Source organism: Elstera sp. (assembly GCF_044372965.1).
In the GTDB taxonomy this organism is placed as follows: domain Bacteria; phylum Pseudomonadota; class Alphaproteobacteria; order Elsterales; family Elsteraceae; genus Elstera.
Genome location: NZ_JBILQX010000011.1, coordinates 1 through 45,797, shown reverse-complemented (window position 1 = coordinate 45,797; position 45,797 = coordinate 1). Strand labels below are relative to the sequence as shown.

Annotated in this window: 52 protein-coding genes; 22 read left to right on the top strand and 30 right to left on the bottom strand. The window is 62.4% G+C overall.

The window, feature by feature from the left end:
• The 5 genes from ACIQ36_RS03225 to ACIQ36_RS03205 form a co-directional block, all read right to left on the bottom strand.
• On the bottom strand, positions 1-1,416 hold a 1,416-nt coding region (locus tag ACIQ36_RS03225), incomplete at its 3' end, for a HAMP domain-containing protein (protein ID WP_395825766.1).
• Between the two features lie 93 nt (positions 1,417-1,509).
• Entirely contained in the window at positions 1,510-2,397 is an 888-nt protein-coding gene (locus ACIQ36_RS03220) for an SMP-30/gluconolactonase/LRE family protein (RefSeq protein ID WP_395825763.1), read from the bottom strand.
• Between the two features lie 10 nt (positions 2,398-2,407).
• Positions 2,408-4,180 carry an IlvD/Edd family dehydratase gene (locus ACIQ36_RS03215; RefSeq protein ID WP_395825760.1) on the bottom strand — a complete coding sequence of 591 codons (1,773 nt, stop codon included), beginning with the start codon at positions 4,178-4,180 and terminating at the stop codon, positions 2,408-2,410.
• Positions 4,181-4,191: 11 nt separating this feature from the next.
• Complete coding sequence (locus tag ACIQ36_RS03210) at positions 4,192-4,821, bottom strand: 2-dehydro-3-deoxy-6-phosphogalactonate aldolase (protein WP_395825757.1); 630 nt, start codon at positions 4,819-4,821, stop codon at positions 4,192-4,194.
• Between the two features lie 2 nt (positions 4,822-4,823).
• Complete coding sequence (locus tag ACIQ36_RS03205; protein WP_395825754.1) at positions 4,824-5,765, bottom strand: 2-dehydro-3-deoxygalactonokinase; 942 nt, start codon at positions 5,763-5,765, stop codon at positions 4,824-4,826.
• A 173-nt stretch (positions 5,766-5,938) separates the two neighbouring features.
• Between ACIQ36_RS03205 and ACIQ36_RS03200 the strand changes: the two genes are divergently transcribed.
• The 7 genes from ACIQ36_RS03200 to ACIQ36_RS03170 all read left to right on the top strand — a co-directional run bounded on the left by ACIQ36_RS03200 (position 5,939) and on the right by ACIQ36_RS03170 (position 10,795).
• On the top strand, positions 5,939-6,652 hold the full coding sequence (locus tag ACIQ36_RS03200; RefSeq protein WP_395825751.1) for a FadR/GntR family transcriptional regulator: 714 nt from the start codon (positions 5,939-5,941) through the stop codon (positions 6,650-6,652).
• Between the two features lie 89 nt (positions 6,653-6,741).
• Positions 6,742-6,939: a twin transmembrane helix small protein gene (locus tag ACIQ36_RS03195; protein WP_395825748.1), complete on the top strand. Its 198-nt coding sequence runs from the start codon at positions 6,742-6,744 to the stop codon at positions 6,937-6,939.
• 2 nt (positions 6,940-6,941) lie between these two features.
• Complete coding sequence (locus ACIQ36_RS03190) at positions 6,942-7,505, top strand: cob(I)yrinic acid a,c-diamide adenosyltransferase (protein ID WP_395825745.1); 564 nt, start codon at positions 6,942-6,944, stop codon at positions 7,503-7,505.
• Positions 7,506-7,630: 125 nt separating this feature from the next.
• Entirely contained in the window at positions 7,631-8,380 is a 750-nt protein-coding gene (locus tag ACIQ36_RS03185; protein WP_395825742.1) for an electron transfer flavoprotein subunit beta/FixA family protein, read from the top strand.
• A 2-nt stretch (positions 8,381-8,382) separates the two neighbouring features.
• Positions 8,383-9,321, top strand: a complete 939-nt coding sequence (locus ACIQ36_RS03180; RefSeq protein WP_395825740.1) for an electron transfer flavoprotein subunit alpha/FixB family protein — start codon at positions 8,383-8,385, stop codon at positions 9,319-9,321.
• Between the two features lie 70 nt (positions 9,322-9,391).
• Positions 9,392-10,261 (top strand): 3-hydroxybutyryl-CoA dehydrogenase, encoded by an 870-nt coding sequence (locus ACIQ36_RS03175; protein WP_395825737.1) that lies wholly within the window; start codon positions 9,392-9,394, stop codon positions 10,259-10,261.
• Between the two features lie 9 nt (positions 10,262-10,270).
• The gene (locus ACIQ36_RS03170; protein WP_395825733.1) at positions 10,271-10,795 is read left to right on the top strand and encodes a hypothetical protein; all 525 of its coding nucleotides are present in this window, start codon (positions 10,271-10,273) and stop codon (positions 10,793-10,795) included.
• Between the two features lie 9 nt (positions 10,796-10,804).
• On the opposite strand, the gene ACIQ36_RS03165 is transcribed toward ACIQ36_RS03170, so the two are convergent.
• Both ACIQ36_RS03165 and ACIQ36_RS03160 read right to left on the bottom strand, forming a co-directional pair.
• Positions 10,805-11,194: a hypothetical protein gene (locus tag ACIQ36_RS03165; RefSeq protein WP_395825729.1), complete on the bottom strand. Its 390-nt coding sequence runs from the start codon at positions 11,192-11,194 to the stop codon at positions 10,805-10,807.
• A complete protein-coding gene (locus ACIQ36_RS03160; protein ID WP_395825727.1) occupies positions 11,187-12,563 on the bottom strand; it encodes a DNA recombination protein RmuC in 1,377 nt (458 codons plus the stop codon). Before ACIQ36_RS03160 ends, ACIQ36_RS03165 begins: the two co-directional genes overlap by 8 nt.
• Positions 12,564-12,678: 115 nt before the next feature.
• Between ACIQ36_RS03160 and ACIQ36_RS03155 the strand changes: the two genes are divergently transcribed.
• Positions 12,679-14,244: a hypothetical protein gene (locus ACIQ36_RS03155; RefSeq protein ID WP_395825724.1), complete on the top strand. Its 1,566-nt coding sequence runs from the start codon at positions 12,679-12,681 to the stop codon at positions 14,242-14,244.
• A gap of 40 nt (positions 14,245-14,284) precedes the next feature.
• On the opposite strand, the gene ACIQ36_RS03150 is transcribed toward ACIQ36_RS03155, so the two are convergent.
• From ACIQ36_RS03150 to ACIQ36_RS03105, 10 genes are all read right to left on the bottom strand, one after another.
• The gene (locus ACIQ36_RS03150) at positions 14,285-14,824 is read right to left on the bottom strand and encodes a hypothetical protein (protein ID WP_395825722.1); all 540 of its coding nucleotides are present in this window, start codon (positions 14,822-14,824) and stop codon (positions 14,285-14,287) included.
• 28 nt (positions 14,825-14,852) lie between these two features.
• Complete coding sequence (locus ACIQ36_RS03145; protein WP_395825719.1) at positions 14,853-15,572, bottom strand: hypothetical protein; 720 nt, start codon at positions 15,570-15,572, stop codon at positions 14,853-14,855.
• A 163-nt stretch (positions 15,573-15,735) separates the two neighbouring features.
• Positions 15,736-16,737 carry a hypothetical protein gene (locus ACIQ36_RS03140; RefSeq protein WP_395825716.1) on the bottom strand — a complete coding sequence of 334 codons (1,002 nt, stop codon included), beginning with the start codon at positions 16,735-16,737 and terminating at the stop codon, positions 15,736-15,738.
• 125 nt (positions 16,738-16,862) lie between these two features.
• Positions 16,863-18,992: a polyribonucleotide nucleotidyltransferase gene (gene pnp / locus ACIQ36_RS03135; protein WP_395825713.1), complete on the bottom strand. Its 2,130-nt coding sequence runs from the start codon at positions 18,990-18,992 to the stop codon at positions 16,863-16,865.
• A 252-nt stretch (positions 18,993-19,244) separates the two neighbouring features.
• Positions 19,245-19,514 (bottom strand): 30S ribosomal protein S15, encoded by a 270-nt coding sequence (gene rpsO, locus ACIQ36_RS03130; protein ID WP_045774514.1) that lies wholly within the window; start codon positions 19,512-19,514, stop codon positions 19,245-19,247.
• Entirely contained in the window at positions 19,498-20,451 is a 954-nt protein-coding gene (truB, locus tag ACIQ36_RS03125) for a tRNA pseudouridine(55) synthase TruB (protein WP_395825710.1), read from the bottom strand. Before truB ends, rpsO begins: the two co-directional genes overlap by 17 nt.
• Positions 20,448-20,960 (bottom strand): 30S ribosome-binding factor RbfA, encoded by a 513-nt coding sequence (gene rbfA, locus ACIQ36_RS03120; protein WP_395825707.1) that lies wholly within the window; start codon positions 20,958-20,960, stop codon positions 20,448-20,450. Before rbfA ends, truB begins: the two co-directional genes overlap by 4 nt.
• A 56-nt stretch (positions 20,961-21,016) precedes the next feature.
• Positions 21,017-21,250, bottom strand: coding sequence for a type II toxin-antitoxin system Phd/YefM family antitoxin (locus tag ACIQ36_RS03115; RefSeq protein ID WP_395825704.1), 234 nt, complete (start codon positions 21,248-21,250; stop codon positions 21,017-21,019).
• A 58-nt stretch (positions 21,251-21,308) separates the two neighbouring features.
• Positions 21,309-22,145, bottom strand: a complete 837-nt coding sequence (locus ACIQ36_RS03110; protein WP_395825701.1) for a class II glutamine amidotransferase — start codon at positions 22,143-22,145, stop codon at positions 21,309-21,311.
• Positions 22,146-22,325: 180 nt separating this feature from the next.
• A complete protein-coding gene (locus ACIQ36_RS03105) occupies positions 22,326-23,174 on the bottom strand; it encodes a hypothetical protein (protein ID WP_395825698.1) in 849 nt (282 codons plus the stop codon).
• 197 nt (positions 23,175-23,371) lie between these two features.
• Here ACIQ36_RS03105 and ACIQ36_RS03100 point away from each other — a divergent pair, with 197 nt between their 5' ends.
• The 5 genes from ACIQ36_RS03100 to ACIQ36_RS03080 all read left to right on the top strand — a co-directional run bounded on the left by ACIQ36_RS03100 (position 23,372) and on the right by ACIQ36_RS03080 (position 28,089).
• Positions 23,372-23,668, top strand: a complete 297-nt coding sequence (locus ACIQ36_RS03100) for a hypothetical protein (RefSeq protein ID WP_395825696.1) — start codon at positions 23,372-23,374, stop codon at positions 23,666-23,668.
• Positions 23,669-23,918: 250 nt separating this feature from the next.
• Positions 23,919-24,764, top strand: coding sequence for a diaminopimelate epimerase (gene dapF / locus ACIQ36_RS03095; RefSeq protein ID WP_395825693.1), 846 nt, complete (start codon positions 23,919-23,921; stop codon positions 24,762-24,764).
• Positions 24,761-26,005, top strand: a complete 1,245-nt coding sequence (gene mtaB / locus ACIQ36_RS03090) for a tRNA (N(6)-L-threonylcarbamoyladenosine(37)-C(2))-methylthiotransferase MtaB (protein ID WP_395825690.1) — start codon at positions 24,761-24,763, stop codon at positions 26,003-26,005. The genes dapF and mtaB overlap by 4 nt, the downstream gene beginning before the upstream one ends.
• Entirely contained in the window at positions 26,002-26,946 is a 945-nt protein-coding gene (gene ftsY, locus ACIQ36_RS03085) for a signal recognition particle-docking protein FtsY (protein WP_395825687.1), read from the top strand. The genes mtaB and ftsY overlap by 4 nt, the downstream gene beginning before the upstream one ends.
• A gap of 27 nt (positions 26,947-26,973) precedes the next feature.
• The gene (locus ACIQ36_RS03080) at positions 26,974-28,089 is read left to right on the top strand and encodes an adenylate/guanylate cyclase domain-containing protein (RefSeq protein WP_395825684.1); all 1,116 of its coding nucleotides are present in this window, start codon (positions 26,974-26,976) and stop codon (positions 28,087-28,089) included.
• Here the strand turns inward: ACIQ36_RS03080 and ACIQ36_RS03075 are convergent.
• Positions 28,068-28,760: a glutathione S-transferase family protein gene (locus tag ACIQ36_RS03075; RefSeq protein ID WP_395825682.1), complete on the bottom strand. Its 693-nt coding sequence runs from the start codon at positions 28,758-28,760 to the stop codon at positions 28,068-28,070. The two genes, ACIQ36_RS03080 and ACIQ36_RS03075, sit on opposite strands and share 22 nt — an antisense overlap.
• Positions 28,761-28,880: 120 nt before the next feature.
• Here ACIQ36_RS03075 and ACIQ36_RS03070 point away from each other — a divergent pair, with 120 nt between their 5' ends.
• The gene (locus ACIQ36_RS03070; RefSeq protein WP_395825679.1) at positions 28,881-29,996 is read left to right on the top strand and encodes an NAD(P)/FAD-dependent oxidoreductase; all 1,116 of its coding nucleotides are present in this window, start codon (positions 28,881-28,883) and stop codon (positions 29,994-29,996) included.
• Positions 29,997-30,005: 9 nt separating this feature from the next.
• On the opposite strand, the gene ACIQ36_RS03065 is transcribed toward ACIQ36_RS03070, so the two are convergent.
• Positions 30,006-30,713 carry a response regulator transcription factor gene (locus ACIQ36_RS03065; RefSeq protein WP_395825676.1) on the bottom strand — a complete coding sequence of 236 codons (708 nt, stop codon included), beginning with the start codon at positions 30,711-30,713 and terminating at the stop codon, positions 30,006-30,008.
• 75 nt (positions 30,714-30,788) lie between these two features.
• Between ACIQ36_RS03065 and ACIQ36_RS03060 the strand changes: the two genes are divergently transcribed.
• Positions 30,789-31,685 carry a hypothetical protein gene (locus tag ACIQ36_RS03060; protein ID WP_395825673.1) on the top strand — a complete coding sequence of 299 codons (897 nt, stop codon included), beginning with the start codon at positions 30,789-30,791 and terminating at the stop codon, positions 31,683-31,685.
• Here the strand turns inward: ACIQ36_RS03060 and ACIQ36_RS03055 are convergent.
• Both ACIQ36_RS03055 and ACIQ36_RS03050 read right to left on the bottom strand, forming a co-directional pair.
• A complete protein-coding gene (locus ACIQ36_RS03055) occupies positions 31,682-32,392 on the bottom strand; it encodes a substrate-binding periplasmic protein (protein ID WP_395825670.1) in 711 nt (236 codons plus the stop codon). The two genes, ACIQ36_RS03060 and ACIQ36_RS03055, sit on opposite strands and share 4 nt — an antisense overlap.
• Before the next feature lie 89 nt (positions 32,393-32,481).
• Positions 32,482-34,002, bottom strand: coding sequence for a YifB family Mg chelatase-like AAA ATPase (locus tag ACIQ36_RS03050; protein WP_395825667.1), 1,521 nt, complete (start codon positions 34,000-34,002; stop codon positions 32,482-32,484).
• A gap of 166 nt (positions 34,003-34,168) precedes the next feature.
• Between ACIQ36_RS03050 and ACIQ36_RS03045 the strand changes: the two genes are divergently transcribed.
• Together ACIQ36_RS03045 and ACIQ36_RS03040 are read left to right on the top strand one after the other, a co-directional pair.
• Complete coding sequence (locus ACIQ36_RS03045; protein WP_395825665.1) at positions 34,169-34,777, top strand: TetR/AcrR family transcriptional regulator; 609 nt, start codon at positions 34,169-34,171, stop codon at positions 34,775-34,777.
• A 2-nt stretch (positions 34,778-34,779) separates the two neighbouring features.
• Positions 34,780-35,922, top strand: coding sequence for a DUF418 domain-containing protein (locus ACIQ36_RS03040; protein ID WP_395825662.1), 1,143 nt, complete (start codon positions 34,780-34,782; stop codon positions 35,920-35,922).
• 93 nt (positions 35,923-36,015) lie between these two features.
• On the opposite strand, the gene ACIQ36_RS03035 is transcribed toward ACIQ36_RS03040, so the two are convergent.
• From ACIQ36_RS03035 to ACIQ36_RS03010, 6 genes are all read right to left on the bottom strand, one after another.
• Entirely contained in the window at positions 36,016-36,525 is a 510-nt protein-coding gene (locus tag ACIQ36_RS03035) for an AAA family ATPase (RefSeq protein ID WP_395825659.1), read from the bottom strand.
• Positions 36,522-36,971 (bottom strand): MarR family winged helix-turn-helix transcriptional regulator, encoded by a 450-nt coding sequence (locus ACIQ36_RS03030; protein ID WP_395825656.1) that lies wholly within the window; start codon positions 36,969-36,971, stop codon positions 36,522-36,524. Before ACIQ36_RS03030 ends, ACIQ36_RS03035 begins: the two co-directional genes overlap by 4 nt.
• An 86-nt stretch (positions 36,972-37,057) precedes the next feature.
• Complete coding sequence (locus tag ACIQ36_RS03025; RefSeq protein WP_395825653.1) at positions 37,058-37,453, bottom strand: type II toxin-antitoxin system HicB family antitoxin; 396 nt, start codon at positions 37,451-37,453, stop codon at positions 37,058-37,060.
• A 3-nt stretch (positions 37,454-37,456) separates the two neighbouring features.
• Complete coding sequence (locus ACIQ36_RS03020; protein ID WP_045774379.1) at positions 37,457-37,654, bottom strand: type II toxin-antitoxin system HicA family toxin; 198 nt, start codon at positions 37,652-37,654, stop codon at positions 37,457-37,459.
• A gap of 7 nt (positions 37,655-37,661) precedes the next feature.
• On the bottom strand, positions 37,662-38,288 hold the full coding sequence (locus ACIQ36_RS03015) for a hypothetical protein (protein WP_395825650.1): 627 nt from the start codon (positions 38,286-38,288) through the stop codon (positions 37,662-37,664).
• 124 nt (positions 38,289-38,412) lie between these two features.
• Positions 38,413-39,468, bottom strand: coding sequence for a DUF2125 domain-containing protein (locus tag ACIQ36_RS03010; RefSeq protein ID WP_395825647.1), 1,056 nt, complete (start codon positions 39,466-39,468; stop codon positions 38,413-38,415).
• Between the two features lie 191 nt (positions 39,469-39,659).
• Between ACIQ36_RS03010 and ACIQ36_RS03005 the strand changes: the two genes are divergently transcribed.
• Positions 39,660-40,559, top strand: coding sequence for a DMT family transporter (locus ACIQ36_RS03005; protein ID WP_395825645.1), 900 nt, complete (start codon positions 39,660-39,662; stop codon positions 40,557-40,559).
• A gap of 14 nt (positions 40,560-40,573) precedes the next feature.
• Positions 40,574-41,161, top strand: a complete 588-nt coding sequence (locus ACIQ36_RS03000; protein ID WP_395825642.1) for a gamma-glutamylcyclotransferase — start codon at positions 40,574-40,576, stop codon at positions 41,159-41,161.
• Here the strand turns inward: ACIQ36_RS03000 and ACIQ36_RS02995 are convergent.
• Positions 41,158-41,562: a tautomerase family protein gene (locus ACIQ36_RS02995; RefSeq protein WP_395825639.1), complete on the bottom strand. Its 405-nt coding sequence runs from the start codon at positions 41,560-41,562 to the stop codon at positions 41,158-41,160. The genes ACIQ36_RS03000 and ACIQ36_RS02995 overlap by 4 nt on opposite strands.
• 100 nt (positions 41,563-41,662) lie before the next feature.
• Between ACIQ36_RS02995 and ACIQ36_RS02990 the strand changes: the two genes are divergently transcribed.
• On the top strand, positions 41,663-42,556 hold the full coding sequence (locus ACIQ36_RS02990) for a LysR substrate-binding domain-containing protein (protein WP_395825636.1): 894 nt from the start codon (positions 41,663-41,665) through the stop codon (positions 42,554-42,556).
• A complete protein-coding gene (locus ACIQ36_RS02985; RefSeq protein WP_395825633.1) occupies positions 42,549-43,310 on the top strand; it encodes a class I SAM-dependent methyltransferase in 762 nt (253 codons plus the stop codon). The genes ACIQ36_RS02990 and ACIQ36_RS02985 overlap by 8 nt, the downstream gene beginning before the upstream one ends.
• Here ACIQ36_RS02985 and ACIQ36_RS02980 read toward each other — a convergent pair.
• Positions 43,307-44,167, bottom strand: coding sequence for a LysR substrate-binding domain-containing protein (locus tag ACIQ36_RS02980; protein WP_395825630.1), 861 nt, complete (start codon positions 44,165-44,167; stop codon positions 43,307-43,309). The two genes, ACIQ36_RS02985 and ACIQ36_RS02980, sit on opposite strands and share 4 nt — an antisense overlap.
• 92 nt (positions 44,168-44,259) lie before the next feature.
• Here ACIQ36_RS02980 and ACIQ36_RS02975 point away from each other — a divergent pair, with 92 nt between their 5' ends.
• Positions 44,260-45,168 (top strand): DMT family transporter, encoded by a 909-nt coding sequence (locus tag ACIQ36_RS02975; protein ID WP_395825627.1) that lies wholly within the window; start codon positions 44,260-44,262, stop codon positions 45,166-45,168.
• Here ACIQ36_RS02975 and ACIQ36_RS02970 read toward each other — a convergent pair.
• Positions 45,165-45,707 (bottom strand): RES family NAD+ phosphorylase, encoded by a 543-nt coding sequence (locus tag ACIQ36_RS02970; protein WP_395825624.1) that lies wholly within the window; start codon positions 45,705-45,707, stop codon positions 45,165-45,167. The two genes, ACIQ36_RS02975 and ACIQ36_RS02970, sit on opposite strands and share 4 nt — an antisense overlap.
• Positions 45,708-45,797 lie beyond the last annotated feature (90 nt).

The following is a 45,797-nucleotide window of genomic DNA, read 5'->3' as shown; positions in this document are numbered from 1 at the left end:
GACTTCGACCGTCTGCTGGGTTGCCCCTTCGGCCATATTGGCCATCGAGCCCGAGGCGTTGCGCATTTCCTCCGCCGCCCGGCGCACCGTGGTGACGATTTTGGCGACGCTCTGTTCGAACTGATCTGCCATATGGGTAAGGGCTTTGCGGCGCTCGTCCGCCGACCGCTGGCGCTCGGCTTCGGCTTCGGCGCGGGCGGTTTCAACCTCCATTGCCGTTTGCCGGAACACATCGAGCGCGCGGGCCATTGTGCCAATTTCATCATTGCCGCCGACGCGAACGGTTTCGGTCAAGCGGCCCTGTCGGACGGCGTCCATCCCGCCGGAGAGGAGTGTCAGGCGCCGGGCAATCGTGCGATGCCCAATGCCCCAGCCGACGGCAAGCGCGATCAACAGGCTGGCGGCAATCAAGACAACCTGCATCAGGCTCGCTTGATCGACGAGGGCGAGGGTGCGTTGGGTTTCGGCGCGGGCATCGCCCTGCACAGCCTGGGCCATTTCATCGACTTGTGCCGAGAGCATCTGCGCCTGCGCACTCACGCGCTTCAAGGCCTGGATCACACCAATTTGGGCATTGATACGCTTTTCAGCGAGCAAGAAAATGCCCGTTTCTTCATCGGCCGCAAGTTTAACTAAGCGCTGCACTGGCGAGACCAGATCGACATCCTGGGCGTCCTTCGAGAGGGTGACGAGCCGGGTTTCGAGATGGCGGAGAATGGCGAGGGTTTGGGTTTTGTTGCGGACCATCTGATCCACACTGCTGGTGGTCGCCGATTGGCGGGCCATAACCGACGCGCGCTCCACGTCCAGCATGAAGGCCGAACTTTCTTCGTAGAGCGGGAAATGGGTTTCGGCGAGGGCTTGCAGCATGCCTAAACCCTTGTCGAAATCATTGGAGAGTTCGAGGGGTACTTCGGTCAAGGAGAGCGACAGGTTAAACCGGGCTTTCTCGTTGATCGGGGCCAGCCGGTCGTTCAAAACCCGCGATGTCACCGTGATATTGGCAAGGCGCGCGCGCAAATCTTCTTCGGCATTCAAATAGGATTCGCGCGCCTTATGCACCGCGCTGACCTGCTCATTGAACTGCTTGACCATTTCGATCAGGCGCTCGTTCGATTTGAGCTTCCCGGTGAGGTCCCAGAGCCTTTCGATCCGATTATCAAGTGTGATCTTGCTAGCTTCGAGATTGGCCAAATCGGGCGCGTCGGCCAAAGCGGGCGCGCTTGCGGCAATCGCATTCGCCTCCGCTTTCAGATCCCCCGCCACCGCGACCGCGGGCAGATTTTCATTCTGCACGATCGTGAAAGCAACGCCGATCCTGTCATAGGCCCAAAGAGCCGCCCCGCCACCGACCGCCGCAAGCGCAGCTAAGCCCGCCAACGCAACGAACAGCTTCGTTTTAATCGTTAGCCGCATGATTTTCCTCCCCCGATGAAGCTGGTCGTTGTCCGACGCTTTGCGCGCTTCATTACGACGATGCTACACCCAAGGTTAAGAAAGACAAAAGTATTATCCGTCAAAAAGAGTCGATTTCACGCCCTGAATTGACGCATACGTTACATTATTGGGTTGATTAATGGCGTTAATCGACCAAATGAACCCCCCTTTTCCCATCGCATCTTGGGCGGAGGTGACGAAAAGCGTGCGCAAGTCTGCCCCGCCGAAGCAGCAGGAGGTCGGACGGTTGAAGGGTACGGACAAAACCCGTTCGCGGCTGCCATCCGGGCGATACCGGGTAATTCGGGCACCGTCCCAGTGGCAGGACCAGACGTGATCGTCAGCATCGACGCAGAGGCCGTCGGGATACCCTTCTTCCTCCGTCAACTGGGCGAAAATTCCACGCTCGCCCGTTTGGCCCGTATCAGGATCGTAAGGCGCGTAAAAAATCGTCCGATTGGCGCTATCGGTCAGATACATCCGGCGCCCGTCGCCCGACCAGCCGAGACCGTTCGTGACCGTAAACTGCACGGGCAGGGTTTCGATCCGGGGCGGGGAGCCGCTGAGGCAGTAGAACTGCCCTGTTGGGGCATTTTCCGCATCGTCCATGCTGCCGATCCAGAACCGCCCGGAGGGGTCGACCTTACCATCGTTCAGCCGATTGCCCGGCATGTCGGCTTCTAGAACGGCAAAGGGCACCAGCGCGGCGGTTTCGGGGGTAAAACGATAGACCCCTGATTTCAGCCCAACCAGCCAATCGCCCCCTTCGGTTGGCACCGCTGCGCCAACGGGTTCGGGCAGGGCAAAGCGCTGATAGGCCCCGGTTTTAACGCCCCCGGCCAGCCGATGCAGGCTCGGCTGTTTGATATCCACCCACCAAAGGGCCCCTTCGTGCCAGACCGGACCTTCGCCGAGTTTGCACGGTGTATCGGTAAGCTGGGTCAGAAGGGGTTCGCTCATGGCCGGTCTCTCAATGGGAATGGCGCAGGGTACTGCGGGCTGCGACCTGATGATAGGCGGTGGCAAAATCAAGACACCCGCCGGTTTGCAACTGCCCCACGGATTTGCGATACATCTCCTGCCACGGCGTTTGGCTCGCGGGAATCGCCGGTTGCGCGGGCTCATTGGCCTTGCGCGCCGCCCAATCGTCGGCGGGCAACAGCACATCGACCGTGCGCGTGCGCAGATCGACGCGAATCCGGTCGCCGGTTTTCAGCCACGCGAGCCCGCCGCCCGCCGCGGCTTCCGGCGAGACATTCAAAATCGAGGGGCTGCCCGAGGTGCCGGACTGCCGCCCGTCGCCCAAGGTCGGCAGGGCCATAATCCCGCGCTGAATAAGCGCATCGGGCGGCTGCATATTCACGACTTCCGCCGAGCCGGGGTAGCCAATCGGGCCGCAGCCGCGAATAACGAGAATGCAATTCTCGTCGATCGCCAAGGCCGGATCGTTCAGGCGGGCATGATAATCCTCCGGCCCGTCGAACACGATGGCGCGCGCTTCGAAGGCTTCGGGATCGTTCGGGTTCGACAGGTAGCGCGCGCGGAAATCTGGGTCGATGACGCTGGTCTTCATCAAGGCGCTCTCGAACAGATTGCCGCTGAGCACGACGAACCCCGCCGCCTCTTTCAACGGATCGCCGTAAGGGCGGATGACTTCCGGGTCCCCCGCCGGAATGCTGGCGAGAATATCGCCAATCGGCTTGCCGGTGACGGTGATCGCCGCGCCATCCAATTTTCCGGCACGCAACAGTTCGGCCATCACGGCGGGCACCGCGCCCGCCCGGTGGAAGGCCTCGCCCAAGAACCGCCCCGCCGGTTGGCAATCGACGAGAAGCGGGATTTCATGGCCGTAGGTCTGCCAATCCTCCAACGTCAGATCGACGCCAGCGTGCCGGGCAATGGCAATCAAATGCGGCGGGCAGTTGGTCGAGGCCCCAATCGCCGAAGCCGTGCGGATCGCGTTCAGGAAGGCCGGGCGCGTCATCACTTTGCGCGGGGTCAGTTCTTCGGCGACCATATCAACAATCCGCCGCCCCGTTTCATAGGCCATATGGCCGCGCGCGGCGTAAGGCGCGGGGATTGACCCGCAATAGGGCAGCGACATGCCCAAGGCCTCGGCGACGGCGTTCATCGACAAAGCCGTGCCCATCGTATTGCAGTGGCCGACGGAAGGGGCCGAGGCGGCGGCGGCGTCCATAAACTGCTGGTAGTCGATTTCGCCGGTGGCAAGCTGCTTGCGCGACGACCAAATGATCGTGCCCGACCCGGCAAGCTTGCCCTGCCAATGGCCATCTAGCATCGGCCCGCCCGAAAGCACGATGGCCGGAATATCGACCGTCCCGGCAGCCATCAGGCACGCGGGGGTAGTTTTATCGCAGCCGGTGGTGAGCACGACGCCATCAATCGGATAGCCGTGCAGGATTTCGACGAGCCCAAGGAAGGCAAGGTTCCGGTCAATCGCCGCGGTCGGGCGACGACCGGTTTCCTGGATCGGGTGCACCGGGAATTCAATCGGAATCCCGCCCGCGTCGCGAATCCCGTCGCGCACCCGCTGCGCTAATTCGATGTGATGGCGGTTACAGGGGGAAAGATCGCTGCCTGTCTGAGCGATGCCGATGATGGGCTTGCCCGACTGCAACTCTTCCCGCGTGATGCCGTAGTTCATATAACGCTCCAAATAGAGCGCGGTCATGTCCGGGTTTTCGGGATTATCGAACCATTCGCGGCTGCGCAGTTTGGTCATCGGACGTGTCCTTAGCGGGAAAGGGAAAGCGCCCAGGCCGCCACGAAGGCGCGGGCGTTGGTGCCAACGGTGGCCGGGTCCATCCCCGGCTTATATAGGGCCGAACCCAGCCCGAAGCCTTGTGCGCCAGCGGCGAGCCACGGTGCCATGGTGTTGGGGCTGACACCGCCAACGGCAAACAGCGGGGCGGTAGGGGGTAGAATAGCCTTCAAGGCTTTCACCATCTGCGGCGAGGCGGCTTCAGCCGGAAAAAGCTTCAGCCCATCCGCGCCCGCATTGAGGGCGGCAAAGGCTTCGGACGCCGTGAAGAAGCCGGGCAGCGCGTATAGTCCGGCGGCTTTTGCCGCACGGATCACGGCGGGGTCGGTGTGCGGCGACACGATGACGCGCGCGCCGATGTCCTTGAGGCGCGCAACCTCGGCTTCCGTCGTTACGGTTCCGGCCCCGATCAAGGCCTGATCGCCGAAGCGGCGAACGATGCGCGCGATGGAATCGAACGGCTGCGGCGAGTTTAGCGGCACTTCGATGCAGCGGAACCCGGCGTCGATCAGGGCTTCCGCCACACCTTCCGACTCATCGGGTTTCAGGCCGCGCAGAATTGCGACGAGCGGCAGGGCTTCGATGGCAGACCAGAAGCTCATATTCAACGTCCTTGGCGAAGATAAGCGGTGGCGAAGTGGGCGAGCCCGGCCACGGCGGCGGCATCGCCGGAAATCGGTTGGGCGGTGTAGCCTCTTAGGGCCAAGGCCCAGGCGTAACGGTCGGCGAGCGCGGCGCTAGCAATAACGGGAACGGTGCCGCGACCGCCCTCGGGTAAAGCCGCCGCCACTTCCGCGCCGATCAGCAGGCCGGAGAGATAATCGGCCAGGGCGAGGGCCGGGATTTTATCGAACAGCCCCAGCGTGCGCGTTGAAAATAGCGTGCGCAGCACGGCGGGATCAGCGAAAGCCTGCGCGACGCCGCGCTCGAACCCGGCGCGGGCCAGATCGGGCGGGGCGGCTTGCACCTGCCCGGCATCGTTGCGGACCAGACCACGCCCCAGAAGGGAGTGATCGCGTAAGAGGGCGAAAAGCTCACCTGTCATATAAGTGGCGAAGCTGACGATCCGCCCGCCCGCGACCTGCACCCATTTGCTGTGGGTGCCGGGGGCGCAGACGGGGCCATCGGCGAGACCGGCCAGGGCCAGCGCGCCGATAATCTGGGTTTCCTCGCCCCGCATCACATCGGGCACGCCGTCGCGCAGGCAGGAAACGCCGGGCAAAAAGAGGGCTGTGCGGCCATCTTTCAAGGTTTTGGGTAGGGCTTTGGCTAGCAGGGCGTCAATCCCTGCCGGCGCTTCGGCATAGGGAACCTCGACCCAGCCCTGACGGCTGCCGACCATGCCGGAGAGAATGACGGGCGCATCTGGCGCTTCCGTCAGCCAATCGCCGATAATATCGGTCAAAGCCGCCTCAAAGCCGCCAGGCGGGACCGCGAGAATGCCCTTGGCCGCCGCGCGCTGGTCATGGCAGGTGCCGTCCGCACCGAGCCGAAACGCCCGCAGATTGCTGGTGCCCCAATCCAGGGCGAAAATCGAACTGCTCACGCTTTCCTCACCTTTTTTCGGGGCGCACCCCAGGGGCATTTACGGTCTTGCGCCGTTTAGCCGGGAAGAATGCTAACAGAATATTGTATGATGAATAGCAAAAAACGCAGGGCCTCCGCTACCCTTGCCAGCGGCGGGCGGGAATGCGAGGGTTCGGCGCAGGGAGGAAACCAATGGCGGATCGCGGAAAACGCACCTATTCCCGGCGCAGCTTGCACGGCAAGGTCGCCCATATGCTTGGAACGCGCATCATGAGTGGCGAATATGCCCCTGGTGCACTGCTTCCGAATGAGGAAACCTTGTCGATCGAACTCGGGGTGAGCCGCACCGCTTTGCGCGAGGCGATTAAAGTTTTGGCTTCGAAAGGCCTGATCGAGAGCCGCCCGAAAATCGGCACGCGGGTCCGGCCCCAGCGGGTGTGGAACCTGCTCGATCCCGATATTCTCGCCTGGTCGCTGGCGACGCGCCCCGTGTTGGAGTTCATCCCCAAGCTGCTGGAATTGCGCGAAATGGTGGAGCCGGGCGCCGCCGCTTTGGCCGCGCGCAATCATACGCCCGAACAGGCCGCCGACCTCATGGCGGCCTTCAACGCCATGGACGCCGCCCCCGATCTCGACGCCTGGAATACTGCCGACGTGCGCTTCCATCAAACCATGATGGCGGCAACCGGTAATGATTTGATTGCTTCGCTCGGCGCGCTGATCGATTTAGCGCTGAGCACCAGTTTCGATTTTACCACCAAACATATCCCCGCGCCGCGCCGGGGCTTGCCGCTGCACAAAGTGTTGCTGGACCGGGTGCTCGCCCGCGACGCTGACGGCGCGCGCGACGCGGCCCTAGAGCTGCTGGGCGATGCGAAAGCGACCGTGGCGGAGATTAAGCTCTGACACTTCATGCGGGCGGCGAATAGGTCGATACCGTTCTGCGCACGACGCCCCCCTAGCCAAGCCCCCCGTTCCGCCCTACTCTCTTTGCCATGAGCACGATCCTTCTTGTCTTGCTGGGCGCGGCGATGCTGGCGGTCCTGGCTACTCTCTTCATCGGCCTGTTCACTATGGCGCGCGGCGGTGCGGGCTCGGCGGTGAAACAGAATAAGCTGATGCAAATGCGCGTCGGTTTTCAGGCGGCGGCCCTTGTGCTGTTCGTTCTGGCGCTGATTTCCAGTCAGGCCTGACCATGGTTCGGCTAACCCGGATTTACACGCGCGGCGGCGACACGGGCGAAACCTCGCTGAGCGACGGAAGCCGCGTGCCGAAAGATCATTTGCGCGTCGAAACCTATGGCACCGTCGATGAATGCTCTTGCGCCATTGGCCTCGCCCGCTTGCACGCGCCCCCCGAGATTGAGACGATTCTCGCCCGTATCCAGAACGATCTGTTCGACCTTGGGGCGGACCTCGCCTGCCCCGTCGATCAACCCTGGACCCTGCGCGTCACGCAGCCCCAGGTCGATTGGTTGGAGACAACGCTCGACGGGCTCAATGCCGATTTGGCCCCCCTCAATAGCTTCATTCTCCCCGGTGGTTCACCCTGCGCGGGCTTTTTACATTTGGCGCGCACGGTGGCCCGGCGGGCAGAGCGTCATTGCGTGACGCTGATGCGCCACGACGACACCGTGAACCCCGTGGCCTTGCGCTACCTTAATCGCCTGTCCGACCTGATGTTTGTCATTGGGCGCTGGGTGAACGATAAGGGCGCTTCGGACATTCTGTGGGTGCCGGGTAAGAACCGGGAAGGGTGAGATTTGTTGACGTATTGGTCAATTAACTAACCTATACGTCAACGTCACTCTTGACTTGTCGGGCGTTGCCCCGCAGAACAGAGTCCCCAAATTAGAAAACATCGGTGGGCGGAGAATTCGCAGCAATGAAGCTACTCGTCGCGGTGAAGCGCGTAATTGACTATAACGTCAAGGTCCGGGTGAAAGCGGATCAGACGGGCGTCGATCTCGCCAACGTCAAAATGTCGATGAACCCTTTCGACGAAATCGCCGTCGAAGAGGCGGTTCGCCTGAAGGAAGCCGGGATTGCGACCGAAGTGGTCGTGGTCAGCCTCGGCGTGACCCAAGCGCAAGAAACCCTGCGTACAGCGCTCGCCATGGGTGCGGATCGCGGGATTTTGGTGCAAACCGACGCGGAATTGCAGCCGCTCGCCGTCGCCAAACTGCTGAAAGCGGTTGTGGACAAGGAAGCCCCGCAGCTTGTGATCCTCGGCAAGCAGGCGATTGACGACGATAGCAATCAAACCGGCCAGATGCTGGCGGCGTTGCTCGATTGGCCGCAGGCAACCTTCGCCTCGAAAGTCGCGGTTGCGGGCGGCGAAGCCACGGTGACGCGCGAAATCGACGGTGGCTTGGAAACCCTCGCCATTAGCCTGCCCGCGATCATCACCACCGATTTGCGCTTGAACGAGCCGCGCTATGCCTCGCTGCCGAACATCATGAAGGCGAAGAAAAAGCCGCTCGACGTGATCGATCCGGCCAGCCTTGGCGTCGATATCGCTCCGCGTCTCACCACGCTGAAAGTCACCGAACCGGCGAAACGCCAGGGCGGCGTTAAGGTTGCCTCGGTGACCGATCTGGTGGCAAAGCTGCGCACTGAAGCGAAGGTGATCTAATCATGGCCGTTCTCGTTATTGCCGAACAAGATGCAGGCAGCCTGAAGCCCGCAACGCTGAATGCCGTTACAGCGGCGGCGAAATTGGGCGAGGTTCATGTCCTCGTCGCCGGGGCCGGGATCGGCGCTGCCGTCGATGCCGCCAAAGCCATCGCGGGCGTTACCAAGGTGCTGAGCGCCGATAGCGCCGACTATGCTCACGGCCTCGCCGAAGCACTGACGCCGCTCGTCGTCTCAGTCGCCAAGGGCTATGACGCCGTGGTCGCCTCGGCGACCACCTTCGGCAAGAATCTCCTGCCGCGCGTGGCCGCCCTGCTCGACGTGCAGCAGATTTCCGAAGTCGTCGGCATTGAAAGCGCCGATACGTTCGTGCGCCCGATTTATGCGGGTAATGCCTTGGCAACGGTGAAATCTGCCGATGCCATTAAGGTTATGACCGTGCGCGGCACGGCCTTTGATGCCGCTGCCGCCACCGGCGGGTCGGCTGCGGTGGAAGCGGTTTCTGCCGTTGCGGGTTCGGGCAAATCGAAATTCGTCGGCCAAGAGCTGTCGAAGTCGGAACGCCCGGAACTCACCTCGGCGCGGATCGTCATTTCTGGCGGGCGCGGGATGCAAAACGGCGAGAACTTCCAGCTTCTCGAAGCCGTGGCCGATAAGCTTGGCGCGGCGGTCGGTGCCAGCCGCGCGGCGGTGGATGCCGGGTTCGTGCCGAACGATTATCAGGTCGGCCAAACCGGTAAGATCGTCGCCCCGGACCTTTACATCGCCGTTGGCATCTCGGGCGCGATTCAGCATCTCGCCGGGATGAAGGACAGCAAGGTGATCGTGGCGATCAATAAGGACGAAGAAGCCCCGATTTTCCAAATTGCCGACTATGGCCTGGTGGCCGACCTCTTCAAAGCCGTGCCGGAATTGAAAGAGGAACTAGACCGCAGCGCCTAAGCCTGGGTAAGCTGCTAGCCCTTCGCATCGCAGGTGCGAAGGGCTTTTTTGTCGAAAGAGGGATTCCAGCATGAACACCATCGGTATCATCGGCGCGGGCCAAATGGGCAGCGGGATTGCTCAGGTCTTCGCGGCCGCGGGCTACCCGGTGCATATTCTGGACGTGTCGGAAGACCGGCTTGCCGCTGGGGTTCTGGCAATCTCGAAGAATTTTGACCGGCAAGTCAGCCGCGGCAAATTGTCGGAGGCGGATAAGCTGGCGGCCCTGGGGCGCATCACCACGGGCACCCAGTATACCGCCTTCACTCAGTCCGATTTGGTGATTGAAGCCGCTACCGAAAATGAAGCGCTGAAGCGCGAGATTTTCAAAACCCTGGTGCCGTACCTGAAGCCCGAAGCGATTGTCGCCTCCAACACCTCCTCCATCTCCATCACCCGCCTTGCCGCCGCCACCGACCGGCCCGGCAAGTTCATCGGCATGCACTTTATGAACCCGGTGCCGGTGATGCAGTTGGTCGAACTTATTCGCGGCATCGCCACCGACGAAGACACGTTTGCAAGCGTGCGGACATTGGCCGAATCCTTGGGCAAGACGGTCGCCGTGTCGGAAGATTTCCCGGCCTTCATCGTCAACCGCATTCTGCTGCCGATGATTAATGAGGCGATCTATACGCTCTACGAAGGCGTTGGCTCGGTCGTCGCTATCGATACCGCCATGAAGCTCGGCGCGAATCATCCGATGGGGCCGCTGGAGCTTGCGGATTTCATTGGGCTCGATACCTGCCTCGCTATTATGCAGGTGCTGCACGACGGGCTGTCGGACACGAAATACCGCCCCTGCCCGCTGCTGGTGAAATATGTCGAAGCCGGATGGCTCGGGCGCAAAGCCGGGCGCGGTTTCTACGATTATCGCGGCGAAAAGCCGGTTCCAACGCGCTAAGCCCGACCGATGACCGAGGATACCCTTCTTACTCGCCGTTACCGGACGGCGTGCAAAGAGGGGGCTATCGAGTTTCTATACCTATGCTGCGTGATGGGGCTGGCGCTCTTTGTTTTCAGCACGTTATTCGGCCACCCTTACCTGAATATTCGAACAATCGAGTCGGCGCGCAATCAGATATCAACCACTTTTAGTTGGATGATTTCGATTTGCGTTGTTGTCTTTTTATTTTGGGCGCTTGATCTATTTTTTCGGGGCATATTCGGCGATCACCGCTTCATTAAAAGAAACTTTCTTGAAAAGAAAATGACGACATCTGTATGCGCTATTTGCGCTTACAGCGTAACCATCGACGCCCAAATTGCGATTAATCTAATTCGCGCGAATGGATTTGATGCCTTTCTTCTTGATTTAGATAAGATGACAATTTTTTATATATCGATGGAGTTTTTAACTGGTTTTTTCTCCGGCATCATAACGCGCTTTGCCTTCGGCTTTATGTCCGAAACGCTTGTTCCAAGCACCCGCCCCTAAAAACCCCGATTAATTCTGTTTCTCAACCGGCACCGGCAAGGCCGCCGCCTCAATCTCCGCCTGTAGGCTCGCCGTAAACTCGGCAAACATCTCGGGATCGGCTTCGGCTTCCTTGCGGTATTGCTCGGCCATCCGCTCACGCAATTGCGCCATCGTGTCGTCGAGCCCGGTGAAATCCGGGGCGGTATGGCGCAGGCCGAATTCCGATTCGAGCCCAGCGATCCGGCTGAGGGTCGGCCTATAGCTGGGATCATCGGCCAGGGCGATGAAGCTTTCGCGCCAAGCGACCTGAAGTTCCTCGGCATTGAGCCCCTCAAATGCCCGCCCGGCCTTGAGATAGCCTTCGATGAGGGCGAGGCGCTGCTGCGCGAAAAAGCTGGCGAGGGCCGTTTCATCCATTCTGTGTTGGTCCCGGTAGGCTGGCGACGGCGCTGCTCCAGCGCAACGCGGTTTCGACCGGCGGCGGGGTTTCGAGGCTATCGCCCAGCCCGGCGGTATCGAACTCGGCCAGTTTGCGCGCCTGCACCAGCACGCGGCTATCGAAAGCGCCCACGGCGCTATTATAGGCGCTGGACGCCGTTTCCAACCCCTTACCGATCTTCGACAGATGATCGGTGAAAGTGGAAAGCCGCTTGTGCATCTCGCGCCCATGGGCGGCAATCTCGCGGGCGTTTTCCGCCAGTCGCTCCTGTCGCCAGCCATAGGCGACGGCGCGTAGGAGCGAAATCAGCGTCGTTGGCGTCGCCAGAATCACGCTCTGCTCCACCCCGGCTTCGATCAGGCTGGGGTCATGCTCTAACGCGGCGGCAAAAAAATGCTCGCCGGGCAGGAACAGCACGACGAATTCCGGCGTATTGCCCTTGAACTGCTCCCAATAGGTTTTTTCCGACAGGGCCTTGATATGGGTGCGAATCTGGCGGGCGTGGTGCAGCAGATGCAGGCGGCGGGTTTCATCGTCGGTGGCTTCGACCGCCAGAAGATAGGCCTCGAGCGGCGCTTTGGCATCGACGATTACCGTCTTGCCGCCGGGCAGGCGCACGACTAGATCGGGCCGCAGCTTACGATCTTCCGGCGTTTGCACCTGTTCTTGGAAGTCGCAATGGTCGAGCATGCCCGCGAGTTCCACCACGCGCTTCAACTGAATTTCCCCCCAACGCCCGCGCACGGTGGGGGCGCGCAAGGCGCGGGTGAGGTTGCCGGTTTCAGATTTGAGGTCGTGATAGAGCTGGCGCATTAACGCCGTTTGCTCGCGCAGGCCGTGATAGGCCCCCTCGCGGGTCTTTTCCATCTCGCGCAAATTGGCATCGAGCAGGCCCAGGCGTTCGGTGACCGGCTGGAGCATGGCTTGAATGGCTTGGCCGCGCTGATCGAGATCGCCCTTGGCCGCCTGTTGCAGCTTGCCGAAATTCTCCTCGGCCAATTGCAGAAAACTGGCGTTGGACCGCGCCAAAGCATCGCTGGACAGGGCGCGGAACTGATCGGTCAGGGCACGGCGGGCGTCGTCCAGCAAGGCCAGATTTTCGCCGGTGCGGGCTTTTTCTGTTTCGAGCAACACGCGCAGTTCGGCATTCTCGGCGCGCAAATCGCCAATCGAGGTGCTGGCGTCGGTGAGATCGGTTTCCAGGCGGGCAAGGCGGCTGTCGCGGTCCTCAAGATGGGCGCTGAGAATGCCGGTGCGGCTGCGCGCAATCAGCCAGCCGAGCAGCAGCCCCAACAGGAGCGCCGCGAGGCCAATTAAGATCAAACCCACTTCCATCGATTGCGCCATACTCTCGCACCGTTAATAGACAGACTCGCGCGCATCTGGGATAAAAGCGTTCGTCGTTGGGTGCGACAGTAGCCCCTTTGTTCTCGTCCCGCTAGGTCTAGGTGAGGTCCGCTCGATGGCTGTCGTTTCTGCCGCTTGGCCGCGTGCCGCGCGTATTCTGGCGCTGATCTTGGTGGCGGTGGGGGGGCTCCTCGCCTTTCGCCCCGATGCGGTGATCTTCACGACGCCGCTGACGGAGGATTCCTATTACAGCCTGTCGGTAGCGCGCAATATCGCCGCCGGGCGCGGTGTGACCATCGACGGCAGTTTGCCGACCAACGGGTTTCAGCCGCTGTTCACCTTTATGGAAGCCGGGGCCTATGCGCTGGCAGGCGGCGATGAAAAACAGGGGGTTCGGCTCGTCCTCGGCCTTTCCTGGGCGATTTGGGTGGCAACGGCGCTGATCCTCGGGCGGATCGCGCGCGACGGCGCGGGCGGCACCCCGGTGGAGAGGGCGACGCGCGGGTGGATGGCGACCCTGCTCTACCTCAGCGGTTTCCTCACCTTCATGCATCACTTCAACGGGCTAGAGACCGGCTTGCTGATGCTGGGCTACACAAGCCTGTGGCGAGCGTGGCAGCAGGGCGTCTATGAACAGAAGAACGGGCCGCTGTGGATCGGCGCGCTGCTGGGGCTGCTGGTGCTGACCCGAATCGATGCCGCCATTTTCGCGGCGCTCTTCGGGCTATGGCTCCTATGGCAGGAAACGCGGCGCTTTGGGGTGGTCGCGGCGCTGAAACGCACCGTTCCGATGGGGCTCGCGGCGCTGCTCATCTCCGCGCCCTGGTGGGCCTATAATTATCTCGAATTTGGCAGCCTGATGCCGACCAGCGGCACCGCGCAGCAGGAATGGGCGATCAACGAGCGCCGCCTGCGCTGGGTGTTCTGGGCCTTGGGCGTCGCCGGGCTGCCGCAGCTTTGGCTGGGCCAGTGGGACGAAATCTTCCACGATGGCATTCTGCTGTCGCTCTTACGCGCGCTTGTGGGCGGCGGGTTGCTCTGGGGGTTCTGGCGGGCGCTTGGCCAGCGTAAGCCTTTCGCCCAAAAAGAGCCGAAGCAGCGCCGCACCTGGGAATTCGCGGCGCTGCTGGCGGGCGCGCTCTTGGTGCTCTGCCTCTATTACGGCTTCAGCTTCATCGCCTATTGGTTCTATTACCGCTATCTCTTCTTCTTCGTATTGCTGGCGACCGTGGGCCTTGCTTGGCTGCTCGCGCCCTGGGTGGCGCAGGACCGGGGCCGCGCGCAGCTTACCGCCCTCGCCTTCTGGGTCTTGGCCGCACCGACCCTCGCCTCGGCCCTGATGGCGCAAACCGGCAAAACCTTGCACGTCGAAACCGTCTATTTCGAGCAATTGGCGCTGATTAAGGAGCATGTGCCCGACGATGCCCGCGTCGCCGCCGGGCAATCGGGCACGCTTGGGTATTTCCGCCCGAGTTCAGTGAATGTCGACGGCAAGGTCAACCGCGCGGCGGTGCCCTATCAGGCGCGCATGTGGGACTATTTGCGCGAAAACAACATTATCTGGTTCTGCGACTGGCCGAACTATGTGGAGAAATATCTCGGTGACGATCCGACGCGGCACGGCTGGAAACTGGTCGCCGAAAAAGGCTTTTGGCGGCTGTGGAAGTACGAGGGACATTAACAGCAAAAGCGCCCCTAAACGGGTTAGGGGCGCTCGCGGTTCAGTTCGGCTTTTTCCGATAGCTTAGGCCGATATCGGCAACGACAATCGCACCCGTCTTCATCAGGCTGATGCGATAGCGCGCGGTTTGAAGTTCATTGGTCGCACCGCTGATGGGTACCGGCTTTTCGCCGACGGAGTCAGCCGGGGTTAGCTGATATACATAGGTATATTGATCGCAACTCGCCGGGTTATAAGACCGCGTACAAAGATTGGCGTATTTGGATTTGACCATTAGTTCGAAGCACGACCGGCCCTCCGGTCGGCTGCTGCGCCAATCCGGTGTGGTGAGGCAATAGGCGCGCGTGCAGCTTTTTTCACTCGTCCAAGTTGGCTTTGTGGCAGCTCCGAGCGTGCGAACCTTGTCGGAAGCCACGAAGGGGAAATCATCCTTATCGGAAAAGGCGTCACAACTATCGGCTTTAACCCTTTCAACCTCCGCAGCGGATAGGTTGAAGAGGGTGATGGGCTCGTCAGCCCAGACCGTTCCTGCGATTAAGGTCAGCATAAGCGTGGCGAGCGCGCGGGTGAGTCGGTTCATGATTTTCTCCCTGGTCGGACGAGGGCGGCTATTCATAGAAAATGTTGCTGTCGCGTAAGTCCTGATAGGACATAAAGGTTACGAGCCATCCGGCTTTTGGGCAGTTACTGGCATAGGGTAGAATGACGACGCTCAAATCACCAATAGCAACGATGGTTTGGTCGTGGGCATCCTTGAGAATCCGCATGGCTTGTGGGGGTTTTCCGTCAGCCCTGAAACTGCCGCTCTTTACGCGCAGATAAAAACCACGACTAGATTTGCTACCGACCAAGCCTTGCATAATGTGAATGCCACCGGAAACGGCTTTGGAGACCTTATCGGCCGCGATACCAATCGCCAGCATGGCCGCGCCCTTCGCAATCTTGCCGCCGTTTGGTGTCCAATCGCCTTTATGAATGCCAAATTCGAATTGCACCGTTGCTTCTACCGGGCCTGATTGCCCGCGTCCGGCCAATTTGAAAGAGACGGCGGCGGACGATTTGCTCCAATCAAGGGCTGTTGCCGACCAGAGGGTCGTGTCGGGCAAATAGAGCCCGCCGTCCATCCGTCCCCCGAAGGCCGGAAGCTCCTGCGGGGTCGTATAACCAAAATCAAGCTGATTCTTGTCTTGGATATTGGTTTCTGTCACCGGCAAGCTGCTGCGGTTCCAAAGGGTTGCCACCGCCGTATCTTGGCAAAGGCCGGTTGTCGCCGCAGAGGCTGCTAAGCTTGAAATGGAGAGAAATACGCTAAGGCCGACGCCAAGCAATCGTTTCATAAGCCCTCCCAAGTCTAAAGTTAGGCAGGAGTATGCTTAATGCTGCTTAAAAAATGTTTAAAATTATCATTATAAATCGATGCATCCACCTTTTTAGGGTCCATGCTACCGAAAAAGGCCGGGCAGAAGATTACCCGGCCTTCCCCCGAAAAGCCTACGGCTTCGGGTTCGTAACATTCTCCGGCACGATCAGCGGACGGTAGCTGAACAGACCGGGGTCTTCCGTATCGATCGTTACCGCGACCGTATCGATCGTTACCGCGACGGCGTGGATTTCGTTTGCGCCCATCACCTGGAGGCGGGTGAGGTTTTCGATGGTTTCTTTTTTATCGGTCTTCAGCGGCTGATCGATTTTCAGCACGTGCGAGTCACCGTTAATCAGCAGAACCGGCTTTTTGAACGCCAGCGCGCCCTTGCGGAAGGCTTCGATGGTGTTCCAGAAGCCTTGGTTGGCGTAGGCAAGTTCGCCCAGATCGCGCTCCAGCGACATATCGGCCTGGAAGGCGAAAACGACGCCCTTGGCGTTGCTGCTGGCGGCCTTGGCAAACGTATCATTGATCCAGGCGGTATTCGCGGCGTCGCGGGCGAAGAATTCCTTCACCGAATCGATGTTGCGTTCCAGGCCGTTGTTGGAGCCGACGATATGCAGCGTGGCGAAAATCACGCCGTCCTTGGTCCAACGGGCGTTTTCGACCATTTGCTTGTGGTCGGGCATCACGTCGGCTTCGCGTTCGACCGTCATCGGCGCCTTGCCGAAGGTCTTGGTGTCGGCGAAATGCAGGGCGCGCACGCGGACAAGGCGCTCCAGCGGATCGAACTTACCCGCCCTTTCCCGGTGGCAGTCGGTCCATTCATTGTCGCCAATCGTGTAGACCAGCGGCTGATCGAAGGTCTGGAACAGGTCGCGGGTTTTCAGCAGGGTTTCGTCGGCGCAGGTGGAGGAGCCGCTTTTGGTATCGCCGATGAACACCGAGAAGCTGGGCTTCACGCTATTGATACGGGCGATCAGCCGCTCAAAACGCGGGTAATCCTGCGGAATGGTGTAGGGCATATCGCCCAAGGCGACGAAGGTAAAGCGCTCGGCAAGCGCCGGGGCGGTCGTGACGGTCAGCAGCGTTGCGGCGGCAAGCCCGGCGGTACGGACAAAACGAAGCATGACGGTTCCTCTCATGGGGGGACGATGGGAGGCGCAGTCTAAAAAGGTGAGGTTGCTGCCCGCCAATAAAAAAGCCGGGCTCTGAAAAGAGCCCGGCCTTCCTGGTAGAAATACGAGGGAGCGGTTTACGCTTCCACGCCTTCCTTCTTCGACAAATCTTCGCCGGTTTCCTGATCGACGACTTTCATCGACAGGCGGATTTTGCCGCGATCGTCGAAGCCGAGGCATTTCACCTTCACGCTATCGCCGACCTTCACCACGTCTTCGGTCTTGGCGACGCGCTTCGGGGCGAGTTCGGAGATATGCACGAGGCCGTCGCGGCTGCCGAGGAAGTTGATGAACGCGCCGAAATCGACCGTTTTCACCACTTTACCCGTGTAGATCACGCCGACTTCCGGCTCGGCAACGATGCCTTTGATCCAATCGATGGCGGCTTGCGCCTTTTCGGGATCGCTGGCCGCCACTTTAATCGTGCCATCGTCTTCAATGTCGATCTTGGTGCCGGTGGTTTCGGTGATCTCGCGGATCACCTTACCGCCGGAGCCGATGACTTCGCGGATCTTGTCTTTCGGGATCTGGAAGCTGGTCACGCGCGGCGCATTGGCGGAAACCTGACCGCGCGGCGCATCGAGCCCCTTGGCCATTTCGCCGAGAATATGCAGGCGGCCGTCCTTGGCTTGCTCCAGGGCGATCTTCATGATGTCGCGGGTAATGGACGTAATCTTAATGTCCATTTGCAGCGCGGTAACGCCGTTTTCGGTCCCGGCGACCTTGAAGTCCATATCGCCCAGGTGATCTTCATCGCCCAGAATGTCCGAGAGAACGGCGAATTTTTCGCCTTCCTTAATCAGACCCATGGCAATCCCGGCGACCGGGCGCAGCAGCGGAACCCCGGCATCCATCATCGCCAGCGACGCGCCGCAGACCGAGGCCATCGACGAGGAGCCATTGGATTCGGTGATTTCCGACACAACGCGGATCGTGTACGGGAATTTTTCCTTCTCCGGCAGAACCGGATGCACGGCGCGCCACGCGAGCTTGCCGTGACCGATTTCGCGGCGGCCCGGCGAGCCCATGCGGCCCGCTTCCCCGACCGAATAGGGCGGGAAATTATAATGCAGCATGAAGTTTTCGCGGTATTCGCCGTCGAGCGCGTCGATAATCTGCTCATCCTGGCCGGTGCCGAGGGTGGCGACGACGAGCGCCTGGGTCTCCCCGCGCGTGAACAGAGTCGAGCCGTGGGCGCGCGGCAGCACGCCGACTTCGGCGACGATCGGACGGACGGTCACGAGGTCGCGGCCATCGATGCGGCGCTTGGTGGCAAGAATGTTGCCACGAACGATTTCGGCTTCCAAATCCTTGAATTTGGCGGACACGAGATCGGCAGCGAAACCTTCTTCGACCAGCTTCGCGACGGCAGCCGATTTGGCCGCGCCGACTTTTTCGTAGCGCGCTTGCTTCTGCACTTCCGAATAGGCGGCGGTCAGACCGGCGCTGGCAATCTCCTTCAGGCGGGTCGCAATCGCGGCTTCCGCTTCCGGAGGGGCCGGCAGATCATAGGGTTCCTTGGCGGCGGCATTGGCGAGATCGATGATCGCGTCAATCACGGCCTGGAAGCTGTCGTGACCGAAGTTCACGGCACCGAGCATGATTTCTTCCGAAAGCTCTTTGGCTTCCGATTCGACCATCAGCACGCCTTCGACGGTCCCGGCGACCACGAGGTCGAGCGCGGAGTCTTTGCTCTGCGTCGGCGTCGGGTTCAGCACGTAAGCGCCGTCGATATAAGCAACGCGGGCCGCGCCAATCGGGCCGAGGAACGGCGCGCCGGACAGGGTGAGCGCGGCCGACGTGCCGATCATGGCGACGACATCGGGATCATTTTCCATGTCGTGGCTGAGAACGGTGCAGACCACCTGGGTTTCATTGCGGAAACCATCGGCGAACAGCGGGCGGATCGGACGGTCGATCAGGCGCGAGACCAGAACTTCCTTTTCCGACGGGCGGCCTTCGCGCTTAAAGAACCCGCCCGGGATTTTACCGGCGGCAAAGGTCTTTTCTTGGTAATTCACCGTGAGCGGGAAGAAATCCACGCCCGGCTTTACCGATTTGTTGAAAACGGCCGTGCAGAGCACGGTGGTTTCGCCATAGGTCACCAGCACGGCGCCATCGGCTTGACGGGCGATGCGGCCCGTCTCCAGCGTCAGCGTGCGGCCGCCCCATTGAATTTCTTTTTTAAACACATTGAACATGGTCATTCCTTCCGGTCGTTCGTGCGAAGGGGGCGCTCATCGCCTACCTCTTCGCGCGGGCTGGGTTTCCCCCAGGATGCAGCCCGCCCCACCCTGCGCCGGACCCTTCGAAAAAAAGGCTTCAGTCCGGCCTAAAAGCGGCTCCGGTGGGGGCAGTCCCCCCGCGTCAGCCGCGTAACCTTATACGCTAAATGCAAACGATCCGCCCCTTGTGTCCAAGGAGCGGATCGGTGTTAGGCATCCATCCAGCGGCGCAGATTAGCGACGCAGGCCAAGGCGCTGAATGAGGGTCGCATAACGACCGTGGTCATTCCGCTTTAAGTAATCCAGCAGGCGACGGCGCTGACCGACGAGGACCAGCAGACCACGACGCGAGTGGAAGTCCTTCTTGTGCGTGGACAGATGGTCGGTGAGGTTCCGGATGCGCTCGGACAGGATCGAAACCTGCACTTCGGGCGAACCAGTATCGCCTTCCTTGGTGGCGTATTCTTGAATGAGAGCGGTCTTGCGCTCAGCGGTAATCGACATCGGGTGTCTCCCGTTGAAGGTTAAAAACGCGGCTCGGACGCAGAACCGCCCCTTCGCGCTGGCAAAGGGCAACAGGGAGTTTTTCCGACGTAGCCACAATAACAGCGTCTGGAGGGCAATCCGCCAAAACACCCCAGTCGCCCGGTGTGAGCGAAAGAGTTTGTCCTTGGCGGAGGCGCTGCGCCATTGCTGCTGATAAGGCCAGAGCCGGGATGTCGTCCAGCACGGTCATAATCGACAGCAGGCGATCCGACAGCGGCGGACTATGACCGGAGTCATCCGCCGAATCCAGCAAAATCGAGTCTTTTTCGTGAAACGGCCCCACCGCGACGCGCCGCAGCATCGACACATGGCCGACCGTGCCCAAAACTAGCGCCAAATCGCGCGCCAGCGAGCGCACATAGGTGCCTTTGCCGCAGTCCATTTCCAGCGTGGCATGGTCCGCATCGGGTAAATCGACCAGCGTTAGGCTGAAAATCTCCACCGGGCGGGCGGCGAGTTCCACCACTTCCCCGGCGCGGGCGAGATCATAGGCGCGCTGGCCATCGACCTTGAGGGCCGAATAGGCGGGCGGTTGCTGAAGGATGGTGCCGAGGAACCCCGGCAGCGCCGCATCAATCGCCGCGCGGTCGGGCCGATGGTCGGAGGTGGCGGTGATCTCGCCCTCGGCATCGTCGGTCGAGCGGGCAATGCCCCAGCGCACCGTAAACCGATAGGTTTTGCGCCCGTCCATAACCAGGGAGACGGTTTTCGTCGCCTCGCCAAAGGCCAGGGGCAGAACCCCCGAGGCAAGCGGGTCGAGCGTGCCGCCGTGGCCGACTTTTTCGGCATTCAGCAGGCGTTTGGCTTTGCCGACCACCGCCGCCGAACTGACGCCGAGGGGCTTATCGACAATCAACCAGCCATGCACGGGAACGCCGCGCCGTTTGCGGCTCATTTGGCGGCGTCGGCTTCGTCGCCTTCGCCCAGGTCGTCGCCGGTATCATCATCCGCTGCGTAGGCGTCATCCTCTTTCGGCAAGAGGTCGCGCAGCACTTCCGGGCGGTTGAACAACTCGCCGATGCGCGCGGCCTCGCCGAAGGAGGTATCGGCCTGGAAGCCCAGTTCTGGCACGAATTGCAGGCGCAATTCCTTCGCCATCTGCCCGCGCAGGAAGGGGGAGGCCCTCCGGCAGGCTTTCACCAGCGCCTTCTGCGCCTCGGGCGTATCTTCCCCGCCAAGCTTGGCAACGAAGGCGGTGGCGTGGCTAAGATCATGGCTCATGCGCACTTCCGTCACCATCACCGGCACGCCCGCAAGCGCGGGGTCGCGCAAACTGTCGCGCGCAAAAATCTGAGTGAGCACGTGCCGTACCTCTTCCCCCACGCGCAACTGACGCGGCGAAGTGGCTTTGCCCGCAGGGGCGGATAGGGTGTGCGTGGCGGCGGGGCGGGGAGGGCGGGGCATAACCTAAATCCTGAAACCAACGTAATCGGTCTCAATGCGCCGCCCATGCCGTGCTGTCAAGAGGGTGCGCGGTCCAGAACGTCACTGGGGAGCGGCGCGTCGAAATCCGGCCCGATCACGATTTTTCCTTTGAGCAGTCCAGGTTTGCGGACAACGGCGGGTTTGATCGGTCCCAGGCGCGCCATGGGCCGACCAGCCTTGGTGATGATGATTTCCTCACCCGCCGCCGCGCGTTCGACGAGTTGAGACAAGTGGGTTTTGGCGTTGGAGAGAATGATAGTTTGCGACATGCGAGGCTCCTAAACCCCGGTGGGCGGGGTGTCAGCCGGTCAAGTCCAGGTGAGTGCCTCACGCCACCGCGCTGATCCGCTCAACCCCAAGAACGGGCTCCAACACCGCTTGATGCGCCGAGGCGGTGAGGAAATAGCCCTCCGGCACTTCGTTCCAGCAGGCGTCGTCGCGGTCCAAGGGTTCCGAGAGAATCAGCACCGCGCCCGTACCGCAGGGGAAATTGCAGGCGCCATTATCGACCTGCACTTCTTGGCCTTGGGCGTAGAACAGCGTCGGTGCGCTATTATCCGAGGAGTAGCGAATCGCGTGCAGGGTTTGCCCATCGGTGGCGCAGGCGGTGAAGCGCAGGGGCTCGGTGACGCCATTGGCTTGCATGGCGCTTTCGATCTCGGCGATGGTCTGCCGGTAGGCGCGCGCCGGGTCGGTCAACAGGCCGTTGCCCAGCAGCAGCAGGAAGATGATTTCGCTGTCGGTGGTGCCAATGCGGTCATTATACAGATGCGGGGCGATGCGGAATTCCAAATCGCGCCGCACCTTATCGTAACCGCCGATGCGGCCATTGTGCATGAACAGCCAATTACCGTGGCGGAACGGGTGGCAGTTCTGCCGCGTCGTTGGCGTGCCGGTGGAGGCGCGGACGTGGGCGAAAAACAGCCGGGCTTCGATTTGTTCGGCAAGGCTGCGCAGATTATCGTCGTTCCACGCCGGGCGAATGTCGCGGTAGAGGCCGGGCTTGTCTTGCGTTCCGTACCAGCCCACGCCGAACCCGTCGCCGTTCGTCGCCACACTGCCGCGCTGGCAGGCGAGCGACTGGTTGATGAGCGAGTTTTGCGCTTCAAACAACAAGGAATGAAGGCGCAAGGGGGAGCCTGTATAGGCAAGCCAACGGCACATGATCGGTCCCGACTCTGGCCCGCGCGCCTTGCTCCAGCGGGAGAAGGTTCACAACGGCCCATCTGACATTTCAGTAACACAATCGTAGCAAAGAGCTTTCACGCTGTCGAGGCGTTGATTCTAAATTTTCTGTTATCGATTCGTCGTTTACCCGCCGGGCTTGCCGTAACGGGTGAGCGATTAAGCGTCTTTCGATATTTCCGGCACATGTCCGCGGGCCGATTTGAGCCGATCTTCTTCGGCATCGACGTCCGGATGATCCGTGTCATGCTCGAAGAGATCATCGTCCTCACCCTCATCCATCTCGGAGGAGTCGAGCGCGACCGCCTCGCTTTCCTCGCCGGGTTCGTGCACGAGGTTCCAGTCGCCGCCGCCCCAGGCCGCAAGGCGCGCCCGCACCGCCGCCGGGCGCGGCAGATCGTGCCGCTCCAACTGCTGATCGGGAAAGCGCAGCGTGCCGTAGAAGAGGCCTTCGAGCGCCGGAATCCGCTCGGGCCGCCGCAACCGGTTGAAAATCACACCGTCCGGGATGCGCCCGGTCGTGGTTTCCCCCGCCCAATAGGCGCGGGCCCCATAAGCATCCACCGCGTCGCTGTCATAGCCCGCCAGAATCTCGGTCCACAGCGAATCATGCAGCGAGACGACGAACAGCCCCCGCGTTTCCGCCAGCTTCAGCACATGCCCGCTCAGGGCGTCGCGGTGCATATCATGGTAGAGCCAGGCGTCTTCCAGCCGGTCGAACACCAGGGCCGCGCGGGACCGGGTGGGGTAGGCGGGCAGATGGGTGGCGCGGTAATTCTCCAGAACGATTTCCGCCCGATGAATGCGCCGCTGGGCCGGTTGCTCAACCCCGCTCGGCGTCGGCGCGGGAGACCCGGCGACGGTCAAGGCCACGGAGCTTGGATCATCCAGCCCATCCGCCGTTTCGATCCGGCCAAATAGGCTCACCTGCCTGCGCACGGTCGGCAAACGCGGATCGAGCCACAGATAAAACCGGCGGCGGCGGTTGGAGAGCGTGAGATTGACCATTCGGCCTTCCCCAAGGAGAGACGGGATCTACGAGCAGATGTACCGCAAGCCGCCGTGCCGCGATACCGCAAGATCGGGCAGGCCGGTTTCTGGTGCCCTATTGGCTTCTGGGAAAAGCGCTGGGGAACGCAACCCGCCCTGGCGCGTTGTTAGTCCGAGCCAGTGCGCTGGTGACGAACCCCAAGGAGACTATTCAAATGGACCATGCAACGCATACGCGGCTTGCCGATGGCGAGCTGAACGAAGCAACCCTGATGGACGCCACGGTCTATGGGCCGGGCGATGAGAAGATCGGCACCGTTTCCCATGTGCACGGGATGGGGGTGAGTACCCAAGTGATCGTCGATGTCGGCGGTTTTCTTGGCTTGGGCGCGAAACCCGTCGCGCTGACGACAAGCCAGCTTACCTTCATGCGCGATAATGACGGCGACGTGCACGCGACGACAGCCTGGACGAAAGACCAAATTAAAGCGCTGCCCGAGCATCATCACTGATCTGTAAAGCCTATTGGGTCGGCGACGCGCCGTCGCCTGACCCTTCCTGACTCAAGTTGAGTCATGCCGAAAGTTTGTCGCCGCCGCTCGCTATGGCCTTTTTCAGACCGTCCCAGGCGTTGGCTGGCTCAAGGGCGATCCGCAAGATATTCTGACAGGGTTCTGCCGCCCGTCCAGGGTCGCGCTTTTTGCAGGGCCGAACGCTTGAGCGATCATTGATTCCCCGGCCCATTCCGATTAGGGGTTGTGCATGGGACTGCCGTTTTTAAAAATGCACGGCCTGGGGAATGATTTCGTCGTTCTCGAAGGCCGCCGAGCACCGTTGGAACTGCCCCGCGATTGGATTCGCGCGGTGGGGGATCGGCGCACGGGCGTGGGCTTCGATCAGTTGATTGTGATGGAGCCGCCCAGCGACGGGCGGGCCGACCTGTTCATGCGCATTTTCAACCCGGATGGCTCGGAATCGGGGGCCTGCGGCAATGCCACGCGCTGCATCGCCCATCTCGCCATGCAGGCCGAGGGGCGCGGCGCGGTCGTGATCGAAACCCTGGCCGGGCTGCTTCCGGCGGAGCGGGTCGATACCGATATCGTCAGCGTCGATATGGGGCCGGCGCGGCTGGAGTGGGAGGCAATCCCGCTCGCACGCGCCGTCGATACGCTGCACGTGCCGATGACCGTCGGGCCGCTCAGCGATGGCGTCGCCACCAATATGGGCAATCCGCACATCACCTTCTTCGTGCCCGACGCCGAGGCGGTTGATCTTGCCACCTGGGGGCCGCAGGCCGAGCATCACCCGCTGGTGCCGGAGCGGGCGAATATCGGCCTGGTGTCGGTGCTGGCGCGCGATCATATCCGCTTTCGGGTGTGGGAACGCGGGGCAGGCATTACGCGCGCTTGCGGGTCGGGCGCCTGTGCCGCCGCCGTGGCCTCGATCCGGCGCGGGCTGACCGACCGGCGCATGACCGTCAGCATGGACGGCGGCGATCTTACCCTGGACTGGCGCGCGGACGATGGCCACGTGCTGATGACCGGCCCCATCGCCACCAGCTTTTTCGGCGAGTTCACCGGCGACCTCGCCCTGGAGCGCTTCGTGTGACCGGACCGCAACTCGTTACCTTCGGCTGCCGCCTCAATACCTATGAGTCGGAAGTGATGCGCGACCTTGCCACCAAAGCGGGCGAGGGCAATGCGATCATCTTCAATACCTGCGCCGTTACCTCGGAAGCCGAGCGCCAAGCGCGCCAAGCCATCCGCAAGGCCCGGCGCGATAATCCCGATGCCCGCATCATCGTTACCGGCTGCGCCGCCCAGGTGAGCACAGCGAAATTCGCCGAAATGCCGGAAATCGACCGGATCATCGGCAATGATCTGAAGCTGAAGCCCGAAGCCTGGGGCGTCGATCCCGCCGAGGCGCGGGTTTCGGTAAACGATATTATGGAAGTGCGCGAAACCGCCCAGCACCTCATCGAAGGGTTCGATGGCCGGGCGCGGGCCTTTGTGCAGGTCCAGCAGGGCTGCGATCACCGCTGCACCTTCTGCATCATCCCCTATGGCCGGGGCAATTCACGCTCGGTGCCCGCCGGGGACGTGGTGGCGCAGGTGCGCCGCCTCGTCGAAAATGGCTATGCGGAAGTCGTGCTAACCGGCGTCGATGTTACCTCCTACGGTCATGATCTGCCCGGCACCCCTACCTTGGGCATGCTGGTGCGCCGCGTGTTGAAGCTGGTGCCCGAACTGCCGCGCCTGCGCCTCTCCTCGCTCGATCCGGTCGAGATTGACGCGGATCTCTGGGCCGCGCTCGCCGAGGAAGAGCGGCTGATGCCGCATCTGCATCTGTCCGTTCAGGCCGGGGCGGACCTCATCTTGAAGCGCATGAAGCGCCGCCATTTGCGCGCCGACGCCATCGCCGTGGCGGAAAAAGCCCTGCGCCTGCGCCCCGATACGGTGTTCGGGGCCGATCTGATTGCCGGATTCCCGACCGAGACCGACGCGCATTTTCAAGACTCGCTGCGGATCGTTACGGAAGCGCATCTCACCTATCTCCACGTCTTCCCCTATTCGCCCCGCCCCGGCACCCCGGCGGCGAAAATGCCGCAGCTTTCGGGGCCGGTCATCAAAGCCCGTGCTGCTGAACTGCGCGCGGTAGGGGACGCGGCCCTGAGCCGCTACCTGGATAGCCAAGCGGGCCGCGTGGAAGAAATTCTGCTGGAAGACGTGAACTTAGGGCGCACGCGCCATTTCGTGCCGGTCATCGGCGTTACCGGCACCCCCGGCGCGCGGGTGCAGGCCCGCCTGCTGGCGCGCGAAGGCGAACAGATGCGCGGAGAAGCGGCATGAGCGACGAAAAAGTCAGTTGGCTGAAGCGCCTCACGCGCGGCCTCTCCAAATCCTCCGCCAAGCTCACCGAGGGTATTTCGGCGATCTTCACTAAGCGCAAGCTGGATGATGATGTGCTGGAGGAGTTGGAAGAGCTACTGATTGCCGCCGATTTGGGCGTCAAAACCGCAGGCGATCTCATCAAGCACCTGCGCAAAACCCGGTTCGGCAAGGATGTGAGCGACCGGGAAGTGCGCGAAGTTTTTGCGGAAGAAATCGCGCGGATTCTGGAACCCGTCGCGAAGCCACTCGTCATCGATCCCAGCCGCGCGCCCCATGTGGTGCTGGTGGTTGGCGTCAATGGCTCGGGCAAGACCACGACCATCGGCAAGCTCGCGCAATTCTACCGCGAGCAGGGCTTAAAGGTGATGCTAGCGGCGGGCGATACGTTTCGCGCCGCTGCCGTCGAGCAGTTGAAGATTTGGGGGGAGCGCACGGGCTGCCCGGTTATCGTCCGTCCCGAAGGGGCCGATGCCGCCGCCCTCGCCTATGATTCCATCGCCGAAGCCCGCGCCGCCGGGGCCGATCTGCTGCTGATCGATACGGCGGGCCGTCTGCACAATAAAGCGCAGCTTATGGACGAGCTCGCCAAAGTGCTGCGCGTGATGCGCAAGATCGAGCCGAGTGCGCCGCACGACACGCTTCTGGTGCTGGATGCCACCGTGGGCCAAAATGCCCATAGTCAGGTGGAGGTTTTCCGCAATCTCGTGCAGGTCAGCGGCCTCGTGCTAACGAAGCTGGACGGCACCGCAAAGGGCGGCGTGCTGGTGGCGCTGGCGGAAAAATTCGGCCTGCCCGTTCACGCCATCGGCATTGGCGAAAAGGCCGATGATCTGCGCCCCTTCGACGCCGAAAAATTCGCGCAGTCGCTGCTGGGGATCGAGGCGACCGAAGACGCCTAAGGCGGACGCAGCAATAAAGGAAGCGCCATGCGGGAAGCGGATTGGCAACGGGTTCGGCGGTTCCTCAAAGTCGTCGCCGCTGGCGCAACGGTCGGCGCGATTTTCGGGGCGATTATCAGCCAGGGCTATCAACAGTCGCTCGTCGCGGCCCTGTTCATCGGCCCCTTTATCGGCATTGTCCACGGCGGCTTGATTGCGACCGGCATCGGCGGGATGGAGATTTTTTTCGCCCGCACCGCCTGGGGGCTTCGCCTGCGCCGCGCCTCCTTTGCGGTCACTTTGCTGGTCAAAACGCCGCTTTATGGCGGGCTGGTTCTGGCGCTTGAATACAGCAAGCTCGGTGAGCGCGTCGCCCATTTCGTCGGCTTCATCCGCGTCGTCGATCCGCGCGAGATTTATGAGCCGTTGACGATGCTCTCGATTTTTTTCTCGTTCTTCTTCGTCGTTCTGTTCATCGAAGTTATGCAGATCAATCAGATCATGGGGCGCGGCACGCTGGGGCGCTTCGTGTTTGGCTATTATCACCGCCCGCGCCTGGAAAACCGCTTTTTTTTGTTTATTGATCTCATCGGCTCCACCCATTTGGCAGAAACCTTGGGGCCGCTGACCTATCAGCGCTTTCTGAACGGGGTGTTTCAGGCCGCCTCCGACCCGATTTCGGACCATCAAGGCGAAATTTACCAATATGTCGGCGATCAAATGGTTGTGACCTGGACCGAGGCGGCTGGCGCCGGTGTGCGTAAAGGGGCCGGGCGCAAGGGCGCGGTAAGGCCGCTCGACTGCGTTTTCGCCCTCAAGCAAACCCTGGCCGACCTCGCCCCCGCCTACCTCAAAGAGTACCGCGAGGCCCCGGCGATTCGGGCGGCGCTGCATTACGGCGCAGTCGTCGTTGGGGAAATTGGCGACGCCAAGCGCGATATCGCCTTCCATGGCGACGTGCTGAACGCCACCGCCCGGCTGGAAGGGGTGGCGCGCGAGTATCAGGGCTTTTTCATCGCCTCGGCGGTCGCGCTCGACCGGCTGAGCGGAGCAGGAGGGTGGCCATCGGGTTATGACTACCGCCGATTGGGGCCGCTGCCCTTACGCGGCAAATCGGCCCCGGTGGAAGCGGTTTTGGTGACTCAGGCTGCCTTCGGCCAATAATCCAGCTTTTCTGCCGCCAGCGTTGCTTGCACGGCGGGAAGCGTCAGGAGCTTGTCGACCAGCGCGGTCCAGCGCGGGGCTTTCTCGCGCAGCGGCCAGGCGAGGCGCACGAAGATCCAACGGTACTGAATCAGCAAATAGAAGTCGGCGGGCGTTAGCTGGCTCGGCGAATCCGGCCCCACGGCGGGAACGGCGAAGGCACGGCCATCGCCAAGCCGGTCTTCGATAAGGGCAATAATATCCTCAAGATGAACCCGTGCCTGCTTGCCCAATGCCTCATAGTGGCTTTCATCGGCGCTAAAGCGGGCCGGGCGGGCGAAAAGCGCCCAGGCGAAAGCGTGAAAATGCCCAGAGAGGTAATTCAGCCATTCCATCAGCCGAGCTTCGGCCAGCGGATGCGTTGGCCACAAACCGGCATCCGGTTTCTGCGCACAGAGATAGCGGCAGATGGCCGGGGCTTCGGTCAGCACTTCGCCCGCAGGCAGGCTGCCGCCCGCGAGCACCGGAACGCGGCCCTTGGGGTTCAAGGCCAAATATTCGGGCGTGCGCTGCTGGCCGTCGGCCAAAGCCACGGGGGCGAGTGTATGGGCAAGCCCAAGCTGGTTCAGAACGGCATGCGTAACGAACGAGCAGGCCCCTGGTGTGTAATAAAGCGTAAAGGCAGCCGACATGAGATTATTCCTCCCCCAAGTTTGGCGAACACTGTTCATCAGTTCGCCCAACGGGGCAAGGGGGTTGCAGGGCCGGAAAAATTTCCCGCAGAATGGGCCGTTTTCAAGGGGATGCGCGATATGGGACACGAACGGCCACGGGTGGCGATTGTTGGGGCGGGCATGGCCGGAGCCTCGTTGGCCTACGAATTGGCCGACCGGGCGGACGTGCTTCTGCTGGAGCGCGAAGCCCACCCCGGCTATCACACCACGGGCCGTTCGGCGGCGATGTTCACCGAAACCTACGGCCCCGCGCCGGTCCGCGCATTGACGCGGGCGTCGCGGGCGTTTTACGAGACCCCGCCCGCTGATTTCATTTCGGTTCCGATTCTAACAGCGCGCGGCGTCATTCTCACCGCAGATGCCGCCCAAGAAGCGCTGATTCCGGAAACCCTCGCCGCCGGGGCAACCCATCGGCTCACCCCCGCCGAAGCGGAAGCCCAGGCCCCCATTCTGCGCGGCGACCGCTTGATCGGTGCGGTGGCCGAGCCGGGCGCGCGGGCGATGGACGTGGATGCCCTGTTGCAAGCCTATTTGCGCGGAGTCAAGGCGCGCGGCGGGCGCTTGATGTGCGACGCCGAGGTAACGGCGCTGGAGCGGGACGGCGCGGGCTGGCGGGTGACGACAGCGGCAGGGGTTTTCCCCGTGGATGTGGTCGCTAATGCTTCCGGTGCTTGGGGCGATAAACTTGCCGAACTTGCTGGCGTTTCACCCCTCGGTTTGATTCCTAAACGACGCACGGCCATCTTGATCGACGCCCCGAGCGACCCGCAGGCGTGGCCGATGCTGATCGACATTGCCGAAACCTGGTACATCAAGCCCGATGCGGGGCTTCTGCTCGCCTCCCCCGCCGACGCGACGCCAACCGAACCGCAAGATGCTCAGCCGGATGAGCTTGATATTGCCATTTGTGTGGATCGAATCGAAACCGCAACGAAGCTTCAGGTGAAACGCATCCGCCATAAGTGGGCCGGTTTGCGTAGTTTTGTCGGCGATGGTGTTCCCGTGGCGGGGTTCGATGAAAAAACCCCCGGCTTCTTTTGGCTCATCGGCCAGGGCGGTTACGGTATTCAAACGGCAAGCGCCCTCGCCCGGCTATCGGCGGCGCTCATTCTCGGCGAGCCGATCCCCGCCGATCTTAAGGCGGAAGGGGTCGATCCCGCCGACCTTGCGCCGACGCGGGCGAGCCTGCGCTAACTCCCCCCGCTAATTCCCGGTCGTCACCCGGCCCGAAAAGCGGTAGCCGTGGCCGCGTGCGGTTTCGATGAGATTTCCAGCGTCCTCCCCCAGCTTCTTGCGCAGGCGGCTCACCAAAATATCGATACTGCGCGCGCTGGTTTCGGCTTCCGCTGTGCCGATGGCCTCCATCAACTCCTCGCGGGTATGGACGCGGGCGGGGCGGCGCAGCAGGGCTTGCAACAGGTCGAACTCGGCGGGGGTGAGGTCGACCGGCAACCCGTCCGGCCCGGTGACAAGGCGGGCGGCGGTATCGAGCGTACAGCCGGAAAAACGGTAGAGGCCGCCCTCGCTGGGTTCGGGCTCGGCCGTGCGGCGACGGTCCAGCACATTGCGCACGCGGGCCAGCAGTTCGCGCGGGAAAACGGGTTTGGGCAGATAATCTTCCGCCCCGAGTTCCAGGCCCGAGGCGCGGTCGTCCGGTGCGCCGCGCTCGGACACGATGATGACCGGGCCGGAATACGCAGCGCGCAATTCGCGCACCAGCATCACACCCCGCGCGTCGGGCAAGGTCAGGTCCAAGAGGATCAAATCGATGCGGGTTTTCGGCAGAATGGCTTCGGTTTGCGACCAATCCATCGCCAATGTCACCATGTACCCCGCCTTGCGCATCAGCGCCGCCAGCAGCGAACGGACCGCTTCATCGTCCTCCACGATCAAAATATGTTCGCCCGCCACGCCGAATCCCCCCAAACTTGATAAAGTCCCCTGTGTTTCTTGGCAGAGGTTGCGCAACAGGTCAAACTGACTGCGATGATTTTTATTCTCTTCGGCCTAACGGTCGCCGCTTTTGTGGGTCTGGTGCTGGGGTCGATCACCCCGCGCTTGGTTCCGGTCCCGCCGCCCGCCACGCGTGGGCTGGTGGCGATGCTCTATGGCAGCTTCGTTCTGGCGGGGGGGCTGATGCTGGCGGCGATGACGCGGGATCTATGGCTCCCCGTGCCGCCTGTGGTCGCCGTAACCGCGCCGATTCTGCCAGTTGAGCCGCCCTCCGAGCCGACAATACTGCCGCTCCCGGCCCCAAAACCTGAACCAATTCCAGAGCCGAGTGTCGTGCCGCCGACGCCCGAGGCGCTGCCCGAACCCGCAGCGACGCTTCCCCCGCCAACCCCCGCGCCCGATCCCGGCCCACCGCCGGAAGCCCCAACGCGCTTCGGCCCGAAAGCCCTGGGGCAGAGCGCCGCGATGCTGCAAAAGAGTCTTGCCGACCAGGGGCTGATAACCACTTGGGACGCGCAAACCGGCCCGCTCGGCCAAGCGGTCCAAGTGGCGCAAGGAACGGCGCTCGCGCTGCTGTCGGAAGGGGAGGACGACCGGCTGTACCGCGTGCAAATCACCACCGATCTCGGCACTCCCTTGGCCGACCTCGGCCCGGTGGCGCGGGATACCGCCCGGCTGCAACTGGGGCTCTTGGGCCTCGCCCTCGCGCCGATCTCGCCGGAACCGGAGCGCTTGCGCCAGGAGAGTGATCGGGTGTGGCAAGAGTTGCTGACCGCACTCCTTGCCGCACCCGAGCAACCCCGCGCCGCACGCACTATTTTCGTCGCTGGGGCGGCGCTGCGGCTCACGCTCAGCCAAGGTGGGAAAGCCAGTGCGCAATTGGCGGCGGAAGAGCGGGATTTGGACCCACTGTTGGATGTGCAGCCTTAGGGTTTGGGGCGCACTGCCTCAAACGCAGACATAAGGCGTTGGTATATAGCGGGATCAAGCTGCTTATTGCAGGCGAGAGCGAGTTCCACGGTTTGCAGCTTCAGGACTGTTTTTAGTTTTAGACCGTTACGGACGAAATATCCGTCCTTATCGGCTGCGCTTACGCTTGCTGCCGTTTCGCTCACCACCCATAGGTCAATGCGCCCATTTTGCAGCTTATTGAGGTTGAGATCGTCACTTGCTGCAACATCGACGGTTAAGCCCTGTTTTTCGAGAAACAGGGTTTTCGCATCGCCGGTATAACCACCGATACGATATTTTTTTGCCTCCATCAGCGACGAGAGGCCTATCGGTGACTCGGTTGGCGCAGCGAGCAGCCAGATATTTTGGGCAATCGGCCCCACCCATTTGAACAGCGCGCGCCGCTCCTCGGTTACGGTTGTGGCGTAAACGCAGGTATCAGCGGTGTCGAGCGCCGCCGAATAGGCGCGTTGCCACGGCAAGGAACGCAGCGTGTAAGCGAGGCCCGCTTTTTCAAAGGTCGCTTTCACAAGATCGGTTGCCGTGCCCACAATTGCTTTCGTCGCGGGGTCGGTAAAGTTAAGGGGCGCATTTTCCTCTGTGACGAGGTTTATGGTCTGAGCCTGTACGAGCGGCGTCCAAAGCGCCACGCCTAACGCGAGGGTCCGATAAATGAAGGGGGGCATCCGCTATCTCCATCGTCAAGATGGCGTAATTTAACCCCCCGAGTCATGTAAGTTTTCTTAACAAAACAGAAATAAATTAATCGAAAAAACTAATTGTGAGTGCGTCCCCGATACGCCAGCGCTTCGGCAATATCCATCCGGCTGACACTCTCCCGCCCCGCCAAATCGGCCAAGGTCCGGGCGACGCGCAACACGCGATGATAACCGCGCGCCGAAAGTTTCAGCCGGTCGGCGGCCTCGGTCAGCAGTGCTTGGCCGGCGCTCTCGGGGCGGGCGACGATGGTGAGCAGATCGCCATCCACCTCGGCATTGGTGGCGATGCCCGTCTCTTTATAGCGCGCGGTTTGCCGGGCGCGGGCGGCGGCGACGCGCTGGGCGACGGTCGCGCTGTTTTCTTTTGCGGGCGGCCCGGCCAAATCCTTCGCGGAGACGGCGGCGACCTCCACATGCAAATCAATACGATCCAGCAACGGCCCCGAGATTTTAGCCTGATAATCCACCGCGCAGCGCGGCGCGCGCCCACAGGTGCGCGCCGGATCGGTCAAATAGCCGCAGCGGCAGGGGTTCATCGCCGCGATCAACTGCACCCGCGCCGGGTAGGTGATATGGGCATTGGCGCGCGCCACGGTGACTTTGCCGGTCTCCAGCGGCTGGCGCAGGGATTCGAGCGTCGTGCGGTTGAACTCCGGCAACTCGTCGAGAAACAGCACGCCGTGATGGGCAAGACTAATTTCCCCCGGCCTAGCCCGCGCGCCGCCGCCCACCAGCGCGGGCAGCGAGGCGGAATGGTGCGGGTCGCGGAAGGGGCGGTGACGGCTGAGTTTTCCGCCCGCAAGCTGCCCCGCGACCGATTGGATCATAGCGACGCTGAGGGCTTCGCGCGGCGAGAGCGGCGGCAACAGGCCGGGCAGGCGCTGGGCCAGCATCGATTTGCCCGAGCCGGGCGGGCCGATCATCAGCAAATTATGCCCGCCGGCGGCGGCGATTTCGAGCGCGCGCTTGGCGCTCTCCTGGCCCTTCACGTCGGCAAGATCGAGCGGTCGGCGCGCATCCTCGGCCAACTCGGCGCGCGGGCGCGGCAGCAGGGCGCTGCCCTTCATATGGTTGATGAGATCCATCAGGCTCACCGGCGCTAACACCGGTAGGCTCTCGGTCGCCCAGGCCGCTTCACCGCCGCAGGGGGCGGGGCAGAGAATGCCTAAATCGCGCTCGGCGGCTCCAAAGGCGGCGGCAAGCACGCCGGAGACGGGGGCAAGCCGCCCGTCGAGCCCGAGTTCGCCCAAAATCATATACTGCGCCACCTCATCGGCGGGCAGAATCCCCATCGAGACCAACAGGGCGACGGCAATCGGCAGGTCGAAGTGACTGCCCTCCTTCAGCACGTCGGCAGGCGCAAGGTTCACCGTGATGCGTTTGGCGGGCAGTGCCAGCCCCAGGGCGGCGAGCGCCGAGCGCACCCGCTCCCGGCTTTCAGCAACGGCCTTATCGGGCAGGCCAACGATGGTGAAGGCGACGAGACCGCCGGTCATGGCGACCTCTACATCGACATCGATCACCTCGATTCCGGCAAAAGCGACGGTTTTGGCACGGGAAACGAGAGAGGACGACATGAGGCCAACGGAATAAGAGAGGTTGGCCTAGCCTAAGACAGCCCGCGCCTGAAGTCACGCACTCGCGTCCTCCCGGGCGTGATCGGGGTTTATGGGACCGTCGGTAAAAGTCCTTGAATAAAATGATCACTCTAATTATTAAATGCCTCGCATAGAGGAGCCTTCCATGTCACGTCTCCGCAAGCCCGATGCTTTTGCGGCCCAGCAGGCGAAAATCCGCCGGGCCGCCGAAACCTGTATCCGTCGCAGCGGCTTTCACGGGGCCGGAATCGCCGCTATTTGCGCGGAGGCGGGGATTAGCCCAGGGCGTCTCTATCATTACTACCCCAGCAAAGCCGCCTTGATTGCGGCCCTGGTGCACGAGGCTCAGGGGGAGGCGCTTGCGGCCCTCGCGCCCTTGGCCGACCTCGATACGCCGGACTATTTCGGTGCTCTTTTCGAGCGCTGTATCGATGCGGCGCTCCTCTCCGCGAACCTGGAGTATGCAGCGCTCGCCCTCGAAATCAGCGCCGAAGCGACCCGCGATCCTGAGATAGCAACGGCTCTCGCCAACTACACCCAGGCGCTGAAGGGCGCTTGGTCAACGGCGATTGCCGTTGGTCAAGCCCGTGGCGCGATCGCGACACATCCGCCGCCCGGTCTATTGGCGGATTTGATCCTGCTGGTCCTCGATGGCGCAACGGGGCTTAGGATTGTCGACCCAAATCTCGACGATAGCAGCATCGCCACCCGCGTCCGCTTTCTGCTGGCCCCCCATTTTATCGGAAACAGTTGACGATGAACCCAGCCCTTGCCCCGCGCCGCGCCTATGCCGACCGGCTGCGCGGGTTTGCCCTTTTCGGCATCTGCCTCGTGAATTTACCCTTTATCGCCCTTCCATTCGGGACGATATCGCCCGAGGCGTTGGGGCTGGCGGATGCCACGGCCCTTCTAATCTCGGCGCTTTTTGTTGATGCTAAGTTCTTCATCCTGTTTTCATTTTTATTCGGCTTTGGTTTTTCAGTTCAAACCGCAGGCCGAACGCCCGACGAGGCCCGGCGCTCCTTTTTGCGGCGCTTGTGCGGGCTTTTTGGCCTTGGCCTTCTTCATGGACTTCTGTTGTTTCCGGGTGATATTTTAACGACCTATGCGCTGCTGGGCCTCGGGCTATGGGCGTTACGCGACGTGTCCGACCGGGCTTTGCACCGATGCGCCGTGCTGGCGCTGCTAGTCGCCGTTCCGGCCTTTACCGGGCTCGAGTACCTCGTCCAGACTTTGCCACCGCCGAGCGCGGACGCGCAGACTGCGACTATCGCGGCCTATCGGGGGTCGCTTGCGCAGATTTTGGGCCAACGCTGGCAGGATTGGCCGGAAACCGTGCCTTTTATTCTTCTCTACAATTGGCCAATGGCGTTTGCCGCCTTTTGCTGGGGGCTAATTGCCGGGCGGCGCGGCTTGCTTTCGGCCCCGGAGGGGATTCTAAGCCTGATCCATCGGTATCGATGGGGGCTTTGGGTGGGGGCGGCTTTTGGAAATGGCGCGTATGTTCTGGCTTCCATTGCGACGGTGCCAAATGATCGTTGGTTCGGCATGCCCTTTCTGGCGCTGGGCGGGCCGTGTCTGGCGATACTCTATGCCGGGTGGATTGCGCGCCTGGACGGTCGCATAGCACGGATACTCGAAACGGCGGGGCGCGTTTCGCTCAGCCACTACCTCGGCCAATCCTTGTGTGCCGTTTTAATCTTCAACGGCTTGGGGCTTTATGCCGAACTCGGATACGGGGGGCTTGCGGTGATTTCTGTGCTCATTGCAGCGGGATTAACCGGGCTTGGCAGCCTGTGGCTGTCGGTTTTCCGGTATGGCCCTGCTGAATGGCTTCTGCGCTGCTGGACGTATGGACGCTGGCTGCCGATTCGCCGAGACGCAGCCGAAACAGCTTAGATGCAATCACCTGGCCCCTGAGCCCCCTGCATCCCGGCCTGATGCGCGAAAATCTCACGATGCTAGGTTCGCCTTTGACAGCTTCGAGAAAGGTCATGCCGTGGCGTGAGAAACTCCCTTGAGGGCGGCAAACTCTTCCGCCGAAGGCGGCTGCCAGCGCGTTTCGATATAGTCGAACATCGGGCGCGTGACCGGCATTGTGTACGTCGGCCCTTTCTCGGCATTGCGCTGCGCCACGCGCTGCCAGCGCGTTTCGACGGGAACGTCGAGCCAGTGCAAGCGCACATCGAACCCCGCCGCCCAAACCGCCGTCGCCATTCTTTGGCGATCGGCGGCTTGCAGGAAGCTGAGATCAAGCACCGCCGACAGGCCTCGGCCCAGTACCTGAAGCGCCTGTTTTTCGATGAGCGTTTCGCAACGAGCGACGCGCTCCCAGATCCACGCCGGCGTGATGGGCGTGGGAAGGTCCGGTGCAAAAAGCCCGGTCATCCATTCGTCGATGGCGAAATGCACGCCGCCGATCTCGTCGGCCAGGGCGCGGGCATAAGTGGTTTTACCGGCGCCCGTGGCACCCGTAATGAGATGGGCAAAGGGCGTTTTCATTCGGCGAGATCGCTGGGTGTATTGGCGGAAAGCCGTCCCAACAGGCTGGCGAAGGTGGCGATTTCTGCCTCCGACCAGCGATCCTTAAATAGATCGGCCGACCGGCGCTCGAAGGTGGCGCGCACGTCCTGCACAATCGCCTTAGCGGACTCGGTGAGGGCAACATAGGCAAGGCGCGCGTCGCGCGCGTCGGCTTGGCGTTCGACCAGCCCGATTTTCTCCAGCGGCAGCGCCATCCGCGTTACCGTGGAGGGGTTCAGGTGCAGCCGTTTGGCAATATCGACCCGCGTGAGGCGCTGGAGTGGCGCGCGCTCCAGATGCATCAGCAGCAGCGCTTCCTTCAGGCCGAGGCCGTGAACGGAGGCAAGTTCAGAGGAAAAACGCGCTTCAAGGAAGGCGTTGGCTTGGATCAGGCCGACAACGGCCGCAAAGGATGTCTGTGTCATGCCCTATGACATAGGACATATTATTTGCGTTTGCAAGCATATAACAATGATCTTGCAAACAAGCCTCCCGCACTCTGCCCTTGGGGCTATCCCCGCATCATCCGCCGCGCGGCTTCGGCCAAGAAACCCGACCGAGTATGGCCGCTGTCGGCGGCGGCGGCATCAATATCGACCAGCAGGTTTTTATCGACGGTAATATTGACGCGCACGGCGGGGGCTTTTGGCGGGCGGGCCATGATCAGCAGCAGGGCCGCTTGCGCCGGGGCACTTGAGAGATGCGCGCCCAGGGCTTGCGGCGGCGGCGGGGCAATACCGTCTTGGGTGAAGCCTTCCAGATGCAGCGTTAGCGCGGCTTCGGCCTGGGTCAGGGCTTCTTCTTCCGTCTCGCCGGTGGCAAGGCAGCCGGGCAGGTCGGGAAAGCTCACGACCAATTCATCGCCAGAATCAACGGGGCGGTGCAACCAAGCGGGATAGCGAGCCATAGATTAAGCTTCCTTCGTGGGCAAGCCGCAGTAAACCAACAGACCATCGGCCACCGAAGGCGGCAGCGTGGCCTTGCCGAGCGGCAGCGTGACGCGCCGACCCGTGCCCGCGTGCCGCCATTGCGCGAACCCGTCGCGGCGGGTGACTTCAACCCAGCCTGCGGCTTCCAAGGTTTTCACCAGCTTGCGTAATTTTGCCATGGCACCCTCAATAAGTGAGAACCGGTCCGAAATTCGCAGGAATCGCCTGATCGAAGCTGCGGCCTATCTGGGTCACAAGATCATTGGTGAGTTCAATCCAGGTCGCGCGCCGCTCATCGAAGGTTGCGCGTTCTTTCACCGTCCGGCTTGCATCCCGGCGCACGGAAATCTGTCGATCCCGAAAGCCGGTCGCATTGCGAATCTCAAGATCGACTTCCAAAATCGCATCGTAGCGGAAGGCGGCGTCATCGACGATTAGGCCGCGAATACCGCCCGGCGTGCTCAGCGCGACTTCGACAATACTGGCGCGGCGGATAATGAAGCGGGCGATGGTTCCGGGAGCTTGCGCCCCGCGCGGAACGAGCTTTTGCCGCGCCCAAAGCTCGGCGGCTTGGGTGGGCGTTGGCGTGAGTGTGTGATCGATATTGGGGGCGACCTTGGGGGCGACGTAGGTCACTTCCACCTCCAGCCGATCAACCAGCAGGTTCCAGCTTGACCCGGACGGCGTGAAGGCGGAGGGAGGCGACTTAGCCGGGTCGGCGCAGCCAGCAAGGCTTCCGATTCCTGCGGCGACCAGCAAAAAGCTTCCGCCTTGAGCCAGCATGTTACGGCGAGTGGACTGAAGCGTTATCACAGTATCTTTCGACCTTTGGCAGAACATTCCGCTACCGCCCTAACCGCAGAGTGCCAGCGGCGGGGAAGCGGCTCAAGTGCAATAGAATGACCGATTCATGACACTCCGTCGACGCGGTTGTACATCAACTCGGGTCCGGCAAAGGTAAGGGGGGGACGGGAACTAGCCGCGAGGGCCCAAGAAGCAGCCAACCGTCCTGCACGGTAATGGGAACCGACAGTGTCGGCTGCCCGGTTTGCGGATCGCTACTTGCAACCGCCGAGAGTAGCAACCGGGCGAGGCGACCGTCGCGCTCGGTCACAAGGCCGACCGCAATCAGCCGGTCGATCCCTTCGACAAAGCCGCGCACTTTGGCGGTTCCTGCCGCGAGCGGGCGCATCAACCGGTCGAGGGTGAGTGTTCCTTCCCCTTCCAGGGCAAAGCCACCGAGCGATAGGATTAGGCGGCGCAACTCCACCGTTCCGCCGCCGTCGCGCCATTCCGAGAAAGCGGGCGTCGTCAGCGCATCCGGCGTATCGCCCATCACCGTTAACCCGACGGATAGGGTCAGCGGTTCGGCCAACAGCAGGTTGAGCTGCGGCGCGGTGAACCGTTCCAGCGCAACCCCACCTTGCAAGGTGGCAACCAGATGATCGCGCCCACGCGCCGCTAAATCTTTCAGATCGATGGACAGCCGTTCGGCCCGCAAGGTCATGGGCCGGGGGGCGGCGAGGTGTAAAGTCGGCTCGTCGATGGTTAGGCGCAAACTGCCGCCCGCGCGCGGGCCGGAGAGGCTCAACTCGCCCTCGGCAAGGCTGAGGTGCCCGGCAAGGCGCTTTTCGCCCGACGTTAGGCTGAGTTCCGAGTCCGCAGGCAGGCGGATGAGGGTGGCGTTGGGCTGTAAGAGGCTCCACACCACCTCAATCCGGTCGGCCTTCCAGGTTAAATCGCTCGCGGGGCCGGTCCGGTGCAGAATAACCCCGGTCAAATCGGTCTGAACGGCGAGCGGGAAACCGCTGGCGGGGCCGACCGTAAACCGAATATCCCAGCCCTGCTGGCGCCATGCCGCCGCTTCGGCCTCGAGCGTTTCAGCCAGGCGCGCTTTCGCCAAAAGCCACACGAGGGCCAAGGCCCCTGCCAGCAGGAGCAAAATCCCCAGCGCAATAACCCCAGGGCGGCGCAGCAGCGGTCTTAAAGTCATGCGTCCCCGCTGGACAAAAACAAAGAAACCGTCGGTCGAGCGTTCGATCCTTAAAATGCAGTTAACCTGCCACACTGGTTTCCGCCAAGGGAATTTCCAGACTGAAACCGGCTTTCCTCAGCGTTTTTTGCGGGGCTCGGGTGCAGGAACCCGCGTTCAAGGGGGGAAACAGGCCGTGTTAGGGTGCCGGGATGACCCAATTCGCCCATGTTCTGCCCGCTGTGACTTTTGTTTGCCTGTGGAGCACCGGCTTCATCGGTGGGCGTCTTGGCACGCCCCATGCCGATCCGCTAACGTTTCTGCTGATTCGCTTCGCCATCGCCAGCCTACTCCTCGCGGGGCTCGCGGCGCTGGCCGGGGTGAAATGGCCGCGTGGGAAAGCGGCACTCCATCTCGCGGTTTCGGGCCTGCTGGTACACGGGGCCTATTTGGGCGGCGTGTTCGTGGCCCTATCGCTGGGCGTTTCGGCGGGATTGGTCGCCTTGATCGTCGGTTTGCAGCCTTTGCTGACCGGGGCTGCGAGCGGCTGGCTGCTGGGGGTTGCCGTGCGCCCGCTGCAATGGGCGGGCTTGGGCTTGGGGCTGGTCGGCGTTCTGCTGGTACTCTGGGAGAAGCTTGCGGCGCAGGCGGGCGTGCCGCCCTTGGGCGTTGCGCTGGCCGTTTTCGCGCTGCTGGCCATTACCTTTGGCACGCTGTATCAGAAGCGGTTCGTCGTGCCTTCTGATTTGCGCAGCGCCACGGCGTGGCAATATCTCGTCTGCACGCTCGTCTATGGTGCGATTGTCCCTTGGATTGAGCCGATGCGGGTGGATTGGACGCCGGAGTTCATTTTTGCGCTCGCGTGGCTGGTGCTGGTTTTATCGGTCGGGGCGATTTTGCTGTTCTTCACCCTCATCCAGCGCGGCTCGGCGGCGGGGGTGGCGAGCCTCATGTATCTGGTGCCGCCGCTCACGGCGCTAGTCGCCTGGGGCCTGTTCGGCGAACACCTCGGCCCGCTCGCCTTGTTGGGAATGGCGGTAACGGCGGCGGCGGTGGCGTTGGTAAATCGCCCGGCCAAAGTTCCGCCGGTTTCGGTAGCCCGCGAGGCCTGATAGGGTAGCCCATCATGTCGTCCGAGGCTTATTGGGTCTTTGCTTACGGTTCCTTGATTTGGGACCCTGGCTTTCCGTTTATCGACCGTCACCGCGCGGTCGTGCACGGCTACCATCGCCGCTTCTGCCTTTATTCGCACCGCTATCGCGGCACGCCCGATCTGCCGGGCTTGGTGCTGGGTCTTGATCGCGGCGGCTGTTGCCAGGGGGTTGCCTATCAAGTCGCGCCCGCCGAATCGGCCGCGGTGCGGGAGTATCTCTGGGCGCGGGAAATGTCGAACAACGCCTACCGCCCGGTCATTGTGCCCGCGCGGCTAGAGGGCGGCGCGCGCGTGCCGGTGCAGACTTTCGTCATCTCTCCCGACCATCCGCAATATGCCGGGCGCTTACCCGCCGATCTTACCGCGCGGCTGATCGCCAGCAGCCACGGCGAGCGGGGGAGTAATCAAGCCTATCTAGAAAATACCGCCGACCATTTGACCGAGCTTGGCATTCACGATGCAGCGATGCTGAAATTGGTGCGGCAGGTGCGGCAGTTGATCGCCCACGAAGGAACGGTCGCCCGCCCCCCCGTTCCGCAAGTTTCGCCGATTGGGTTTTAGTCGGCCCCGCGCTGCTGCTGGAGCGCCATGGCAAAAACACCATTGCCCACCGACCAATCGGAATAATCATTTTCGTGACAGAAGATGAAAACATCTTTCGGCGACACACCCGCATCGCGGTTCAGGTTCGCGGCAATCTGCGCATAAAGATCGCGCTTCATCGCGTCGCTGCGCCCGCGCCGCAGGGTAATTTCCACAACGACCATTGAGTCGGAGCGGGCGATTCCGTTGAAGCCCCGGTCGAAAAAGAAGCTTTCGTCGGTATAGTCGCTGACGAGGTTGAACAGTTCATCTTTGGGCATGCCGATGGCATCGACAAGGGCGGTATGAATGCCTTGGACGATTTTCTTTTTGATTTCAACGCTGGTTCCGGCGCGCACAGCGGTGCGAATGAACGGCATAATCAGGCTCCTTTTTAGGTTGTTTCGAGCCAGTGTGCGCTGGGTTTACGGCCCAAAGAAAACGATCCTTTCGGCATTTTTATGTGATTAAATCACACATATGAAACGGACTCTCCCGCCGCTGGGTGCTCTGCGCGCCTTCGAAGCCGCCGCCCGCCATGGGCGGATGATACTCGCCGCCGAAGAGTTGAGCGTCACGCCCGGCGCGGTTAGCCGTCAGGTACGGCTCCTGGAAGAAGACTTGGGCGTGGCGCTGTTCGACGGGCCTAAGAGCAAACCGCGCCTCACCGACGCGGGCCGCGCCCTCGCGCCGCGATTGGCGGGGGCTTTCGATGAGCTTGAGGCCGCAACCCAAGCCGCGCGCGCCGGGCAGGCGGCGGTCTTGGATATTTCCTGCCTCAGCACTTTTTTGATGCGCTGGCTGATCCCGCGCTTGCATCGCTTCACCGCCGAACATCCGGGGATTGACGTGCGTCTCAGCGCTGCCGATGGCCCGGTTGATCCCGACCGGGCGCGGTTCGACGCGGTGATTACCGTGGAGCCCGAAGCCCCCGCCGCGTCGCGCTTTCATCCACTCTTCCCGGAATGGCTCGGCCCCGTCGCCGCCCCGGCGCTCGCGGCCCAGATTGCGCGCCGGGACGATTTGCGCCGCGTGCCCTTGCTCCACACCCAAACCCGGCCTGAGGCTTGGCCCGCCTGGGCCGCCCGGATCGGCTGGGCGGAAACCCGGTTCGACGGCCCCCGCTACGAGCATTATTATTATACGCTGGAGGCGGCGAGTGCCGGGCTCGGCGTGTGTCTCGCTCCCTGGCATTTGGTCGCGGCGGATGTGGCGAGCGGGCGTTTGGCCGCCCCGCTGGGCTTCACCCGCAGCGGCTATCACTATGGGCTGCGGTGCAAGCGGCACGCGCGACCGGCCCTCGAACCTTTCCGGCTGTGGCTATTGGCGGAAGCGGCGGCGCAGCCTTTACCCAAGGAGGGGCAGAATGGTTGATTTCGGCAAAACGGCGGAAGATTACCGCCAGCATCGCGCCGGGTTTCCGCCCGAATTGCTCGACCGGCTGGCGGGGTTCGGCGTCGGCGGACCAGGGCAACGCCTGCTCGATGTCGGCACGGGAACCGGCACGCTCGCGCGCCAATTCGCCCAACGCGGGGCCGTGGTGACGGGGATCGATCCAGCGGCTCCCATGCTGGTGCAAGCCCGCGCGCTGGATGCCGAGGCGGGGGTTTCGGTCACTTATCTGGAGGGAAAAGCCGAGGCGGTTCCGCTCCCCAATGGCAGTTTCGACGCGATTACGGCGGGCCAATGCTGGCACTGGTTCGACCGCCCAAAAGCCGCCGCCGAGATGCATCGGCTGCTGGTGCCGGGCGGGCGGATGGTCATTGCGCATTTCGACTGGCTACCGCTGCCGGGCTCGCTGGTGGCGGCGACCGAAGCGCTGATTCTCAATTTCAATCCGGCCTGGCGGTTCGCGGGCGGCACGGGGATTTATCCAGCCTGGTTCGAGGATCTCTCCTGCGCCGGGTTTACCGGCCTTGAAAGCCTTTCCTTCGATCTCGCCGTTCCCTATACCCCCGCCGCCTGGGTGGGCCGCATTCGTGCGAGTGCCGGGGTGGCCGCCAGCCTGCCGCCGGAGGAAGTCGCCCGGTTTTCCGACGCGCTGACGGCGTTGCTCGCGGCCGATTTTCCCGGCGATTCGCTGCTGGTGCCGCATCGGGTGTGGGCCTTGGTGGGGCGGAGGGGTTAGCCTCGCGCCGCCCCCAAGCCCTCGATCACATGCCGGGCGAACAGGCGGGCGGCGGGGCTCAGGCTCTCGCGCTGATAGAGGGCAATGTCGGTTTCCGGCAGCGGCGGTAGCCCTTCCTCCGCCCCCATCACGCGGAAGCCCGGCGGCACCGTGCCCCGTGCCAGCACGGTAATCGCGAGCCCGGCGCTGACGGCGGAGAGAATCCCGGCGAAGCTGGAGCCGGTATAGGCGTTGCGCATCGGAATCCCCGCCGCCTGCAAGGCCCCCAGCGCGTGCGGGCGAAAGGCGCAATCTTCGGTGAAGAGCGCAAGGGGCAGCGGGCGTTGGCTTTCTAACCGATGATCCATCGCGCCGATCCATTGCAATGGCTCACGGCGCACGAGTTGCCCTTCCTCCGCCCCCGGCAGGCGCGTGCACAGCACCAAATCGAGCTGATCGACGGCAAGGCGCGCGCGCAAAACTTGGCTACACGCGCAATGGACTTCCAAATTCACGCGCGGCTGTGCCCGCGTGAAGGCGGCAATCAGCGGGGTGACGAAGGGGCCTTCATAATCGTCGGGCACGCCAAACCGAATGAGCCCTTCTGCCCCAATCGCCAGCAGATCATCGACGGCGGCGTCGTGATCGCGCAGCAGGCGGCGGGCGTGGCCGAGCAGGCGCACCCCGTCTTCGGTGGGATGCGCGCCATTGCGCCCGCGCGTGAGGAGGGGCCGCCCGATCATAGCTTCCAGGCGTTTGATCTGCGCGGTTACGGCGGGCTGGCTGCGCCCGAGCTTATCGCCCGCCAAGGTGAGGCTGGCGTGATCGACGGTGGCGACGAAGCAGCGCAGCAGATCGATATCGAAGGTTGGTCGCATCACAAAACCTGATGGAAAGATCAAATCTATTGCTTTGATCTATGGTAAGCGCCGCGCCATCCTTCCGCTATGGTTTTTTGGAGGGCCGCGCTATGACCAGTATCCGTTTATCCCTGCCGTTTTCCGCGCGAGGCCCGATGCGCCCCACCCAAGCCGTGCTGTTGCTGCTGCTCGCCCAGGTCGCCATCGGCGCGGGGCCGTTGATGGTGCGCAAGGTCGATATCGGCCCGGCGGATAGCGCCTTCTGGCGGCTGACGATTGCACTGCTGGCCTGGATCGCCGTCACCGCTTGGATGCGGGGCCGGGCCATCGGCGGGGCGAGCCTGCGCCCAACCGTGAAGGTCGGCGCGCTGTTACTGGGCGCGGGGGCCGCTTTCGCCGCCGATCTCACCACCTATCATTTTGCGCTGATGCATACCGCCATTGCCAATGCCAGCTTTCTTGCCAACCTCTCGCCGTTGCTGGTGGCGCTGGGCGCCTGGGCGCTGTTTCGGGAAAAACCGGCGGGGCGGGCACTGTTGGCCCTGCTCGTTGCCCTTGTTGGCGCGGCGGTGATGACCGGCTGGCCCCATAAGGCCGCGGGCCTCGCGCTGGGCGACGGTTTGGCCCTGATCGCCTGCCTATTCTACACCCTCTACCTGCTGCTGACGCGCCGCCTCGCCGGGTTGGTCAGCGATTGGACGGTGATTCTGTGGACCAGCCTGGGTTCGGTCGGCACCGCGCTGATTTTGGCGGCGTTTCGCGGCGGGGTGGAATTCCCCCATAGCGCGACCGGCTGGGCCGCCGTCATCGGCCTCGGGCTCATCAGTCAGGCAATGGGGCAGGGGTTGACGCTGATTACGCTCGCCCGCCTCCCCGCCGCCTCGGGCGGGGTGATGCTGCTGGCGGGTCCGGTGCTGGCAATGCTGGGGGGTTGGGCGGTCTATGCCGAAACCCCCAGCCTCGATCAGGCGCTGGGTGGGGCGGTGATTCTGGGGGCGCTGGTGCTGGCGCGGCGTTAGGGGCGGTTATTGCGCCAAACATTCCAATCGACCGGTTCGGCGGCCTGCACCTCAAGGTCGCCGGGGTCGAGCCGATCCAGGAACAGAATCAGATTTTGACACGGGGCGCGGGCGCTGGGGGTGAGGAGACCATCGAAGCCCAAAAAGAAAGCCGCGTCGGCGATCTCCTGACTGCGGCTATAATCGAGGTCAGCATAGCGCTCGGAGAGTATCCCCAAGGCCGACAGCGCCGCCATATCGGCGAGCTTCAGCGTTCGGCGGGTTTGCACGCGGATTTTATGCAGGATCGACACGAGCTTCGATGGGAAAACCGGCTGGCGGCTCAAGTGGAAATAAACCTCTGCCAACGCCCCGTCGCGCTCCAGCGAGGTATAAAGCACGTCGAAATGCCCAGGATCCCAGCGCCCGCTCGCGGACGCGCCTTCCAAAACATCCCGGCCTTGGCGGGTAATGCGCCAGACCTCGCCTTCGAAGGCAATTCCGGTCTGGGCATCCAGGGCATCGAGAAGATCAAGATCGCGGGCTTTACGGTCGGTCATAGCAGGGTCAGACGTAAGCCCCCGTATCGAGCCGTTCGATCACGCTCAAGACCTCTTCGGTACGATTGGCGTTGATAAGATCAATGGCGC

Coding starts and splice junctions, on each gene's coding strand:
- ACIQ36_RS03220 (WP_395825763.1), bottom strand. CDS start 2,397: ATGAGCGAACCCCTTCTGACCCAGCTTACCGATACACCGTGCAAACTC.
- ACIQ36_RS03215 (WP_395825760.1), bottom strand. CDS start 4,180: ATGACCAAACTGCGCAGCCGCGAATGGTTCGATAATCCCGAAAACCCG.
- ACIQ36_RS03210 (WP_395825757.1), bottom strand. CDS start 4,821: ATGAGCTTCTGGTCTGCCATCGAAGCCCTGCCGCTCGTCGCAATTCTG.
- ACIQ36_RS03200 (WP_395825751.1), top strand. CDS start 5,939: ATGGCGGATCGCGGAAAACGCACCTATTCCCGGCGCAGCTTGCACGGC.
- ACIQ36_RS03195 (WP_395825748.1), top strand. CDS start 6,742: ATGAGCACGATCCTTCTTGTCTTGCTGGGCGCGGCGATGCTGGCGGTC.
- ACIQ36_RS03190 (WP_395825745.1), top strand. CDS start 6,942: ATGGTTCGGCTAACCCGGATTTACACGCGCGGCGGCGACACGGGCGAA.
- ACIQ36_RS03185 (WP_395825742.1), top strand. CDS start 7,631: ATGAAGCTACTCGTCGCGGTGAAGCGCGTAATTGACTATAACGTCAAG.
- ACIQ36_RS03180 (WP_395825740.1), top strand. CDS start 8,383: ATGGCCGTTCTCGTTATTGCCGAACAAGATGCAGGCAGCCTGAAGCCC.
- ACIQ36_RS03175 (WP_395825737.1), top strand. CDS start 9,392: ATGAACACCATCGGTATCATCGGCGCGGGCCAAATGGGCAGCGGGATT.
- ACIQ36_RS03170 (WP_395825733.1), top strand. CDS start 10,271: ATGACCGAGGATACCCTTCTTACTCGCCGTTACCGGACGGCGTGCAAA.
- ACIQ36_RS03165 (WP_395825729.1), bottom strand. CDS start 11,194: ATGGATGAAACGGCCCTCGCCAGCTTTTTCGCGCAGCAGCGCCTCGCC.
- ACIQ36_RS03160 (WP_395825727.1), bottom strand. CDS start 12,563: ATGGCGCAATCGATGGAAGTGGGTTTGATCTTAATTGGCCTCGCGGCG.
- ACIQ36_RS03155 (WP_395825724.1), top strand. CDS start 12,679: ATGGCTGTCGTTTCTGCCGCTTGGCCGCGTGCCGCGCGTATTCTGGCG.
- ACIQ36_RS03150 (WP_395825722.1), bottom strand. CDS start 14,824: ATGAACCGACTCACCCGCGCGCTCGCCACGCTTATGCTGACCTTAATC.
- ACIQ36_RS03140 (WP_395825716.1), bottom strand. CDS start 16,737: ATGCTTCGTTTTGTCCGTACCGCCGGGCTTGCCGCCGCAACGCTGCTG.
- pnp (WP_395825713.1), bottom strand. CDS start 18,992: ATGACCATGTTCAATGTGTTTAAAAAAGAAATTCAATGGGGCGGCCGC.
- rpsO (WP_045774514.1), bottom strand. CDS start 19,514: ATGTCGATTACCGCTGAGCGCAAGACCGCTCTCATTCAAGAATACGCC.
- truB (WP_395825710.1), bottom strand. CDS start 20,451: ATGAGCCGCAAACGGCGCGGCGTTCCCGTGCATGGCTGGTTGATTGTC.
- rbfA (WP_395825707.1), bottom strand. CDS start 20,960: ATGCCCCGCCCTCCCCGCCCCGCCGCCACGCACACCCTATCCGCCCCT.
- ACIQ36_RS03115 (WP_395825704.1), bottom strand. CDS start 21,250: ATGTCGCAAACTATCATTCTCTCCAACGCCAAAACCCACTTGTCTCAA.
- ACIQ36_RS03110 (WP_395825701.1), bottom strand. CDS start 22,145: ATGTGCCGTTGGCTTGCCTATACAGGCTCCCCCTTGCGCCTTCATTCC.
- ACIQ36_RS03105 (WP_395825698.1), bottom strand. CDS start 23,174: ATGGTCAATCTCACGCTCTCCAACCGCCGCCGCCGGTTTTATCTGTGG.
- ACIQ36_RS03100 (WP_395825696.1), top strand. CDS start 23,372: ATGGACCATGCAACGCATACGCGGCTTGCCGATGGCGAGCTGAACGAA.
- dapF (WP_395825693.1), top strand. CDS start 23,919: ATGGGACTGCCGTTTTTAAAAATGCACGGCCTGGGGAATGATTTCGTC.
- ftsY (WP_395825687.1), top strand. CDS start 26,002: ATGAGCGACGAAAAAGTCAGTTGGCTGAAGCGCCTCACGCGCGGCCTC.
- ACIQ36_RS03080 (WP_395825684.1), top strand. CDS start 26,974: ATGCGGGAAGCGGATTGGCAACGGGTTCGGCGGTTCCTCAAAGTCGTC.
- ACIQ36_RS03075 (WP_395825682.1), bottom strand. CDS start 28,760: ATGTCGGCTGCCTTTACGCTTTATTACACACCAGGGGCCTGCTCGTTC.
- ACIQ36_RS03070 (WP_395825679.1), top strand. CDS start 28,881: ATGGGACACGAACGGCCACGGGTGGCGATTGTTGGGGCGGGCATGGCC.
- ACIQ36_RS03060 (WP_395825673.1), top strand. CDS start 30,789: ATGATTTTTATTCTCTTCGGCCTAACGGTCGCCGCTTTTGTGGGTCTG.
- ACIQ36_RS03055 (WP_395825670.1), bottom strand. CDS start 32,392: ATGCCCCCCTTCATTTATCGGACCCTCGCGTTAGGCGTGGCGCTTTGG.
- ACIQ36_RS03050 (WP_395825667.1), bottom strand. CDS start 34,002: ATGTCGTCCTCTCTCGTTTCCCGTGCCAAAACCGTCGCTTTTGCCGGA.
- ACIQ36_RS03045 (WP_395825665.1), top strand. CDS start 34,169: ATGTCACGTCTCCGCAAGCCCGATGCTTTTGCGGCCCAGCAGGCGAAA.
- ACIQ36_RS03040 (WP_395825662.1), top strand. CDS start 34,780: ATGAACCCAGCCCTTGCCCCGCGCCGCGCCTATGCCGACCGGCTGCGC.
- ACIQ36_RS03035 (WP_395825659.1), bottom strand. CDS start 36,525: ATGAAAACGCCCTTTGCCCATCTCATTACGGGTGCCACGGGCGCCGGT.
- ACIQ36_RS03030 (WP_395825656.1), bottom strand. CDS start 36,971: ATGACACAGACATCCTTTGCGGCCGTTGTCGGCCTGATCCAAGCCAAC.
- ACIQ36_RS03025 (WP_395825653.1), bottom strand. CDS start 37,453: ATGGCTCGCTATCCCGCTTGGTTGCACCGCCCCGTTGATTCTGGCGAT.
- ACIQ36_RS03020 (WP_045774379.1), bottom strand. CDS start 37,654: ATGGCAAAATTACGCAAGCTGGTGAAAACCTTGGAAGCCGCAGGCTGG.
- ACIQ36_RS03010 (WP_395825647.1), bottom strand. CDS start 39,468: ATGACTTTAAGACCGCTGCTGCGCCGCCCTGGGGTTATTGCGCTGGGG.
- ACIQ36_RS03005 (WP_395825645.1), top strand. CDS start 39,660: ATGACCCAATTCGCCCATGTTCTGCCCGCTGTGACTTTTGTTTGCCTG.
- ACIQ36_RS03000 (WP_395825642.1), top strand. CDS start 40,574: ATGTCGTCCGAGGCTTATTGGGTCTTTGCTTACGGTTCCTTGATTTGG.
- ACIQ36_RS02995 (WP_395825639.1), bottom strand. CDS start 41,562: ATGCCGTTCATTCGCACCGCTGTGCGCGCCGGAACCAGCGTTGAAATC.
- ACIQ36_RS02990 (WP_395825636.1), top strand. CDS start 41,663: ATGAAACGGACTCTCCCGCCGCTGGGTGCTCTGCGCGCCTTCGAAGCC.
- ACIQ36_RS02985 (WP_395825633.1), top strand. CDS start 42,549: ATGGTTGATTTCGGCAAAACGGCGGAAGATTACCGCCAGCATCGCGCC.
- ACIQ36_RS02980 (WP_395825630.1), bottom strand. CDS start 44,167: ATGCGACCAACCTTCGATATCGATCTGCTGCGCTGCTTCGTCGCCACC.
- ACIQ36_RS02975 (WP_395825627.1), top strand. CDS start 44,260: ATGACCAGTATCCGTTTATCCCTGCCGTTTTCCGCGCGAGGCCCGATG.
- ACIQ36_RS02970 (WP_395825624.1), bottom strand. CDS start 45,707: ATGACCGACCGTAAAGCCCGCGATCTTGATCTTCTCGATGCCCTGGAT.